The 57,671-nt window shown below is 43.5% G+C and carries 56 protein-coding genes (2 of these 56 running past the window's edge); 29 read left to right on the top strand and 27 right to left on the bottom strand.

All coding sequences use genetic code 11. The features are described 5' to 3' along the window. Positions 1-844, bottom strand: the 5' portion of a protein-coding gene (locus FTU72_RS02745) for a triacylglycerol lipase (RefSeq protein WP_180052402.1). Its footprint begins 167 nt before the window's first position; only the first 844 of its 1,011 coding nucleotides appear in the window; the start codon lies at positions 842-844; its stop codon lies off the left edge, out of view. Between the two features lie 506 nt (positions 845-1,350). Further along, the gene (locus FTU72_RS02750; RefSeq protein WP_180052401.1) at positions 1,351-2,379 is read right to left on the bottom strand and encodes a lipase secretion chaperone; all 1,029 of its coding nucleotides are present in this window, start codon (positions 2,377-2,379) and stop codon (positions 1,351-1,353) included. Between the two features lie 153 nt (positions 2,380-2,532). Here FTU72_RS02750 and truB point away from each other — a divergent pair, with 153 nt between their 5' ends. The 3 genes from truB (at position 2,533) to FTU72_RS02765 (ending at position 4,816) form a co-directional block, all read left to right on the top strand. Then, complete coding sequence (truB, locus tag FTU72_RS02755) at positions 2,533-3,438, top strand: tRNA pseudouridine(55) synthase TruB (protein ID WP_180047829.1); 906 nt, start codon at positions 2,533-2,535, stop codon at positions 3,436-3,438. 15 nt (positions 3,439-3,453) lie between these two features. Next, positions 3,454-4,221, top strand: coding sequence for a TSUP family transporter (locus tag FTU72_RS02760; RefSeq protein ID WP_004787054.1), 768 nt, complete (start codon positions 3,454-3,456; stop codon positions 4,219-4,221). Between the two features lie 127 nt (positions 4,222-4,348). Then, positions 4,349-4,816: a hemerythrin domain-containing protein gene (locus FTU72_RS02765; RefSeq protein ID WP_180013479.1), complete on the top strand. Its 468-nt coding sequence runs from the start codon at positions 4,349-4,351 to the stop codon at positions 4,814-4,816. Positions 4,817-4,888: 72 nt separating this feature from the next. Here FTU72_RS02765 and FTU72_RS02770 read toward each other — a convergent pair whose 3' ends face one another. Continuing rightward, positions 4,889-5,773, bottom strand: a complete 885-nt coding sequence (locus FTU72_RS02770; RefSeq protein WP_180052400.1) for a DMT family transporter — start codon at positions 5,771-5,773, stop codon at positions 4,889-4,891. A 332-nt stretch (positions 5,774-6,105) separates the two neighbouring features. Between FTU72_RS02770 and FTU72_RS02775 the strand changes: the two genes are divergently transcribed. Beyond that, positions 6,106-7,236, top strand: coding sequence for a hypothetical protein (locus FTU72_RS02775; RefSeq protein ID WP_180025559.1), 1,131 nt, complete (start codon positions 6,106-6,108; stop codon positions 7,234-7,236). Positions 7,237-7,281: 45 nt separating this feature from the next. On the opposite strand, the gene FTU72_RS02780 is transcribed toward FTU72_RS02775, so the two are convergent. Together FTU72_RS02780 and serA are read right to left on the bottom strand one after the other, a co-directional pair. Then, the gene (locus FTU72_RS02780; protein ID WP_180025560.1) at positions 7,282-8,148 is read right to left on the bottom strand and encodes a DMT family transporter; all 867 of its coding nucleotides are present in this window, start codon (positions 8,146-8,148) and stop codon (positions 7,282-7,284) included. A gap of 126 nt (positions 8,149-8,274) precedes the next feature. Beyond that, the gene (gene serA / locus FTU72_RS02785; RefSeq protein ID WP_005233651.1) at positions 8,275-9,507 is read right to left on the bottom strand and encodes a phosphoglycerate dehydrogenase; all 1,233 of its coding nucleotides are present in this window, start codon (positions 9,505-9,507) and stop codon (positions 8,275-8,277) included. Between the two features lie 354 nt (positions 9,508-9,861). On the opposite strand from serA, the gene FTU72_RS02790 reads away from it, so the two are divergent. The 4 genes from FTU72_RS02790 (at position 9,862) to FTU72_RS02805 (ending at position 14,238) form a co-directional block, all read left to right on the top strand. Next, positions 9,862-11,271 carry an FAD-binding oxidoreductase gene (locus FTU72_RS02790; RefSeq protein ID WP_180052399.1) on the top strand — a complete coding sequence of 470 codons (1,410 nt, stop codon included), beginning with the start codon at positions 9,862-9,864 and terminating at the stop codon, positions 11,269-11,271. Between the two features lie 142 nt (positions 11,272-11,413). Further along, a complete protein-coding gene (locus FTU72_RS02795; protein WP_179992152.1) occupies positions 11,414-11,791 on the top strand; it encodes a hypothetical protein in 378 nt (125 codons plus the stop codon). A gap of 74 nt (positions 11,792-11,865) precedes the next feature. Next, positions 11,866-12,906: a hypothetical protein gene (locus FTU72_RS02800; RefSeq protein WP_180052398.1), complete on the top strand. Its 1,041-nt coding sequence runs from the start codon at positions 11,866-11,868 to the stop codon at positions 12,904-12,906. Positions 12,907-13,008: 102 nt separating this feature from the next. Continuing rightward, entirely contained in the window at positions 13,009-14,238 is a 1,230-nt protein-coding gene (locus tag FTU72_RS02805) for an MFS transporter (protein WP_104425669.1), read from the top strand. A 181-nt stretch (positions 14,239-14,419) separates the two neighbouring features. Here FTU72_RS02805 and FTU72_RS02810 read toward each other — a convergent pair whose 3' ends face one another. The 5 genes from FTU72_RS02810 to FTU72_RS02830 form a co-directional block, all read right to left on the bottom strand. Next, on the bottom strand, positions 14,420-14,716 hold the full coding sequence (locus FTU72_RS02810; protein ID WP_004787034.1) for a DUF3817 domain-containing protein: 297 nt from the start codon (positions 14,714-14,716) through the stop codon (positions 14,420-14,422). Positions 14,717-14,843: 127 nt separating this feature from the next. Further along, the gene (gene yccS, locus FTU72_RS02815) at positions 14,844-16,946 is read right to left on the bottom strand and encodes a YccS family putative transporter (RefSeq protein WP_257220235.1); all 2,103 of its coding nucleotides are present in this window, start codon (positions 16,944-16,946) and stop codon (positions 14,844-14,846) included. A gap of 205 nt (positions 16,947-17,151) precedes the next feature. Further along, positions 17,152-17,694, bottom strand: coding sequence for a superoxide dismutase family protein (gene sodC / locus FTU72_RS02820; RefSeq protein WP_180034259.1), 543 nt, complete (start codon positions 17,692-17,694; stop codon positions 17,152-17,154). Positions 17,695-17,804: 110 nt separating this feature from the next. Further along, positions 17,805-18,953: an AI-2E family transporter gene (locus tag FTU72_RS02825; RefSeq protein ID WP_179992146.1), complete on the bottom strand. Its 1,149-nt coding sequence runs from the start codon at positions 18,951-18,953 to the stop codon at positions 17,805-17,807. Positions 18,954-19,085: 132 nt separating this feature from the next. Then, on the bottom strand, positions 19,086-19,730 hold the full coding sequence (locus FTU72_RS02830; RefSeq protein ID WP_179992145.1) for a ParA family protein: 645 nt from the start codon (positions 19,728-19,730) through the stop codon (positions 19,086-19,088). A 123-nt stretch (positions 19,731-19,853) separates the two neighbouring features. On the opposite strand from FTU72_RS02830, the gene FTU72_RS02835 reads away from it, so the two are divergent. Further along, positions 19,854-20,321, top strand: a complete 468-nt coding sequence (locus tag FTU72_RS02835) for a Holliday junction resolvase-like protein (RefSeq protein WP_004787020.1) — start codon at positions 19,854-19,856, stop codon at positions 20,319-20,321. Positions 20,322-20,347: 26 nt separating this feature from the next. Beyond that, positions 20,348-20,932, top strand: a complete 585-nt coding sequence (locus tag FTU72_RS02840; protein WP_179992144.1) for a hypothetical protein — start codon at positions 20,348-20,350, stop codon at positions 20,930-20,932. Here FTU72_RS02840 and FTU72_RS02845 read toward each other — a convergent pair. Next, positions 20,929-21,555, bottom strand: coding sequence for a class I SAM-dependent methyltransferase (locus tag FTU72_RS02845; protein WP_179992143.1), 627 nt, complete (start codon positions 21,553-21,555; stop codon positions 20,929-20,931). The two genes, FTU72_RS02840 and FTU72_RS02845, sit on opposite strands and share 4 nt — an antisense overlap. Positions 21,556-21,735: 180 nt before the next feature. Here FTU72_RS02845 and FTU72_RS02850 point away from each other — a divergent pair, with 180 nt between their 5' ends. Continuing rightward, positions 21,736-22,299 (top strand): hypothetical protein, encoded by a 564-nt coding sequence (locus tag FTU72_RS02850; RefSeq protein WP_004787012.1) that lies wholly within the window; start codon positions 21,736-21,738, stop codon positions 22,297-22,299. A 223-nt stretch (positions 22,300-22,522) separates the two neighbouring features. Here FTU72_RS02850 and FTU72_RS02855 read toward each other — a convergent pair whose 3' ends face one another. After that, positions 22,523-22,855, bottom strand: a complete 333-nt coding sequence (locus FTU72_RS02855) for a HopJ type III effector protein (RefSeq protein WP_179992142.1) — start codon at positions 22,853-22,855, stop codon at positions 22,523-22,525. A gap of 165 nt (positions 22,856-23,020) precedes the next feature. Between FTU72_RS02855 and crcB the strand changes: the two genes are divergently transcribed. After that, entirely contained in the window at positions 23,021-23,401 is a 381-nt protein-coding gene (gene crcB / locus FTU72_RS02860) for a fluoride efflux transporter CrcB (RefSeq protein ID WP_180052397.1), read from the top strand. Between the two features lie 76 nt (positions 23,402-23,477). On the opposite strand, the gene FTU72_RS02865 is transcribed toward crcB, so the two are convergent. Together FTU72_RS02865 and FTU72_RS02870 are read right to left on the bottom strand one after the other, a co-directional pair. After that, the gene (locus FTU72_RS02865; protein WP_179992140.1) at positions 23,478-23,729 is read right to left on the bottom strand and encodes a type B 50S ribosomal protein L31; all 252 of its coding nucleotides are present in this window, start codon (positions 23,727-23,729) and stop codon (positions 23,478-23,480) included. A 97-nt stretch (positions 23,730-23,826) separates the two neighbouring features. After that, on the bottom strand, positions 23,827-25,125 hold the full coding sequence (locus tag FTU72_RS02870) for an AarF/ABC1/UbiB kinase family protein (protein WP_004787005.1): 1,299 nt from the start codon (positions 25,123-25,125) through the stop codon (positions 23,827-23,829). Between the two features lie 288 nt (positions 25,126-25,413). Here FTU72_RS02870 and FTU72_RS02875 point away from each other — a divergent pair, with 288 nt between their 5' ends. Then, positions 25,414-25,620 (top strand): DUF1737 domain-containing protein, encoded by a 207-nt coding sequence (locus tag FTU72_RS02875; RefSeq protein WP_034701512.1) that lies wholly within the window; start codon positions 25,414-25,416, stop codon positions 25,618-25,620. A 31-nt stretch (positions 25,621-25,651) separates the two neighbouring features. Here FTU72_RS02875 and FTU72_RS02880 read toward each other — a convergent pair whose 3' ends face one another. Further along, positions 25,652-27,010, bottom strand: a complete 1,359-nt coding sequence (locus FTU72_RS02880; protein ID WP_180003265.1) for an MATE family efflux transporter — start codon at positions 27,008-27,010, stop codon at positions 25,652-25,654. A gap of 40 nt (positions 27,011-27,050) precedes the next feature. Further along, entirely contained in the window at positions 27,051-27,509 is a 459-nt protein-coding gene (locus FTU72_RS02885; RefSeq protein WP_004786999.1) for a DMT family transporter, read from the bottom strand. A gap of 126 nt (positions 27,510-27,635) precedes the next feature. On the opposite strand from FTU72_RS02885, the gene hemW reads away from it, so the two are divergent. Then, positions 27,636-28,790 carry a radical SAM family heme chaperone HemW gene (gene hemW / locus FTU72_RS02890; protein WP_180003274.1) on the top strand — a complete coding sequence of 385 codons (1,155 nt, stop codon included), beginning with the start codon at positions 27,636-27,638 and terminating at the stop codon, positions 28,788-28,790. 104 nt (positions 28,791-28,894) lie between these two features. On the opposite strand, the gene FTU72_RS02895 is transcribed toward hemW, so the two are convergent. The 6 genes from FTU72_RS02895 to hemF all read right to left on the bottom strand — a co-directional run bounded on the left by FTU72_RS02895 (position 28,895) and on the right by hemF (position 34,528). Further along, entirely contained in the window at positions 28,895-29,179 is a 285-nt protein-coding gene (locus FTU72_RS02895; RefSeq protein ID WP_159122646.1) for a hypothetical protein, read from the bottom strand. Positions 29,180-29,557: 378 nt separating this feature from the next. After that, complete coding sequence (locus FTU72_RS02900; protein WP_004786992.1) at positions 29,558-29,767, bottom strand: cold-shock protein; 210 nt, start codon at positions 29,765-29,767, stop codon at positions 29,558-29,560. 359 nt (positions 29,768-30,126) lie between these two features. Continuing rightward, on the bottom strand, positions 30,127-31,950 hold the full coding sequence (locus FTU72_RS02905) for an acyl-CoA dehydrogenase C-terminal domain-containing protein (protein ID WP_166135889.1): 1,824 nt from the start codon (positions 31,948-31,950) through the stop codon (positions 30,127-30,129). Between the two features lie 386 nt (positions 31,951-32,336). Further along, positions 32,337-33,125, bottom strand: coding sequence for a shikimate dehydrogenase (gene aroE / locus FTU72_RS02910; RefSeq protein ID WP_180052396.1), 789 nt, complete (start codon positions 33,123-33,125; stop codon positions 32,337-32,339). Positions 33,126-33,223: 98 nt separating this feature from the next. Continuing rightward, entirely contained in the window at positions 33,224-33,430 is a 207-nt protein-coding gene (locus FTU72_RS02915; RefSeq protein ID WP_180052395.1) for a hypothetical protein, read from the bottom strand. Positions 33,431-33,580: 150 nt separating this feature from the next. Then, positions 33,581-34,528: an oxygen-dependent coproporphyrinogen oxidase gene (hemF, locus tag FTU72_RS02920; RefSeq protein WP_180052394.1), complete on the bottom strand. Its 948-nt coding sequence runs from the start codon at positions 34,526-34,528 to the stop codon at positions 33,581-33,583. A gap of 242 nt (positions 34,529-34,770) precedes the next feature. Here hemF and hemN point away from each other — a divergent pair, with 242 nt between their 5' ends. After that, positions 34,771-36,144 carry an oxygen-independent coproporphyrinogen III oxidase gene (gene hemN / locus FTU72_RS02925; protein WP_180052393.1) on the top strand — a complete coding sequence of 458 codons (1,374 nt, stop codon included), beginning with the start codon at positions 34,771-34,773 and terminating at the stop codon, positions 36,142-36,144. A 137-nt stretch (positions 36,145-36,281) separates the two neighbouring features. On the opposite strand, the gene ribA is transcribed toward hemN, so the two are convergent. Continuing rightward, positions 36,282-36,884 (bottom strand): GTP cyclohydrolase II, encoded by a 603-nt coding sequence (gene ribA / locus FTU72_RS02930; protein ID WP_125278981.1) that lies wholly within the window; start codon positions 36,882-36,884, stop codon positions 36,282-36,284. Positions 36,885-37,195: 311 nt separating this feature from the next. Between ribA and dxs the strand changes: the two genes are divergently transcribed. The 8 genes from dxs (at position 37,196) to FTU72_RS02970 (ending at position 46,037) form a co-directional block, all read left to right on the top strand. Further along, complete coding sequence (gene dxs / locus FTU72_RS02935; protein ID WP_180052392.1) at positions 37,196-39,103, top strand: 1-deoxy-D-xylulose-5-phosphate synthase; 1,908 nt, start codon at positions 37,196-37,198, stop codon at positions 39,101-39,103. A 106-nt stretch (positions 39,104-39,209) separates the two neighbouring features. Next, positions 39,210-40,040, top strand: coding sequence for an inositol monophosphatase family protein (locus FTU72_RS02940; RefSeq protein WP_004786976.1), 831 nt, complete (start codon positions 39,210-39,212; stop codon positions 40,038-40,040). Between the two features lie 528 nt (positions 40,041-40,568). Next, positions 40,569-42,401: a DEAD/DEAH box helicase gene (locus FTU72_RS02945; RefSeq protein WP_180003280.1), complete on the top strand. Its 1,833-nt coding sequence runs from the start codon at positions 40,569-40,571 to the stop codon at positions 42,399-42,401. Between the two features lie 407 nt (positions 42,402-42,808). Further along, positions 42,809-43,627, top strand: a complete 819-nt coding sequence (locus tag FTU72_RS02950; RefSeq protein ID WP_005233709.1) for an ABC transporter ATP-binding protein — start codon at positions 42,809-42,811, stop codon at positions 43,625-43,627. After that, on the top strand, positions 43,624-44,403 hold the full coding sequence (mlaE, locus tag FTU72_RS02955) for a lipid asymmetry maintenance ABC transporter permease subunit MlaE (RefSeq protein WP_004786970.1): 780 nt from the start codon (positions 43,624-43,626) through the stop codon (positions 44,401-44,403). The genes FTU72_RS02950 and mlaE overlap by 4 nt, the downstream gene beginning before the upstream one ends. Beyond that, positions 44,403-45,080: an outer membrane lipid asymmetry maintenance protein MlaD gene (locus tag FTU72_RS02960; protein ID WP_004786968.1), complete on the top strand. Its 678-nt coding sequence runs from the start codon at positions 44,403-44,405 to the stop codon at positions 45,078-45,080. The genes mlaE and FTU72_RS02960 overlap by 1 nt, the downstream gene beginning before the upstream one ends. A gap of 18 nt (positions 45,081-45,098) precedes the next feature. Then, positions 45,099-45,734, top strand: coding sequence for a phospholipid-binding protein MlaC (locus FTU72_RS02965; RefSeq protein ID WP_004786965.1), 636 nt, complete (start codon positions 45,099-45,101; stop codon positions 45,732-45,734). Between the two features lie 12 nt (positions 45,735-45,746). Further along, positions 45,747-46,037 carry a lipid asymmetry maintenance protein MlaB gene (locus FTU72_RS02970; protein ID WP_159122637.1) on the top strand — a complete coding sequence of 97 codons (291 nt, stop codon included), beginning with the start codon at positions 45,747-45,749 and terminating at the stop codon, positions 46,035-46,037. 323 nt (positions 46,038-46,360) lie between these two features. On the opposite strand, the gene FTU72_RS02975 is transcribed toward FTU72_RS02970, so the two are convergent. Continuing rightward, the gene (locus FTU72_RS02975; RefSeq protein ID WP_004786961.1) at positions 46,361-47,374 is read right to left on the bottom strand and encodes a CorA family divalent cation transporter; all 1,014 of its coding nucleotides are present in this window, start codon (positions 47,372-47,374) and stop codon (positions 46,361-46,363) included. A gap of 152 nt (positions 47,375-47,526) precedes the next feature. Here FTU72_RS02975 and FTU72_RS02980 point away from each other — a divergent pair, with 152 nt between their 5' ends. Next, positions 47,527-48,117, top strand: a complete 591-nt coding sequence (locus tag FTU72_RS02980) for a TIGR00730 family Rossman fold protein (protein WP_034590268.1) — start codon at positions 47,527-47,529, stop codon at positions 48,115-48,117. A 28-nt stretch (positions 48,118-48,145) separates the two neighbouring features. Beyond that, positions 48,146-48,547, top strand: coding sequence for an NUDIX domain-containing protein (locus tag FTU72_RS02985; protein ID WP_166135917.1), 402 nt, complete (start codon positions 48,146-48,148; stop codon positions 48,545-48,547). Between the two features lies 1 nt (position 48,548). Here the strand turns inward: FTU72_RS02985 and FTU72_RS02990 are convergent, their stop codons facing one another. Continuing rightward, positions 48,549-49,184 carry a ComF family protein gene (locus FTU72_RS02990; protein ID WP_180052391.1) on the bottom strand — a complete coding sequence of 212 codons (636 nt, stop codon included), beginning with the start codon at positions 49,182-49,184 and terminating at the stop codon, positions 48,549-48,551. Next, entirely contained in the window at positions 49,171-51,216 is a 2,046-nt protein-coding gene (gene recG, locus FTU72_RS02995; RefSeq protein ID WP_179992766.1) for an ATP-dependent DNA helicase RecG, read from the bottom strand. Before recG ends, FTU72_RS02990 begins: the two co-directional genes overlap by 14 nt. A 33-nt stretch (positions 51,217-51,249) precedes the next feature. Between recG and FTU72_RS03000 the strand changes: the two genes are divergently transcribed. Both FTU72_RS03000 and FTU72_RS03005 read left to right on the top strand, forming a co-directional pair. Continuing rightward, positions 51,250-52,062, top strand: coding sequence for an NAD-dependent epimerase/dehydratase family protein (locus FTU72_RS03000; protein WP_180052390.1), 813 nt, complete (start codon positions 51,250-51,252; stop codon positions 52,060-52,062). A 303-nt stretch (positions 52,063-52,365) separates the two neighbouring features. After that, positions 52,366-53,352: an IS110 family transposase gene (locus tag FTU72_RS03005; protein ID WP_180025759.1), complete on the top strand. Its 987-nt coding sequence runs from the start codon at positions 52,366-52,368 to the stop codon at positions 53,350-53,352. Positions 53,353-53,479: 127 nt separating this feature from the next. Here the strand turns inward: FTU72_RS03005 and plsB are convergent, their stop codons facing one another. After that, positions 53,480-56,047 (bottom strand): glycerol-3-phosphate 1-O-acyltransferase PlsB, encoded by a 2,568-nt coding sequence (gene plsB, locus FTU72_RS03010; RefSeq protein ID WP_180052389.1) that lies wholly within the window; start codon positions 56,045-56,047, stop codon positions 53,480-53,482. Positions 56,048-56,329: 282 nt separating this feature from the next. On the opposite strand from plsB, the gene FTU72_RS03015 reads away from it, so the two are divergent. After that, positions 56,330-57,202 (top strand): acyl-CoA thioesterase II, encoded by an 873-nt coding sequence (locus FTU72_RS03015; RefSeq protein ID WP_166135531.1) that lies wholly within the window; start codon positions 56,330-56,332, stop codon positions 57,200-57,202. Between the two features lie 143 nt (positions 57,203-57,345). Continuing rightward, positions 57,346-57,671: the 5' end (the start) of a dicarboxylate/amino acid:cation symporter gene (locus FTU72_RS03020; protein WP_180052431.1), read on the top strand. Its footprint extends 913 nt past the window's final position; 326 of the gene's 1,239 nt are visible here — the first part of the coding sequence; it begins with the start codon at positions 57,346-57,348; the stop codon falls past the right edge of the window.

Below are 57,671 nucleotides of genomic sequence, written 5' to 3' on the forward strand. Positions count from 1 at the left end.
TGCCATCGTTGTCTTTATTGCCGTAAGATAAAGGGCCAAGCTGCATCAGGATGGTATCGATATCCAGTGCATTGGTCGCTTGAGCCACACCGGTCCAAGAATAATAATAGATACCGTTACGGTCTTTTGATTTCAGGTTCTTATTACAGTTTTCTGTGGAGGCTAAGACACCATCCTGCACCATCTGTTTGGCCACGCTGGCATTAAAAGAGCTGGAGCCAGTTTGGGTCAGGGATTTCATGGATGCATCGAAATCAATTTCCAGTTCAGGTTTGAACTGTCCCAGTGCGATCAGTGGCCCAATAATATAATCACCGAGAACATTAAAAGCAGTGCGGGTAAGAGTATTGTTCTGAATATCATCGGCCACTTTAGAGCCATGATAGGTGCCTGCAACCCCCGTAATGGATGCAATCTGCTGCGGTCGAGTCGCTGCCACATAGAGTACAGTCGGGCCACCATGGGAGTGACCGATGAGATTGATTTTTTCCTTCCCTGTAATTGCCAGCACTTCATCGACCTGATGAATGAGCTGTTCACCACGGTGGGTCGTGGTATTGGCAGGCGACAATTGGGCGGCAAACACGGTAGAGCCATTACGAGCCATATCCGGCAGAATCTGATACCAGTAATCTAAGCCAATGGTATCAGTACCTATGCGTTGCCAGCCTAGCCAGCCATGCACCATCAGAATAGGATATTTGGTTTTGGCATAGTCTGATTTGGCTTTTTCAGTGACCTGAACTGCACTTGCTGCCGCCTGGGTTTGTGTTGAAAAGCCAAAACCGAGGCCTGCTGCCAAGGAAAGCGCCAGCATCTGTGTTGTTTTAATAAAAGTACGCATAACCGTTCCTTTGTTCATTTTATTGTTATAAAAAGCAATCATTGCTCGGGAGTATTGATGCGCGATAAATATTGAAGTTGGATGTCTCGATCGTGCAGACCTAATCTTCAATCACGCGCAAAAATTATTATTTTGAAGCAGAAGCATTTTTTCATGCTGATGAGCCAATTCCATGTCATTTCGGGCCATGCCCGATGAGCATTTATGAGTCCATAAATTTGCAATTTATATACGTATGTATTTTATTGTTAACTCCTTGAAATATAAGATTGATGAATGTTTAGGTTGAAATAGTTAGAAACAAATAACAATGTTAAAAAAAGTAATCAGCCCAAGAAAATCAAGGCTTTCAGAGAGAAATGGCTCTGTTAAACTCTCAAAATAGAGGGTCAGCGTTACTGTTTTTATATAAGAGATGGGACAAAAAGAAAGGGAATAGGAGAAGATATTCGACGCCGTAGCAGTACTGTGTAGCTACGGCGTCAATGAGCAATTTTAGCTGAAAATTAATTGGCAAAGGGTAGGGTCCCACCCTGATCATGTACCTGTTCAAATGTACCTACACGAAGCCGTTCTTCAGGGCGCTGGAAATGTTTCTGACGCAACTGATCAACTGCCTGCTGTTTGGCATTTTCACTCAGGCCACTTTTTAGGATGTTATCGCGCTCGCCCAAGTAACGCGTCACACTGGATTTCCAATTCGCACGTTCATCATCAAGTTTTTCCAGACGTTGGGTTGCTTCAGGACCGACCAGATTCAGGCGCATCTGACGGATTTCTTCCGCAGAACCACCCCGGGCTTTAATATCAGCGGTGAGTTTACGCAGATCTTCCAGTTTATTCAGTTGCTCCAGATTTTCTTGCCAGTCCTGCGGTAACTGCGCAAACAGTTCTTTTAGCTTCTGGGCTTTTTCTGCTTCGCTCAGCTTTTTATCCGCCATGACTGCCATCCGGTCTAAGGTATATTCATGATAGGTATCTTCAGTGCCAAACAGTCCTTCAATTTCATAATCAGAGAAAAAGCGTTTACGCAGGTTCTGGGTGCTGGCATAGATACTGCGGTAGTAAGCTGGATCTTCTTGATCCAGACCTACAGGTGGAGTCAGTTCTCCCAAACCTTGACGATACTGGATATAACGGTTCCAAAGATCCAGAACTTGTGAGAGTGCAGGATCCTGATAATTTTGCTGAATATAGGCCTTAAAATCTCGCTGGATTTGTTCGAGGGTTTTTTCCCCATATTGGGTAATAAAATATTCAAAACAGTTACGGGTCTGTTCATTGACAATCAGGCGATTGCTGGCATCCATCTGCATCTGGCAATTAATTTCCGTATCCTGCTGGCTTGGACTCAGGAATATGTTATTTACGGGGCCATTGGCCAGTGCTGCTGCCTGCTGAGCACTGCTTTCATTGGTGGATTGCGGGCCTGAGACACGTGCCTGTGCTTCATCCCTAGGAGCAAGCCATAGAATCAGGGTAATCAAGCACAATACGATGAGCGCAATCACGATCCATAGTTTATATTTCTGCATATCCTATGCACCTTTATTTTAATTATCGGATTATTTTAAATTTTGCATTCGGCAGAATAGGAGATATTGCACCTTATATGCTGTAGAAAAGTTGTAAATAATTGGCTGGGGTTTTACCATTGCGCCAATTTATAAAATGTCTGACTTTTTGCCATGAAATCCTCATCTCCTAAAATTCAGCGTCGTCATATCAGCGGTGTATTTCTATTAAATAAGCCTCTAGGCATCAGCTCGAATGCTGCATTGCAAAAAGTACGCTGGTTATATCGTGCGCAAAAAGCTGGACATACTGGTGCACTAGATCCCTTGGCCTCCGGTCTTTTACCGATCTGTCTGGGTGAGGCGACCAAGTTTTCGCATTATCTGCTGGATTCAACCAAGCGTTACCAGACCACAGTTTTTCTGGGACATAGCACTACGACAGGTGATGTCGAAGGAGAGATTCTGCTGGAAAAACCAGTGCCTGAACTGAATGAAGAGTTGATTCAGGAGACAATTGCCAAGTTTGTCGGTGAGATCCAGCAAGTGCCACCGATGTATTCGGCTCTGAAAAAAGAAGGTCGTCCGCTGTACGAGCTGGCGCGTAAGGGCATTGAAATCGAACGTGAAGCACGTCCAATTACCATTTATGCAATTGAGCTTTTATCTTTTACTGAAAATAGCATTACGCTGGATGTGACCTGTTCCAAAGGTACTTATATTCGGGTACTCGGCGAAGATATTGCCAAAGCACTCGGTACTTATGGTCATTTGACTTATCTGCACCGGATTCAAACCGGTCATTTTGACCTTATTCCAAGCTATACCATTGAATATCTGGAAAGCTTAACTGAGGCAGAACGTGAAGCACTATTACTGCCAGCTTATGCACCGGTACAGTATTTCCCGCAGATTCAGGCACCGGAAGGCCGTGCAGAATATTTTAGCCGGGGTATGGAAAGTAATATCGACCATTCGGCAGAGCCACAGGTGCTGGTTTTTGATGGCGAGAAATGCTTAGGCCTGGCTGAAATCACGGATAAAAAACGTCTGGTACCTAAACGTGTTCTTAATCTCTAGGCGCGTTGAATAACAATGGACATCGAGATTATCCTCAGTCTGGTGCTTTTTGCCTTTATGGCCGGAGCGATTGACGCTGCTGTCGGTGGTGGCGGTCTGATCCAGATCCCGGCGATTATGAGCAGTCTGCCGCAGTTGCAACCTGCCACGGTATTTGGCACTAACAAGCTGGCCTCTATTTTTGGTACAGGCTCGGCAGCCTTTTCCTATCTTAGACAGGTCAAACTGCCATGGGTTTTACTTGGTGTAATTGCGCTGTGCAGCTTTATTAGCTCATTTATTGGAGCAGCCAGTGTCACCTTGATTCCGGTGGATATTCTCAAGCCTTTTGTGCTGATTATGCTGATCGTGATTGCGATTTATACTTTCATGAAAAAGCAGTTTGGTCGGGTACATGTCGAGCAAAAGCTGAATAAAAAGATGCTGATACTGGCAGCACTAGGCAGTCTGGCTATCGGTTTCTATGACGGAATTTTTGGCCCAGGCACGGGCAGTTTCTTTATCTTTTTCTTTATCCGTTATCTGAGCGTGGATTTCTTGCATGCCTCAGCTTTATCGAAAATTGCCAATTTCACTACCAACTTGGCGGCACTGAGTTTCTTTATTCCTACAGGTCATGTGCTGTTTCTAGTCGGTGCCATGATGGCGGCTGCCAATATTTGCGGTTCGCTATTAGGAGTTAAACTGGCCTTCAAATATGGCAGCGGTTTTATCCGGATTCTGTTTCTGATCCTGGTCAGTTTGCTGATTTGCCGTATGGCTTATCAGATGTTTTTAGCCTAAAAATAGATGTAAACTATTCTCAATATTAAAGTTTTTTATACAAATTCGCCTTATAAATATTCCTGACCATTTGCCGGTTTCACTCTATGCTGGAGCAAAGGCATGACAAAAACAGGAGAAAAATTACATGACCACCATTTTTGAAGCATTAAGGGAAAGTCATGAAATCCAGCGTGATCTGGCAGAAAAATTACTGCAAACTTCGGGGGATTCGCCAGAACGTCGTGAGTTGTTCAAGCAGCTGAAGAATGAACTGTTTGCGCATGAAACCGCAGAAGACCGTTACTTTTATATTCCCTTGATGATGACAGATCCCGGCCTGAACATTACCCGTCACGCCTTGGCAGAACATCATGAGATGGATGAAATGATTGAGGAACTGACTGAAACTGAATTTAGTAGCCCAAGCTGGATTGCAATTGCCAAGAAACTGTCAGATAAGGTACATCATCATTTGAAAGAAGAAGAGCATGCTTTCTTCCAGCAGGCCGGAAAAATTCTGGGAGATGAACAAAAACAGGCTTTAGCGGATCAGTACAAAACTGAATATCAGAGTTATAAAGAAATGAAAAAAGACATGCTGGTTAAAAGCTAATATTTAAATTTATTTAAATTCAAATTTTCATGACAAAAAAAGATGGCCAGAGTGCCATCTTTTTTTATTTATTCAGCTTTCTATTTTCCGGGTTTTATATTGCTGTCGTGCTTCCCGCATGGTCACGCCAACTGAAGCCAGCATAATACAAACCAGTGCGACGGTTTGAAGTAGCGTAATTTTTTCACCCAGCAAAATAAAACCTACCAGTGCCGCCAGAGCTGGAGACAGACTGGAAAGCGTACCATAACTGGTTTTATTCAAGTGCTGAAGCGCTTTTAAATCCAGCGCATAAGGAATGGCTGTTGCCAGCACTGCAATAGTAATGGCCTTGCCCCAATATTGAGTATCAATCAAAGCAGAGGTGTTGTTATATAGGCCGATTGGTAGTAAACACAGGGCTGAAATACTGATGGCAATCGTCAGTGCATGCATCCCGATATTTTGCTGTACCACGCGTTGCCCAAAATAGATATACAGCGCCCAGCAGAGGCCGGCCCCTAAGGCGCAGGCTGCACCAAACAGGTCAAAGTTACTGCTATTGGCTTCCCCCCATGGCACCATCAGCACAATACCTAAAATTGCCAGTAGCACCCAGACATAGTCCTTACGGTTCTGAATCGAAATTAAGGCCAGTCCTAGCGGGCCAATAAATTCCAGTCCGACTGCAATGCCTTGAGGAAGTTTCCCGAGCGACATATAGAACAGGATATTCATGACGCCCAGAGAAGCACTATAGCAGAGCAGATCCCGCCATTTCAGGAAGTGTAAACGTCGAATAATTTTCCAGGAACGGAACATGATACAGACAATAATGGCGGCAAAGCAGAGTCTTAAAATAGTGACGGTGATCGGGTCAAGCACCAGGAAAAGTTGCTTGGCGAAGGATGCACTGATCTGGTATGAAGTCATGGAGAGAACCATGTACAACACAGCAAGAAGTTGGACGTTTGGCATGGGAGAAACTACTTATACCAGAAGGGTATAATCGAGATACAGAAGAAAGCGGAAGTATATCAAACTGGTTAATTTTTGATGAGTAGGGCAGAAGAATATTTTGTGAATACGAAGCAGATTTTGGATCAGTGGATTTAAATTTTTGATTTTATCCCCCACCGAAAAAATTAAATTCAACGTTAATTGTTGATGAGATTGTGGTTACAAATTAATCAATTTTTAATTTGATCTTAATTTTATATTTATTAAAATGGCTTAGACCTCATGATTTGGGTCAACTTTAAAATAACAATGAAAAATAAAGCGATCAAAAAATAATAAGGTAGATAATAATGAAATTAAGATTACTCTCTTGTGCTGTCTTGAGCCTTATGCTGACTGCATGTGGTGGCTCTGATTCTGATAATAACGAGCCAGTCGCAGGCCAACCAACCCCAACCAATCCTGGAACCCCGGATAATGGTGATGGAACATCAGATACGATTTCTGAATTCTATACCTATCAGTTCAACCTGCCGAATATTGATGCTTCAGATATGGAGTCGGAAAAGCTTCTATTGGCCAGTCATAAAAATAAAATTACTGACGGCATCTTATATGCAGATGATAACCGGGCTGTTGATACTGAATATGATCTTGATGAAGATATGACCTTCCCAATTTATGTTACAGAGAAAGGCGTATTCCCTGCAGATCGTGCCCGTACAGCATTAGGCTATAAACTGGAAAAGGTATTGGAAAATACTTCTGAACAATTTACCAGTCGTCCTGTCACTATTCCGGAAAATAACATCAGCAATCATCGACACCTGGAGTGGTATGACCTGTCAGGTAAAGCATTAACTGAACGTACCAATATTGCTGTCGTGAAGATGTATGACGATACCGAGACCAGAGTTTTCTTTAATACTGATACCACGAATGCTGAACGTAAATATTACAATCAATTTGCTACCAATTTTGTCGGTTTACAGAAGGCGCGTACTTTCCCGAACGGATCTAAATGTTTCCGTATTCTGGCGGAACATCCTGAGGAAGAATTTATTGAATTTGATCCGGATATCAAAACTGGCTATCGTACACTGGCTGAATGGCAGACAGGCGAGTCTGTTCAAGAGATGGCGAAAACCATTTTAGATGGCACGATGGCTAACCTGAAATTTAAAAAAGCCGAATATAAAGACGATGCGCAGCAATATTATAAATACTTTGGGGCGATCGAATATCAGGGTGAAATTTATTCCAGTACTTTCTCGGAACATGGAGAGCATATTGATCATGCCGATTATATTGCTCAAGCAAGAAAAGCTGCCTTGGACAATTTAAGGGAAGAGGGTGCAACTCCTCTAATGCTCAAATGGACAGATTACCTGTATGACCATCTTGCTTCGGCATGTGATGGCTATAATGTGACAGCAGCTACAACATTAAATACAGCTATTAAGGATGCAACGCCACGCTAAAATTAAATAGGTCATTTAAAAAAGGCGCTTGAGCGCCTTTTTTATTTAGTGCTTTCTTCTTTGTGTCATCACCGTACAGCCAATCGACGCACTGATAATGGTGGCCAGTGCCAGCCATTGTGTCCACAATAAAGTTTCGCCTAAGAATACAAAACCGGAGAGTGCTGCAACCGCAGGTTCCAGGCTCGTTAGAGTGCCAAAACTCAATGCGGTTAAATTACGCAGTGCAATCATTTCCAAAGTAAAGGGTAAGGCACTGGCAAGTGCAGCCAAAATAACAAAATACATGAGGCTGCTTGGCTCAAACACATGAGCAGGCATTCCCGCAAATAGGGCAATCGGCATCAGCACCAGCATGCCGACGAACATGCCCAGACACACGGTATGATTCCCTGATACACCCGAAGGTTTTTGTCCGGCCACGATATACAGTGCCCAGCAGGAACCTGCACCTAAGGCAAACAGGATGCCCATCGGGTCAAGCGGTTGTGCAGCCTGATCAAAGGGAAACAACAGAACCAGCCCCAGAATGGCCAATCCTACCCAGATAAAATCAAATTTCTGCCGGGCATAAAACAGGGCAACACTTAAGGGACCAATAAATTCAAAAGAGACTGCGATTCCAATCGGCAATCGATCAATTGCCAGATAAAACAGCATATTCATGCCAGCTAATGCCAAGCCATAGCTGATAATGGCTGGCCATCTGACCTGGCGGAAATTGATCTGCCAGACTTTAAAAATGAGCGCCAGAATCAATGCACCCAATAGCAGGCGCATGGCAGAAACGGTCAGGATCGGGAACTGGCCAAACAGATATTTGGCAAAGGAGCCGCTGCTCTGCATGCTAATCATCGCGATCAGCAGAATCAGCGGCGCTTGCACCATAGGTGCAATTTTAAGATTTGGCATGACTAAATTTGTTTCGATTTCTCGAAGAGCGGAAGAGCAGCATCAGCTGAGTAAGGCTTAAAAATAAAAACCTTTAAGCAATAAAAAAACCACAGCCCGAAGACTGTGGCTTTTTAAAAACCTGAATTAGAACAATACGCGAACGCGGATTGTACCTTCAAGGTTGTGTAAAGTATCGAGTGCTTCTTGAGATGCAGTTGCGTCTACATCCATCACCAGGTAACCCACATCGCCTTTGGTCATTAAAGTCTGACCAGAGATGTTGATGCCGTGTTCAGCAAACAGGTTGTTGATCTTAGACAGCACACCCGGAATGTTTTTGTGGATGTGAAGCAGACGGTGTTTGCCTTCAGTTAATGGAAGCGCGATTTCTGGGAAGTTCACCGCAGAAAGCGTCATACCTTTATCTGAATAAGCCACAAATTTCTCAGCAACTTCCAGACCGATGTTCGCCTGAGCTTCCATAGTAGAACCGCCCACGTGTGGAGTCAGGATCACATTTGGAATGTTACGTAATGGAGAAACAAATTCTTCACCGTTCGCTTTAGGCTCTTTAGGGAATACATCAACCGCAGCACCCGCAAGATGGCCAGATTTCAATGCTTCAGCCAGATCTTCGATCACCACACATGTACCACGTGCTGCATTGATGAAGATAGAGCCTTCTTTCATTTGCGCGAATTGTTCTTTGGTCATGAAGTTACGTGTAGACGGAACATCAGGAACGTGAATAGAAACAACATCAGCATTTGCAAGAAGTTCGCCCATTGTGCCGACCTGACGTGCATTACCCAGTGGTAATTTAGTCACTGTGTCGAAATAGATCACTTTCATACCCAGGCTTTCAGCAAGGACAGAAAGTTGTGAACCAATTGAACCGTAACCAACGATACCTAAAGTCTTACCACGAGTTTCGAACGAACCTACAGCAGATTTGTTCCAGCCGCCTGCATGTGTATCTGTAGATTTTTCAGGTACACGGCGAAGCAGAAGAATCGCTTCAGCAAGTACAAGTTCAGCAACCGAACGTGTATTTGAATACGGTGCGTTGAATACCGGAATACCGCGACGCATTGCTGCATCCAGATTCACCTGGTTAGTACCGATACAGAAACAACCTACCGCGATCAGTTTGTTCGCAGCTTCAAACACTTCTTCAGTAAGCTGAGTACGGGAACGGATACCAATGAAGTGTGCATCTTTAATCGCTTCTTTCAGTGCTTCACCCTCAAGCGCTGTTTTGCGATAGTCGATATTGGTATATCCAGCTGCATTCAATGTGTCGATTGCGTTCTGGTGAACGCCTTCTAACAATAGAAAACGGATTTTATCTTTAGGTAGAGATAGATGTTGGCTCATTACGGCTCCGCTACAAAGGCCAAATTTAGTCGCCGTATAATAGCACAGGAATGGGGCGGTTATACATTTCCTTGATGACTACAATATCAGCTATTTTTGCAAGTGATAGTAGTGAAAATGATAGAACTGGTTGAATTAAACTATCATTTTCAAAGGTATATTATCAAAATTGTCATTTTTTAAGGGAAAGCCCCAAAAATAGCTTATAATATTGCGCCATGCTGTTTAAGCTGCCAGTTTTGGTGCTTTAATCATCATGTTTCGCCTGCTTTGTATACAGGTTTTAATGCCTGAAAAATATACAAATAAACTGGCGAGGTCTCTCTTGTTTAATTCATGCTAGGTCTGCAAACGATGAATGCTCCAGTCGCTTTAACCCCAGAGTTATTGACCCAATTGACTGCAATTGTGGGTGAAAACCGTATTAAAACTGATGCGGACAGCCTCCAGAATTGGGGTCGTGATCATACCAAACACTTTGATCCAAACCCATCGGTCATCGTTTTCCCATCTTCGACTGAACAGGTTCAAGCAATTGTGAAGCTTGCCAATCAGTTCAATGTTGCAGTGACTCCATCAGGTGGTCGTACTGGTCTTTCTGCAGGTGCTGTCGCTGCGAATGGCGAGATTGTGGTAAGCATGGACAAGATGAACCAGATTCTGGAATTCTTTCCGGCAGACCGTATGGTGCGCGTACAGGCAGGTGTGGTGACTGAACAGTTGCAAAACTATGCTGAAGAGCAGGGCATGTATTACCCGGTTGATTTTGCCTCTTCTGGTTCAAGCCAGATCGGCGGGAACATCGGCACCAATGCTGGCGGGATTAAAGTGATCAAATACGGCATGACCCGTAACTGGGTGCTTGGCCTGACTGTGGTGACTGGTAAAGGTGATGTACTGCGTCTGAACAAGGGCATGATCAAGAACGCAACGGGTTATGCGTTACAACATCTGTTTATCGGTGGTGAAGGTACCTTAGGGTTAGTCACTGAAGCAGAAATCAAACTTGAGCGTCAGCCACACGACCTGCAAGTGCTGGTACTGGGTGTACCTGATTTTGATGCGATCATGCCAGTATTGCATGCCTTCCAGGCGAAGATTGACCTGACTGCATTCGAGTTCTTCGGTGAGCTAGCGATGCAAAAAGTACTGGCCAATGGTCACGTACAGCGTCCATTTGAAACTGAATGTCCATTCTATGTATTGCTTGAATTTGAAGCGCCGTTTGAGCCAATTATGGACAAGGCAATGGAAATCTTCGAGCACTGTATGGAGCAAGGTTGGGTGCTGGATGGCGTGATGAGCCAAAGTCTTGAGCAAGTACATAGCTTATGGCGTCTGCGTGAAGACATTTCTGAGTCGATTGCTCCATTTATTCCATATAAAAATGACATCTCTGTACTAATCACTCACGTACCGGCATTCATTAAAGAAATCGATGCGATCGTGAATGAAAACTACCCAGACTTCGAAATCTGCTGGTTTGGTCATATCGGTGACGGTAACCTGCACTTGAATATCCTGAAACCGGCTGACCTGACCAAAGATGAATTCTTTGCGAAATGCCAAGTCGTGAACAAGTACGTATTTGATACTGTGAAAAAATATGACGGTTCAATTTCTGCGGAACATGGTGTGGGTATGACCAAGAAACCTTATCTTGAATACACCCGTTCAGCTGAAGAAATCGAATACATGAAAGCCTTGAAAAAAGTGTTCGATCCAAATGGCATCATGAACCCAGGCAAACTATTCAATCTTTAATCAGAATAGATTTACAAAAGCGCATCGAAAGGTGCGCTTTTTTTATTGCTCTGTAACTGGACTTACAGAGTCTAAATAGCGTTAAGCTGAAAAGCCCGGCATGATAATTTCTGCATAATAAAGATAATCTGGGTTAAACAATATGTTACGGTTATTGGCGGTTACAATTTTAGGTCTGGGTGTGATGACATCAGGTTGTACAACTACCCAGAAAGTGATTGCAAAAGTGCAGTCTTCTTCAGATACACCTTTGGATCAGGTGCTTAAAATGAGGCCTGACCTGCGTGAAGAACTGGCAACAGTCGAGATTCGTCAGTTCTTTAATCGTGTTGAGTCACCGACAGTTGGACAGGTGAAAGTAACTGAAACAGGTCTGATGGATGATTCGGTGAGATCGATTCAGACCATTTATCATTTTAGGAAAGAAGATAAAAACTGGAAAATGCACAATACGGAAAAGCTCTATCAGTGTGTACGAGGTTCAAATACCAAAACTTTCCAGAAAGCAGCATGTCCATAATAATGTTTGATCTTTAAACAAAACTTCGTTAAAAGCGTATCTTCAGGATGCGCTTTTTTGCTTTTTGGGGCGATATGAAAAACGATATTAATATAGAAACTGTGCTTAGTAATATAAGTTATGAACTACAAAAATTATTTGATTCTGCCCCATACAATACTTTTGATTACTTAGATTTAGTACAGCTTCTTATTCTCTATAGATTTGAGGAGTTTTCTAAACGGCTAGAACAGCATACCGATTTATTAGAGTCTTTACTAACTAGATTAAAATACGCGAATCCTCATTTCAATTTAGATGAAGTCTTTGAAGCAGAAAGAACTGCAAGAAAAGTATTAGGGGTATTTGATAGCCAGTATAAATTCGCTGATACTGATGAATTAGATTTCCCTTTAAATATAGATAAAGATAATTTAGAAAGAAGCTATAGAAAAATAAACAGACAACTATTTGATATACATAAAGAACAATTAAGAATTTCTTTTAATAATGAAGATGTTTTGAAATTACAGAGTGAAGCTAATCAATTAGTTGAAGAGTTAAGAGTAAAGAAGTATTTATTAAATCAGGATATAGACGATAAAAATAATAGCTTAATTAAAAAATTATATGATGAAATTCATGAGGAAGAAGTTTCGATAGCAAACAAATATAGAAATTGGGCTTTAGGTATTTTTGCAATTATTGGAACAATATTGATATTGGGTTTTCTTAACATCTCTATCCAAAATTGGAATCATTTAAGAGATAGTACCTATATTCATATTCCACTTGGTTGGGAAAGTCTAATCAAAACATTGATGCTTTTTAGCTTAACTACACCTGCTTGGTACTTAGCTCGTGAATCTTCTAAACATCGTAAAGTGGCATATAAAGCCAGAATGTTGGGAACTGAACTCGCTTCTTTCCCACTTTATGCCCGTGAATTTAAAGATGAGGATCGTTTAGAACTTCGGAAACATTTAGCAGATCGTTTCTTTGGACAGGAACTTTATAACGATTCGAAAGCTGATTCAAATTCTGATAATTCGTTGGAAAAAGTCAAATTACTGACAGAGGCAAATAAAGTTTTAGCTGAATCTTTTAAAATGAAGAAATCGGTTGAGAACAGTTAAAGTTCAAAATACTTTAAATCCGATCTCTGCTAAAATTATTCTTCTCTATTTTAGATAAAGTTCGGTCTGCTATTAATGGGCAGACTGGCAATAACAACTCCCATGCAAAACGCCCAAACCCACAAACTGACCCGTGCCACACTGATGTTTCCTCTGGCACTGGTGCTGTTTGAATTCTCCGTCTATATCTGTAATGACCTGATCCAGCCGGCCATGTTGGCCATTACCCGTGATTTTGGCGTAAGCAGTTCCTGGGCACCATCTTCTATGTCCTTTTTCCTGTTAGGTGGGGCATTTGTTGCCGCAATTTTAGGACCCTTATCAGACCGATTAGGCCGTAAAAAAGTCCTGCTCGGTGGCGTAGCTTTTTTTGTAATCTGCTGTCTGGCGATTTTACTCACACCGAATATTCAAAGCTTTCTGTTCCTGCGCTTTTTACAAGGTTTTGGCTTGTCCTTTATTGCTGCTGTGGGTTATGCCGCGATTCAGGAAAGTTTTGAAGAACGCGATGCCATTAAAGTCATGGCACTTATGGCCAATGTCTCCTTGCTGGCACCACTTTTAGGGCCAGTAGTCGGTGCCTTTATGATTGACCATGTCTCATGGCACTGGGGTTTTATCGGCATTGCCTGTCTGGCATTTCTGAGCTGGTTTGGACTAAAAGCGAAGATGCCGAATCCGAATATCAGTATTCCCAAACAGCCACTCAGCTATATTATCGATGACTTTAAACAGGTCCTGAAAAATAAGCGTTTTGTGATTATGACCATGGCATTGCCACTGGTGAGCTTGCCATTGATGTTATGGATTGCCTTATCTCCCGTGATTCTGGTTGAAGAACTAGGCTTGAGCAGCATGCAATATGGCCTGGCTCAGTTTCCGGTATTGGGTGGCCTGATTCTGGGCAATATCATTCTGCTAAAAATTATCGACAAGATGCCGCTCGGTAAAACAGTGATGCTGGGTGTGCCATTGATGTTGTTTGGAACCATTTTGCTTTTAGTGGGAATGCTGATTTCGGATTATTTTCTGCATTGCCTGATTATCGGTACGACTTGTATCAGTCTGGGAGAGGGGATCAGCTTTTCGGTATTGTACCGTTTTGCCCTAATGTCTTCTGAAGTGTCTAAAGGCACGGTTGCGGCAACAGTATCCATCTTGATGATGCTGAGTTTCTTTATCGTGATTGAAGTGGTCAGAATTGCTTATGAAGCTTTTGATCTTTGGGCTTATTGCGGTGCCTCGTTTATTTTAATTGCGCTGTGGTTTAGCTTGCCACGTATGCAGCTGAAACAGGTGATGTTGGAAAGAAAAGGGCGAGGGGAGTTTTAAAAGAATTCCTTTCTCTTAAATATTTAATCGAATGAAGCTATTTACTTTATTTGCCTCAAATAAAAGTATTGAATGTTCTCTCTCCCTATGGGAGAGAGAGGGAAATATTAATAAAATAACCTTACCTTTGCGCAGCAGTGCTACTTGTATCTTGATTGATATAGTGATTAGAATCCAAAAGTTAAGCTTCAGCCGGCTGCTCCAACTTCTTTAATTTCATATCAAAGATAAATGGTCCAAACGGCAGAATCGACGCGATCAAGCCCAGAATAAACATACTCAGAGACCATTTCTGTTTTTCGCAGACCGCAAATAACACCACAAGAAAAAGCACGAAAAGAACGCCGTGACCCATGCCGATATATTTTACCAGAATCGGGTTATCCATCATGTACTTGACCGGCATGGCAATAAATAACAGCAGCAGAAATGAAATACCTTCAAGCAATCCAACCAGACGCAAAGTTTTAATATTCACGCGCGCTCACTCTTCTATGTTCTATTCAATCAGGCTTGAGTGTACCCAATCTACCAATTTAAGCAAAATGAAATTTATAGGATAAAATTAATTATTTTAAATACTTATATCCTAGTGCTCCGCTTGGTTATTTGATTTCAACAGCTAGTAATTGCTGTCTTAGAGACAATAATTCAGGCAAGGTTTCCAGTAACAGACTGATCTGTTTAAGCACCAGCAGCAGGTGGGTAGAAATATGTTCCTGCTGACTCAGTTGCCGGATTTCTGCCAATTGGCCTTGAATGTCCTGCTGCGGTACATTTTCAGGATTTGATAGGGCAGAGGTTAAAGTCTGCTGGCAGGCAGAGAGCAGTTGCAGAATTTGCGGATCAGATACCTGTTCACGATGGCTACCCAATGCGGAAATATAACTGAGCTGACTGTGACTATAAACTAGATAACGAAAGGCATTGCGAATCAGCACCGGATCTGGATTTGGTTCGGTACTCAGACTGGAAATCATATTGGAAAGGTCAATCTGGGCATTGTGGGCCAAACGACGTGCTGTCCGATAAGCAATGCTGTTATTTTTGCCATGCTGATATTGCTCCAGAATAGCCAGTAAATAGTTCAGCGTCGCTTGGGAAGATTTTTTGATGTTGCTGGAAATATTACGGAAATTCCAGTCTGGCCAGATGCAGCTGACCGCCAGCCAGGCGATCAGACAGCCAATCAGGGTATCGATAATTCTCGGCAGAATGACTGCATAGCCAGCGCCTTTCAGATTAAAAATCAGCAGTACCACCAAGGTTGCCATCAATGTGGCCATAGCATATTTCTTGGAGCGCAAATAGAAAAAACCGACACCGAAAATAACTGTGAGCAGCAATTGGCCTTCAATACTCGGCACAAAATACAGGATCGGAATTCCCAGGATGACGCCGAGCAATGTACCTAAAGTCCGCAGTTTTAAACGGCTTTTGGTAGCGAAATAACTGATCTGGCAGACAAACAGACTGGTCAGCAATATCCAGTAGCCATTTTTGGCAAAGGGTAATAGGGAAATGGCATAGCCAACCAGAAAGACCAAAGCGATCCGCACCGCATGGCGAAACAGCGCTGATTGTGGTCTCAAATGGGGTTTTAATTTCAGCCAGAAATCTGCGGGTCCACGCAGGTCATCATCAAACAGGCTGGAATCATCAAAATGCTTTGGATAATCTGGACGGTAAATGACTTGTCCATCCTGCAAATGTTGCAGCTGTTCATACACACTCAGCAGATTGCTCAGAATGAGCTGTAAGTTTTTCACTTCAATATTCTGGGGGTGCTGCGCAATCCAGTCCTGCATGGAAGCTTCTAATGCTTTGAGTGCCAGTTGATGCTGTTCAGGAAGCTGATAAGTTTCATTACGCAATACGCAAGCAGCCAACTGCTGGCAGGCAAGCGCCTGCAAGTGAATATTTTTCTGAATCCGAAAGATCAGATCGGTACGGCTAAAATGCTGATGAATCTGCTCATAATGCAGATAGTTGGCAGTCGCCTGTTCATGGATATCCTGGGTCAGAAAATAAAGATTCAGCCAGTAAATAGTTTTATGATTTGGGCGCGAGGCTTTGAGTCGGGTCAGTAAAGAATCTTTGGTGCGGTTAAAGCTTTCAATGACTTGGGTATTTTTTAATGAAAGTTCATAAAGCAGCGGTTCGACATTATTCTGATTATCGGGATCAAATAATTTGGCTTTGGTCGATAGCAGTTCGGCCATCTGTTGTAGGTTGATGGACAGATTTTCCTGAACCTGTAAAGTTGGACGAATCAGATAAAATAGGATAGAAGTCAGGCCATACCACAGTACACCAACTACAAAATACAGCGGCTGTTCGTACCAGTGCGCATATTCTCCCAAGCCAAACATGGTGTAAATGGACAGCAATACAGTGCCAAATGAAATGGTGGCATAACGCTGTCCCAAAGCCCCCATTAAGATAAATACGGCACTAGAAAGTGATAGCCAGAGTGCAAACCAGACTTTATAGGAGTGCAGAAATTCCAGCATGCTACTGACTGCAAAAAACAGCAGCATGACCAGCCCCAGATTGCGCAGCCTTAAACTTAAACGGTCATCAAAATCGGTCAGGGCAGTAGCAATTGCCCCTAAAGTAACCGGAACAATCAAAGTCTCATAGCCGAGAAGTTTTAGACCAAAAGTCGTTCCTGAAAGCACAATAAACATCTGCAAACAGTAAGTCATCAAGGCACTGGACTGAAAAGGCAACAGGGCTTTTTTAAGTATGTGCTGAAGAGGATGCAATATGGAATCTGAGCTATTCACAAGAATATGATCCGTGGTATTTGACTGCTGGTTTTGAATGCAATTTAAGCGCCAATTTCAAAAGAAATATCTACTAAAAAACGGGCAAGAAGCCCGTTTTTGAATGCTAATAATCTGTAATAAATCAGATTACGCCACATGCAATACGTTCACCGCCACCGCCTAATGGCTGCGGTTCATCTGAATAGTTATCACCGCCTGCATGGACCATGATGGCACGACCCTGAACATCTGCCAGTTTCAGGCGTGGCGCAAGCAGAGTCACACGTGCTGTACCATCAGTGTTTACTTTAAGGGCTGGTAAGTCACCCAGATGACCCGTCATGGGTGTGCCATGATGAGGTGCCTGATTCGGGTTGTAGTGACTGCCGGCAGCAAGTGCAGCACCTGGTTTGCCATCTTTTTCACCCGGTGCACATGAACCATTTTCATGAATATGGAAGCCACGCTCACCCGCAGGAAGCTGTTTCAGGTTAGTACGAATCACCAGGCCCGCAGGGCTGTCACTCAATAATACGGTACCAATCGATTCACCGACGCCCTGTGCAGAGACAGCATTCAGGGTCACGGTTTTAACATTTTCAGTCGAAGTGGAGGTTGAAGCGCAACCGGTAAAAAGTGTGGCACTGACTGCGCACAAAGCTGTAAGTTTAAACAATGAAGACATAATTATCACACCTTGATCTTTATTCTGTTTTTCGGAATCTATTGAAACAGAGCAAGACCAAAAGCACTATAGAAAATCAGTACTTAAATGTTTTAATTTGTTTAAGCCAGTTAGTCTTGTGATTTCGGTGTCTTGTTGCGGCGCAGACGGAATTTTTTCTTCGGTTCAACCTCATGCGCCATAGTGGCTTTAGGCATCATCAAAAGTTCATTCAAGTTGCTTTCATGCAGCCATTCACGCCAGATGGCCAGTAGTACGGCCAGAATCACCGGTCCAATAAAGACACCGACCAGACCGAAACTGGCAATGCCACCTAAGACACCAAACATGATCAGCAGGAATGGAATTTGTGTTGCACCTGAAATGACCAGTGGACGAATCACATTATCTGCCGTACTCACAATACAGACACCCCAGATCATGACCCCTACGGCTTCAATGGTTTGACCTTGCGAGAACAGCCATAGCGAAACTGCACCATAAGCAACAGGAGGGCCAAAAGGAATTAAAGCAAAGATAAAGGTGATAATGGTCAGTACCATTGGGTTCGGTACGCCAGCCACAAAGTAGCTGATACCTGCCAGTAAAGACTGGGCAATCGCCGTTAAACCTACGCCATAGACCACCGCACGTGTAGTATCCGAAATTGTAGCCAGATAATGATGAATACGTGGACCGACTACCATTTCAAAGGCTTTACGCACCTGATTCAGAATGGTATGGCCATCACGATAAAAGAAGAATAACGACAGCACGGCAAAACACAGCTTGAAGACATTTTTACTGATTTCATTCAGCACAACTTTACCGTAATTCAGATGACCCTGAATCCAGACTGAAATGGTTTGTGCAATGCTATTTGGATCGGCATTAATCTCATTCAGGGTGCGGGTAATTTCCTTACCTACAAGTGGCAGGCCGCGAATAAAATCTGGAACGCTGAGATGACCTGAGAATACCTGTTTCTGCAATTCAAAATACAGGTTCCGGCCTTCGTGTTGCAGCATAAAAATGGCAAAGATAAAAGGCAAACCAAATACCAGAATCACACCCAGAATCATAATGGTCGCACTCAGTGTCGGCCGATTGCCACTCATTCTTAAGATCGACTGATACAGCGGCCAGGTCATGTACGCAATAATGGCTGCCCAAACTACAGGAATGATGAAATACTTGAGTATGTGAAAACTCAAAAAAATCAGAATGAAAAATAGTCCAAATAATAAGACTTTTTGTAGTGTAGGCGCGTACTGTTGCACTGAATTTAGAAGCTCATTTTTTTAGGTCGTGTCAGGCATATTAACTGAAAAAAAAGCGATCGAAAACGATAGTGCGGGAAGTAGTACGATTATTTTCCTTAGAATAAAAAGAAGAGGCTAAAAATAACAGAACTAGAACCATTGGCTTGGATCGTCAATAATGGCATTCAATAAAGGTTGCCATTGATCCTGTAATTCACGGTACATCTTCTGCTGTTTATCAAAAATAGACAGGCCTTGCATGGCCAGTCGGCTATAGGGTGCACGTTCAGAAATCCAGGTAACCGGTTGCTGATCAATTTTATTAAAGAATTGCTGAATGTCCTGATTACTGGCTGCATTAGGTTTGGTGCGGTTAGCGAGGAGCAGAATTTCAACCTTGCCTTTACGGATACGTTTAATATCCTGCAAATGTTTGAGAAAACGGCGCGTAGAATCAATATCAAAAAAAGAAGGCTGCAGCGGGATAATGATGGCATCCGCTTCACTAATTAGCTGTTCGGCATGATCTTCAGTCAGCGCTCCGGGTGCATCGATAATCAGATATTCCAGATTTTTAGGCGCATCCCCAATCGATTTGGCATTTCGCCAGTCCAGACTCTGAATCGGTGCGGCATCTTTTGGGCGATGTTTCAACCATTGCAAGGTCGATTTCTGGCTGTCCGCATCGGCCAGAGCAACTTTATAACCCTTTTGTGCCAGGGCAGCTGTCAGGCTAATCGCAGTAATGGTTTTACCACAGCCACCTTTCTGATTTGCAATTAAAATAGTTTTCATGACCCGGGATGATTTAATTCTGCTCCCGCCTAGCATATCATTCTTTGCAGGCTTACTGGATGGCAGACCTTTTCAACTTCAGTCGAAGGTAGGCAGCAAAATAAAGCAGATTAGGAAGATTGAATGTCCATTGGAATGGCTATGCTGATTGGTGCCTGTATTGGAGTGGTTTTAACTACCCTGATTCTGGGCCAGACGCGAAATGGTCGAATTAAAGCAGAATATGAACAATATATTGCCGAGCTGGAGCTGGAACATCAGCAAGCTTTAGTCGCTGCACAAAAACGCAGTGTAAATACCAGTCGCGCGGTACTCAAAGGCAAAATGGCCGAGCAGTTGGCACCGATCATGCCAGAGTTTCAATATCTACCTAGTGATGCCAAATTTTTAGGCGATCCGGTGGATTATGTAGTCTTTGATGGTTATACCGATTTTCGTGATGGTGAAGGACTGGCAGAAGATATTGAAGTGGTTTTGATTGATATTAAAAGTGGTGGTGCACGTCTGACCAAAGGCCAGATGGCAATTGCTCAAGCCATTCAGGAAGGGCGGGTACGTTTTGAGACCATCCGGATTGATTTTGAAGACTGAAGGACAGCAAGCTTCAACGCTACACTATGGATAAACTGATTATTGCCGCAGCACTGTTTGCGCTTGGACTATGGATCTGGTCGGAATACTTTCGGGCGATCCCGAATCTGGAGCAGGCCGGGGTACTCAAAAATTTTCAGGTAGAATCGATTGAGCCGCATCAGGCTGAATATCGCGTACTGGCTAAACAGTATTATGGGCCTGAGCGCCGTACCATTCATCCAGCCAGTCCGGTGGTGGGAAGTTTTAATGATCTGGCCTATGTCAGTAATATTGATCTGTTACTGGCAGTACCGGAAGTATCCAGTGCTGTATTTAAACCATTCAAGCTTGAGCAGGACAGGCGTTGTTTGAATATGACCGCTACAGACGCACAGGCCAATCCTGCGAACATTCAACCTCATTTGCTGAACCTGAGTGTGATTGCCGCCAGCGAAGCTGTTGCCAATAAGGTTCGCCGTTTAAAAGCAGATCAGCGGATCTGGCTGCAAGGTGACTGGGTACAGGTCAAATCAGCGACCAGCCAGCAAGAATTTCAGGTTGGAAAAGGCAATCCAAGATCAGCCCAATGCCGTCTGTTCAGAATAACTGATTTAAAAGTGCTGGATTAAAGCGGTTTATGTACTCGTGCCAGCAGCATACGCTGACCAATCTTTGGAATACCTTCGGCATCGATATAATGAACTTCATCCAGTTCAAACCCGGCCTCTAAAAGAGCGGTTTCAATATCCCGGTTAAGATGACAGCCATCTGCCACTTTCTTCTGAATCGGGGTGAGTAAATGCTGTAAGCGCTGAATGTTGAGATGCTCTCGGTTTAACACATGCTCAACCAGATGAAAATGGCCGCCTGGCTTCAGAACCCGGTAAATTTCATGCAGACTTTGGTGCAGATCTGGAATACTGCATAAGGTCCAGGTTGATACGATATTTTCCAGACTATTCTCTGCAAAAGGCAGGGCTTCTGCACGGGCCTGAATCTGTTCGACCGCAAAAGGGCTTTGACTGATACGCTGCTGAGCCAGTTTAAAAATGTCCGGGTTAGGTTCCAGCGCATAGACTTTATCGACGGCCTGATAAAAAGGCAGATTTAATCCTGTACCGAAGCCAATTTCCAGGACTTCACCTGTAATAGGCAATAATAATTCGCGGCGTAAATCCATCAGGGATGGGGTCTGCATGACCTGATTTAGCAGATGCGGAAAAATATGTTGTTGATAGAATTTATACAGCATGGTCGCATTCAAATTATTTTTAGACAGGCTTAGATTAACCGAAAATAATCAGATTAGCTAAAGCCCTCCGCTCACCAAAATTGATCAACTTGTTACTAATTTCAACTATTTATTCATTAAAAAAATCGTACTATCAAGCAAGATATTCTTGAAAAGATTTGATGGAATAAAAACAGAATTATGTTCAAACATCTTCGATACTATGCTTTGGCGGCCAGTCTTTTACTACCGCTTTATGGTCACACTTCTGTAGACCATAATGTTGCCAAAGGACTGCCACCGATGGCTAAAGACCAATCTATTTCAGTCTTGCAGCCGTTTAAAGGTGATTTCCGCATTCTGGGATCAAAAATTTATACCGACGATGAGCAGGCCAAGTTCTCTCCGATCGATTATGCGGTGAGTTGGGGGCTGTTTGCACAACCTGAAATTGCCCGGCACATTACAGTCAACCAGTATAACCGTTACCTGAACTGGAAAATGGATCGCGTGCCAGTGCCTATTGAACAGGCTAAACAGATGGTATCCAATATGCACATCATCCCTGCCAATCCACAAATTGCCAAAGCAATTAAACAGGTAAAACGGGGTGACCTGGTGCGTTTGCAAGGGGAACTGGTGGAAGTACGTGATAAAGACCTCGTCTGGAAATCCTCTTTAACTCCAACCGATACCGGTGATGGCGCTTGTGAAGTGTTTCGGGTCAGCTCAATCAAGTGGATTGAGAAAGTGGGTAAAGGTTAAAACTGGAAAACTTATGGCTTTCTGAAAGGGTCGCTTGGAGTGCTTCAGGGTGACCAGGCTTTATTGATATTTAATTTATTTTTAGCCTTATAGTTTTTCATTTTTAAAGTGAACTACTTCTTCCAAAAAATAATTTTAATCTTAAATATGAATGTCATTTTGTTCTGTTATTTTGATATAAAAAACCGCCAGAAATAGGCGGTTTTTTATTTTAAAGACATGCTTATTTGGCAACCAGTGCTTCACTTTCAAAGGCAATGCCATCCCAGCCATTTTGCATGAACTGGCGGATATTCTGGTGATCCGTTGCTTCTGGTGTGGCCAGCACAGCCGCATAGTGTTCTGCAAACAGGCTCAAGGTTTGTGCCTGATCCAAACCATTCAGTTTGGCAAATGAAAATACTTTGGCACTGCCTTGGTTTTCAGTGGCAGCATTAGCCTGTTGGCCATTTTTAAAAGCAGTAGGTGTATGAGCATAGTGCGCATCGATATATGCAATCACATCTGCAAATTTAGCTTCGCCCGCAGCCAATTGAGCCAGTAATTCCTGAGCCATGTGAATTCCCTCTAACTTAAATCAATTTGAATGGCGTCGAATATACCAATTTTTTGGCAAAGGTCCATGTTCATTCTGCAATTTTAGGTGCATGATGTTATTCATTATTCTCGTCCCACATGGTGGCTGAGAAAAGGTTTAAGATCGAATAAAGACGGAGTAGACATGAACTGGCTTTTGGTGGCAATGGGCGGGGCAATCGGGGCAACACTGCGTTATGGAACAGGAATGTTGATTGCCAAGCCACAGATGCTATTTCCGTGGCCGACTTGGTGGATCAATATTATAGGCTGTCTGTGTGCCGGAATTTTCTTTGCCTTTAGCCAGAAATATAGTTTCCTGCAAACTGAAGCACGGCTATTTTTGATGGTAGGCATCTTGGGCGGCTTTACGACTTTTTCCAGTTTTGGACTAGAAACCTTTCAGCTGCTTAAGCAGGGTGCAGTCACGATTGCCCTCAGTTATGTGATCTCTAGTGTGATTGTCGGAGTATTTATGCTGGGTGTGGGCTTTTATTTCACTCAGCTGGCTTTGGCGCAGGCATAAAAAAGTCAGGAAATTGGAGGTAATTTCCTGACATAAACCACGATTTAAATTGAGAGAAAAATCGGAGGTTTTAAGTTTAACCACGTTTAAAACGGGCAAAACGTTTGTTAAAGCTCGCTACGCGACCTTCATTACTGGTTTGACGTTGCTCACCGGTATAGAACGGATGTGAAGCACTCGAAATATCCAAGGTGACATAAGGATAAGTCTTACCTTTATATTCCTTGGTCTGGCTAGAAGTCATGGTGCTGCCAATCACGAAGTAGGCATCAGCATTGGTGTCATGAAATAAAACTTCTCGATATTCGGGATGAATGTCTGGACGCATCGTAATATTCCTCTTGTAATTTAAGAGTAATGTTATAATGTAACATTTGATATTTCAAGTGAAGTAGGGTTACAGCTTGTAAGCTTATTACTGTAACCTAACTGCGACTTGGCACAATTTCCTCAAATACATCACTCAAATCATCATGTACTTTCAAATGAATCAGGTTCCAGTATTGTCCGGAAATAGTACGGTTTACCATCAGGGTATCTGGCGAAGGTTTGAATACATCCCAATATTTCAGAGAAGGTTTGAGCAATTCCATTCCATCATGATGTGCTGAGTTTTCAGCAAAATCATAATTGGTAGTTAAAGGACGCATCAGTACTTCTAGCCATTGTTCATACAGATCGGCCGGGAATTTTCCGGTTTCTGTCAGGGTATGCAGGGCATCCAGTTGCTGTTCAATGGTCGAAATATCCTTGTCACGAGCTGCATGGATCAACTCTTTGAAATGAGTAATGATCTCGGTAGAAAGGGTTTTAACACCGCCGTAATCGTAAATAATCACCGAGCCATCTTCACGGAAGGCAAAGTTCCCTGGGTGCGGATCACAGTGGAAACGTTTCAGATAGAAAATTTCCTGACCAATCGCACGGAATAAACGGCGGCCTAAGGCATTACGGGTTTCTAGTGGCCATTGGCTGGCCGTTTCCATACTTTCACCCTGTTCCAGGCTTAGGGTCAGAATATGGCGGGAAGAATATTCACTAAATACTTTCGGAATCACAATTTGATGATCGAGCGATTCATGAAAAGCGCGCGCCACTTCCAGATTCTGAGCTTCAATTTCATAATTGAGTTCATTGTCCAAGCTATGCTGGATTTCCTTGAATAGCTGATCCTGCAATTTGCGGTCAATTTTCAGTACACCCATCAAACGCAAGGCGAGACGAACCTGTTTCAGGTCACTTTCACAGGCTTCTTCCACTCCCGGATATTGCACCTTGACCACAACCTGCTGGCCATCGGGTAGTGTCGCTTTATGCACCTGTCCGATCGAGGCTGCGGCAAAAGGCTGCTCATCAAACTGCTGGAATAGGTCCTGCAAAGATTTGCCCAATTCTTTTTCGACCTGAGACTGAATCTCTTTAAATGGCATCGGTGGAGCCTGACGCTGCAATTTGGAAATGGCTCGAGCAACTTCAGGCGGGAAAATATCTTTATATTGCGAGGCAATCTGGCCGACTTTCATCACCGCACCTTTCATTTCCCCCAAGGTATCAGCAATCTGTACTCCAATATCCTGAAATAATTTACTGCGTGCAGCATTTTTCTGCTCTTCATCCGCAGTTAAATTTTTAATCGAATTGGATAGGGTTTTACTTGCAATACTTGCGGTCATTCCAGCCAATTTCATAAAGCGGCGACCAGGCGTTCGAGCCGTTTTTGCCATGCGAGATTCCTCAAAATCACCATTTTTATGGGTGTATTTGATCATAGGTGACAAACTATAAATTGCCTATATTTAATTGTAGATGTTATGTTGCAAAGCTTCTCAAAGTATTCATATTTGCTTGATATTGTTCATTTGATTTATGCAATTTTTAAACCAACTCGGCGTATGTACGGCAGTTTTTAAATCAATTATTTAATTATTCTGGAGAGAGCAAAGCATGATTTTTAAGTGCCTTTCCATGATGAAAGTCTTAAAATAATCGCATCTCAAGATCAAGAAATTTCAATGAAAGTCTATCGATATTTTACTGGTAAAGATGATGTGAATTTTTGTGCCCGTGTGACCAAGGCACTCAATGAAGGCTATGAACTTTATGGTGCACCGACCATGACCTTTAATGGAACAGATGTCATTGTCGGGCAAGTGGTGATTAAGGAAGTGGCGGATGAGTCGGAAATTCCACAGGGATTGAAAGATGCATTAAATCAGTAATTCAATGCATCTTTTTTAAATAATAAGAGGATTAGGCACGCTGGCTTAAACGTTTGTTATTGCCATAAAGCCGTGCCAGCAACAGGACACAAGCCACACTGAGACCAACAATCAGTCCGACCCAGACACCTGCCGCCCCCATATCTCCAAACCGGGACAAATAAACCCCCACCGGGAAGGCAATCACCCAATAGGCAATCATGGTGATCCACATTGGGCCTTTGGTATCTTGCATACCGCGTAAGCAACCTGCAGCACTGATCTGCCAGGCATCCATCAGCTGATAGGCCACTGCAAAGAGCACCAGATAAAGCGCAATCTGGGTCACCATAGGATCAGAGGTATAGAGCGCTACGATTTCACTACGGAACACCCAGAGTAATAACATGATCAGCAGAGCCAAAATCGTCGCGGTCATCAGACCTAAGCCTTGCACTCTACGCATGGCATCCCAGTTCTGTTCACCATAATAAGTTCCCACCCGAATGGTTAGTGCAATGGCGAGAGACATCGGAATCATGAACAGCTGTGAGGTAACAGAAATAGCAATCTGGTGAGCGGCCACAATGGTTTCACCCAATGGGCTCAAGACTATCGCTGCGGTACTAAAAATACTCACTTCAAAGAAAATTGCCAGTCCGATCGGAAAGCCCAGCTTTAAAATCCGTTTCAGCCAATATCCGTTCAGCTTTTCCCAGTGACTAAATGGCTGACTACTTTGATAAACCCGATTTTTAAAAATATACAGCGCCAAGCTGAGTAACATTAACCATTGCAGAATTGCTGTGGCAAAACCACAACCGGCACTGCCTAGTGCCGGAATAGGGCCAACTCCATACATAAAAATGAAGTTTAATGGAACCAAAAGCAGTAGCGCCATGAGGCTAATAGCAGTGACCGGACGTGGATAACCAATGGCTTCAGAATAACCACGTAAAGCCGCATACATGGTCACAGCAGGCATACCAAAGCCGATGGCATGTAGGAACAGACCAGCCTTAGGTTGCAAGCTTTCTGGGACACCTAGTAAAGGTAAAGAGAGGGGCAAAACTTGTAAAACCAGACCCGCAATCACCCCAAGGATGAATGCGACCCATAATGATTGTCGCGCAATTGTGGCAATTTTCTCAGGTGTACGTGCACCTTTAGCTTCAGCGACTAGAGGCGTGGTGGCGATCATGATGCCACTGAAGAGTAGCATGACTGGAATCCAAAGGCCGACACCAACCGCAATCGCTGCCAGATCAGTTGGTGAGAGACGCCCGGCCATAATGGTATCAATCAGGCCCAAACCTGCCTGGGAGAATTGTGTGACCAGAATGGGCAACATCAGATGGAACAGCTGTTTTAATTCATAACGACGGGTTGTGGCTGTCAAAACATTCGACACAAAAATTACTCATTAGTGATCATGTGCTTAGAGATAAGGTTTAGCGTTGTAAAGTGAGAAGCACACCAATAAAAATCACCACGCCACCTAAAAGACGTTGCCAGTTCACCGGCATTTTTTCATTGCCCAGCAGACCAAACTGATCGACGATCATGGACATCACCATCTGACCAAAAATAATCATTCCGGTCAGTGTCAGGAAGCCCATTTTAGGTGCAGCATAAATGCTCATGCTGATCGCATAAACACCTAAAAATCCACCTAACCAGAGATACCAGGGAATTGCCATCAGCTCCTGTAAGCCTGGTTTGGGATGTGACTGAAACAGCACGATGCCGGCAAGTACTATTGTACCAATCAAAAAGGAAAAAAATGCAGCTTGAATAGGAGAATATAAATATTCTTTTAATTGGGTATTAATAGCCGTCTGTAAGGTCAGCAAGACCCCGATTGCAAAGACCAAAGGCAATAAAATAAGGAGCTGGGAGGATATTTTCATAATTTTAACTATCTAATTCTATTTAAATTTTTAAGCATTAGGTGATGGCGATTTTAATTTTAGCAGTGTTGTTGCCGAGTCATGTTAAAATTACGCTAGATCTTGTAGTTGTTTTTGAGTAGTTCTTTGGCTGAATTGAATCCTGCACTTATTCCCTTATCCCTGTATATCCATATGCCGTGGTGCGTACGTAAATGTCCGTATTGTGACTTTAACTCGCATGCCGTGCCTGATGGGGAATTGTCTCTCGAGCTGGAGCGGGAATATCTGCATGCGCTGGTAGAGGACTTTAAAACTCAGGTTGATTTTGCCCAAGGCCGTTCGATTCATAGTGTATTTATCGGTGGGGGAACGCCATCACTGATCTCTGCTGCAGGTTATCAGTGGCTGTTTACCGAACTGAAAGCACTGATTCCTTTTGAAGAGAATTGTGAAATCACACTGGAAGCCAATCCAGGTACGGTGGAGCATGATCCATTTGCTGGCTATTTAGCAGCTGGTATTAATCGTCTTTCTATTGGCGTGCAAAGTTTTAATACCGAGCATCTGAAAAAGCTGGGCCGAATCCATAGCAATGAAGATGCGATCTCGGCGATTGGCCTGGCGCGTGATGCTGGTTTTCAACGGATTAATGTGGATTTGATGCATGGCTTACCTGAACAGACACTAGAGCAGGCACTCAATGACCTGAAACTGGCAGTCGAGAATGGTGCTACGCATATTTCCTGGTATCAGTTAACTATTGAGCCGAATACTGTGTTTTTCCGTACTCAGCCGATTTTACCGGTCGATGAAGTACTGGAAGAGATTCAGGAACAGGGCGAGGCTTATTTAAAAGCCAATGGCTTTATCAATTATGAAGTCTCTGCCTGGCGTGAAGAATTACCATCGGCACATAACCTGAATTACTGGCAATTTGGTGATTATCTGGCCATTGGAGCAGGGGCGCATGGCAAAGTGACTCAACCGGATGGTGTTTACCGTTTCCAGAAAACCCGTTTGCCCAAAGACTATTTAGCCAAAGTGCCAGCAGAACATTTGCAGTTTAAGCGCATCGAAGCGGCAGATATGCCGTTTGAATTTATGATGAATGCCTTACGTTTAAATGAGGGTGTGGAAGCGAAGCTTTATCTTGAACGAACAGGTTATAGTCTGGATACACTGGATGAATTGCTGACTTCATTGCGCCAACGTCAATTAATGGTAGAAGATGCAGAACGTCTGGCATGTACTGAGCAAGGTCACATCTTTTTAAACTCTGTGCTGGAAGAGTTTCTTTAATTGCCTAATCTATCCGAATAATTAATCCAGTTTAAAAAGAAAAAGCCCGATGAGTTACATCGGGCTTTTTCTTCTCTCTCCACTATGCATTTAAGCCATTCGGATTAACGATACTTAGGTGGCAACTTGTGATGCGGGCCATTGTGATGATTTTTGTTGAAGAAGCCTTTATGGTCTTTCTTGCCAAACTTATCATGACGATCATGCTGGTTAAAATGCGCTTTAGGAGGTGCTTTATGGAAACCCCCTTTATGCGGCATTGGTTTCTTATCAAAATGATGCGCTGCTGGCGTTGGATGACGATGATCCGGTCCAGGAGCTGCCATTACTGACATGGTAGCTGTTGTTGCGATCAAGCCAATCATTAAAGAAGAAACTAATTTTTTCATGATCATACTCATATTTATTCAATGAGTTCATCATAGGAGTCAGTGATGTAGGGAAAATGGAGCCGTAGACAAGACTTTTGTAAATTTCAGAATTTCTTTCAATTTCGTATATAAGTAATTAATAAATAACAATTTTTATTAAAACTTCTATATTTTTATGGGCAATTTTTGATTTTAAAATCATCAAAATTCTTCTCAGTTTCTTCATGTTTTAACCTGAATAAATTTAGATGAAGAAATTTAGGACAAGATGATGAATGAAAAGCGAATATTTTTAATTATCTTTAAAATTTAATTAATTGATCTAGAAACTAAAATTAGCCAATTTAAGGTACAAAAAAAGCACTCTAATGAGTGCTTTTTTTCATCTTTGCAATATTAGATTGCAGTGATGTTAGTCGCTGTAGGACCTTTTTGGCCTTGAGCTACGCTGAAAGAAACCTTTTGGCCTTCAGCTAAAGTTTTGAAACCTGAACCTTGGATTTCGCTGAAGTGAGCGAAAACGTCTGGACCATTGTCTTGTTGAATGAAGCCAAAACCTTTAGTTTCGTTGAACCACTTTACTGTACCGGTAACTGTGTTAGACATAATATAACCTATTGAATCTTATGGATTTATAGTCAAAATTTCAGATGACTAGCTGTAACTTTGAAAAATAAAAAGGATGGAGCTTATTGATCTTTAAAACGAAGGTTTATGACTAAAACTGCGATACTTAAAAGAAGACTAACCAAAACAAGAATTTTTCTAGTTATCGCCATCATACCCTGTATTTATAGATATTCAAGTAAATTATATGGATTATTTAATAGACGTCTGAAAATTATAGATATAAATTTGTGTAGTTTGTGTACACAGCAGATTTTTCTTTGTATCAACTCATCATTTTGACATATGAAAAAGAGCGCCGTAGCGCTCTTTTTAAAGCTAAAACCTAAACTTTTGACTTAGTAATCAAAGCTGAAGTGTTCTGCTGCCAGTGAAGTCATGGTTTTTGATGGATTCACCATCGCTTCAGCATGGCCTTGGGCACGCGGCAATAAACGCTCAAAGTAGAAATCAGCAGTTTTGATCTTCGCTTTATAGAACTCTGGAACTTCTGCACCATCACCAGCAACCAGTTTCGCTGAAGCCACCGCAGCTTGTTGTGCCCAGAAGTAAGCCATCATCACATAACCCGAGAACATCAGGAAGTCCACAGAAGCAGAGGATACGATGTCACGGTCTTTACGTGCTGCCAGCATGATGCGTACAGTGAGTGCATTCCACTGTGCACATAGCTTGGTCAGGTCCCAGGCAAAACGGCGCATGTATTTATTACGTGCATGCTGACCACAGAATTTCAGAATTTCAGCGGTATAATCACGGATCACTTTACCTTTAGAGGTCAGCAGAACTTTACGACCAATCAGGTCAAGCGCCTGAACGCCAGTCGTTCCTTCGTACAGGGTAGAGATACGTGAATCACGAACGATTTGCTCCATGCCCCATTCTTTGATGTAACCATGACCACCAAATACTTGCATACCGTGGTTCGCTGCTTCATAACCCATTTCAGTCAGGAAGCCTTTCAGAATAGGGGTATAGAAACCTAAGTGATCATCCTGCTGTTCAAATTCAGCAGTATCACCACGCAGCAGAGCATCATTCATGTTATCTGCGATTTGTGCAGCATGATAGATCATGGCACGACCACCTTCAGCAATCGCTTTCTGGGTCAACAGCATACGGCGTACATCAGCATGGTGGATAATCGCATCCGCCACTTTTTCTGGATCTTTTTTACCAGACAGGGCACGCATCGACATACGTTCTTTGGCATATGGCAATGCACCCTGGAACGATAGTTCTGCATGACAGATACCTTGGATTGCGGTACCAATACGCGCGGTATTCATGAAGGTAAACATGGCATGCAAGCCTTTGTTTGGCTCGCCAATTAAATAACCTACTGCATTGTCAAAGTTTAGTACCGCTGTTGCAGAGGCACGGATCCCCATTTTGTGTTCAATCGAACCACAGTTCACCGCATTGCGTTCACCAATACCGCCATCTTCAGTGGCAATAAATTTCGGTACGATGAACAGGGAAATGCCTTTAGTGCCTTGTGGCGCATCTGGAAGACGTGCCAAAACGATGTGCACGATATTTTCAGTTAAATCGTGTTCACCCGCAGAAATGAAGATTTTAGTGCCAGAAATCGCATAAGTACCATCAGCTTGCGGTTCTGCTTTAGTTTTTACCTGACCCAGGTCGGTACCACATTGTGGCTCAGTCAGACACATGGTTCCTGACCAGGTACCTGCAACCAAATGCGGTAGATAGGTGTTTTTCTGCTCGTCAGTACCATACTGGATGATGGTATTGATACAGCCCACGCTCAAACCTGGATACATCTGGAAAGACCAGTTTGCTGTACCCATCATTTCGGATTTGATCAGGTTTAAAGACATCGGCAGGTTTTGACCGCCAAATTCTTCAGGATAAGACAGACCTTGCCAGCCACCTTGCACGAACTGATCATAAGCTTCCTTGAAGCCTTTAGGTGTGCGTACTTCGCCATTTTCAAAATGACAGCCTTCTGCATCGCCGGTCTGGTTCAGTGGAGAAAGTACATTTTCACAGAAATCTGCCGCACCTTCTAGAATCATGTCTACCGTATCTGCATCGGCATATTCGCCATTTGACAGTTTTTGGTAATGTGCAGGGTAATCAAGCACTTCATTCATTAAGAAGCGAATATCACGTAAAGGAGCTTTATATGCTGGCATGCGTTTAATCCTGATTAAAATAGTTTTGGATTATCTGTATCGATTCTATGATTATTCACATTGGGGATAAAAAAACATTGATAAAGACAACAAATAAAAATGTCAGAAAAGCGAATCGAGAAGATCAGACAAGTTTAAAGATTAAATAACGGAACTCTCCATCTTTAAATAAGGCACTTCTATTTAAAAATGCTTATCTGTCTGGACTTTAATCAACATTTAGGGAGATTGTCTAGGGGTATTTTTGTATGAATTGTACACGAATGTTAGGGTCTAATCATTGGATAAATCATGTCATTAAATCCAATTTAATTTTATTATTTTTAATGAAAGGAAAAGAGCGAACGGATTAATGGCTAACCCGTTCATCTCAAAAATATTCAGAATTAAAGAAAATCTTTCAACTCAGGTTTTACTCCGTTCCAGATATAAAAAGATTCAATGGCCTGACCGACTAGCATGCCGAAACCTTCAGAGGTAGGGACGCCACGAGCTTGAGCTTGATCCAGAAAAGTGGACGGTTTGCCATAGGCCATTTCATAGGCATGTTTAAACTGTAGGGCTTCAGGTAGTACCAGCGCATCACCACTAAGACTGGCAGAAGTCGCATTAATTACAATATCAAACTCACCGGCTAAATCAGTTAAGGCAATGGCTTGTAACTCCGCTTGAGGCACAGCGTCTTTTAGATCGGCAACCAGTTGTTCTGCACGTGACAAAGTACGGTTAGCAATAACAATCTTCTTCACACCGGCCTGTACCAATGGATAGATCACGCCGCGGGTCGCGCCACCAGCACCAATAATCAGGATATCGGTATTTTCCAGAGTCCAGTCAAGAGCACGAATAGCCTCGACTAAGCCTTGTCCGTCAGTATTGTCGCCATGCAGGAGACCATCTTTCATCCATAGGGTATTAACGGCTTTGGCGATTTTGGCGCGTTTGGTAAGGACCTGGCACTGGGCAAAGGCCTGTTCTTTGAAGGGCACAGTCACATTCATGCCAAGACCGCCCTGAGCAAAAAATTCCTGAATATTGGCGGTGAAACCATCCAGTGGGGCAAGGCGTTTGATATAGGTCAGATCGACCCCGGTTTTGGCAGCGAAAGCCTGATGCAGTTCAGGAGAGCGTGATTGTTCGATGGGGTTGCCAATAACGGCAAATTGCTTGCTCATTTCACCATGTCCATGTGCGGAAATGGCCATTAATATACGTGAAAATGCAGGAGGGCTAAAGCCTGTCAGCAGTGAAAAGCAGGCTGAAGTTTAAAGGTTTAGGAACTACAAATCTCAATAATATGTTCGACAAAAAGCAAGGCCATACTAAATAAGGTTCCAGCAATCGTGAGGATACTCACAAAAATGGCCACTACATCTAGAATCAGGTTATGACTAATGACAGCGGTACTAATCGCACTAATACCAAGCGCCAGAAATAGCCAAAAGGCCAACGTAGCAGGATTAAGGTGAAGCTTAAACATTGTTATTTTTACCTAGCAGAATTTATCTTTATCAGAGTTAAGATCAAGGAGTAGATCCTGAAATATCTTTCTGAGTTGCAGTATAGAGGATTTATCCATTAAAAAAGCCCTCGATCTGAGGGCAATTTGTATTTAAATATTTTGATTGCTTTATTTTGTTTTTAATTCTGTTAACCAGTCATGCGGTTTAAGATAGTAATCGGTCAAGCGTTTTTCTGGTGATCCTTCAGCCCATTCCGGGCGGTATAACCAACCGGTAAGAGGTGGCAGACTCACCAGAATTGATTCAATCCGGCCACCAGTCTGCAGGCCAAATAGTGTGCCACGGTCATATACCAGATTGTATTCCACATAACGGCCACGACGATACAGCTGGAAATCACGTTGTGCTTCAGTATATGGCTTATCCTGATTGCGCTGGAAAATTGGCAGAATGGCCTCTAAATAACCATTGCCTACGGCCTGCATATATTGGAAACAGGTTTCAAAATCCCATTGATTCAGGTCATCAAAGAATAGGCCGCCGACACCGCGCTGCTCATCACGATGTTTTAGATAAAAATAATCATCACACCATTTTTTATGTTCCGGATAAACCTCTTCGCCAAAAGGCGCACAGAGATCATGTGCCGTCTGGTGCCATGACAGCACATCTTCATCATTTGGATAGAAAGGGGTGAGGTCAAAACCGCCACCAAACCACCAGATTGGATCCTGACCTTCTTTTTCCGCCACAAATAAACGTACATTGGCATGTGAGGTCGGGACATTCGGATTTTTAGGATGGATAACCAAAGATACACCCATGGCTTGGGCTTTAGCTCCGGCTATATTCGGATGACGTTCAGTGGCTGAAGCGGGCAGTTTGGAAATATTGATGTGAGAGAACATCACACCGCCTTTTTCAATTACCGTACCATTTTGCAGTACGCGTGAGCGGCCACCGCCACCTTCAGGACGTTCCCAGTCATCAATCACGAATTCAGCCGTGCCGCCACCGGCACGTTCCTGCTGTTCCAGCGCGGCACAAATCCGGGCTTGCAGGTCGAGGAGAAAATCGCGAACGCGTTGAATATCTGCAGAGGTAGGATGCTGCATCAGAACCCTCATAGGGAAATAAAAAGACTGCTTACATCAAAGCATAAAATGGCCTAAAAATTAAGGTGTTTTTCTGGATGCTCACCATCTGTAACAACATTCAACCTAATGTTTTAGAAGGATGTGTAGTGCATTAAATCCGACCAGACTACTAGGTTGAATTCTTTTTTTGAGCTCCGCACAATAACCTCAACAGCGCTCTATGCAGCGCATTAACCTGACTGATAAGGTGGTAGGCATTCATGACTGTGCAGGCAAATTCTCTCATTCAAAAATATAATGTCCCCGGTCCTCGCTACACCAGTTATCCAACCGTCCCTTATTGGGAAGAGTCAGGATTTTCACTAGAGCTTTGGAAGCAGACACTAAAACGTTCTTTTCAGGAGTCGAATGCGACTGAAGGCATCAGCCTGTATATTCATCTGCCATTTTGTGAAAGTTTATGTACCTTTTGTGGCTGTCATAAACGGGTGACCAAACGTCATGAAGTCGAGCAGCCTTATATACAAGCTGTGCTGAAAGAATGGGAGCTGTATTGTGAGTTATTAGAAGAAAAACCCATCATCAAAGAAATTCATCTTGGTGGTGGGACACCGACGTTCTTTTCCATTGAACATTTAACCCAGCTGATTCAAGGTATTTTGTCCAAAGCCAAGATTGCAGCAGAGCATGAATTCAGCTTCGAAGGTCATCCAAACAATACCACGCGTGAGCATTTGCAAGGCTTGCATGACCTGGGTTTTCGTCGGGTCAGTTATGGCGTGCAGGATTATAATGAAACCGTACAAAAAGCCATTCACCGGATTCAGCCTTATGACAATGTCAAACAGGTGACTGAATGGGCACGTGAAATTGGTTATGAATCGATTTCGCATGATCTGGTTTTTGGTCTGCCATTTCAAAGTCTGGATGATGTTTTAAATACCATTGATCAGACCAATTCATTGTTACCAGACCGTCTGGCCTTATATAGCTATGCGCATGTGCCTTGGATTAAAGGGAATGGTCAGCGCGGTTTTAAAGATGCTGATGTACCCAAAGATGAGATCAAGCGTCAATGTTATGAAGAGGGTAAGAAAAAGCTCCTAGCGCATGGTTATCATGAAATTGGTATGGATCATTTTGCGCTAGAAAAAGACAGCATGTACCAGTCCTTTCAGTCTGGAACTTTGCACCGCAATTTTATGGGTTATACCGCGTCTAAAACTCAGGTGATGATCGGACTCGGAATTTCTTCGATTAGTGATAGCTGGTATAGCTTTGCGCAGAATGTGAAAACCATTGAAGAATATTATGAACTGCTAGAGCAGAATCAGATTCCAGTGGTGAAAGGCCATATCCTGACTCAGGAAGATCTGATTATTCGTAAACATATCCTGAATCTGATGTGTAGCTTTACTACTTCTTGGGCAAAACCTGACATGCAGTTTTCTGAAATTGATGAAGTTCTAAAGCAGCTTGAGGAAATGCAACAGGATCAGTTGATCAAAATTGAAGACTCTTCAGTCACGATTTTGGAGAAAGGGAAACCATTTGTACGCAATATTTGCATGGCTTTTGATTTACGTTTAAAGCGTCGTATGCCAGAGAACCGGATTTTCTCGATGACGATCTGAATCTCCCCCTAACCCCCTCTTTTTCAAAGAGGGGGAAAAGCCTCCCTGAGCAAGACTTAAGCATGGCTTTAAGTCGAAGCGCAAGAAAGGGAGGTTTGGAGGGATTAAGTTAAAAGGTCGAAGGGATTTAAAAATAATTAAAAATCTTCCTTCTGATACATATGCGCCATACGCTCATGCTTGGTTTTGAGGTATTGCTCATTGAATGGATTCAGACCCACAGTGAGTGGTACACGGTCCACTACATTAATGCCTAATTCCTTAAGAGCATTGATTTTTTTAGGGTTATTAGTAATCAAGCGGACGGCTTTTACACCTAAGTGATCCAGCATGATGCTGCACATATCATATTGACGTGCATCTGCCGGTAAATTCAGCATCAGATTGGCATCGACCGTATCATGGCCTTGGTCTTGCAAGGCATATGCACGGATTTTATTGGTTAGGCCAATTCCGCGTCCTTCCTGACGTAAATAGAGAATGACACCTCGACCCACTTCATTAATTAGTTTTTGTGTTGCCTGGAGTTGAGGGCCACAGTCGCATTTTAATGAAGCAAAGGCATCACCGGTTAAACATTCAGAATGTACACGGACCAGCACAGGTTCATCACTTGGTTCTTCTAAGCCTTTAGAAAGAGCGACATGTTCTTCGCCAGTTTTAGGGTCTTGAAAAACAGTAATTTTAAATTCACCATGAGCGGTCGGTAATCTTGAAGTTGCGACAAATTCGATAGGCACAGCTGAACCCGTAAAATCCTAATAAAGTAGCTAAAGTATAGCGTAATGCTTAAACATTAGTAGAATTGCTCAGCTGAATTTATGAAGAACATTTTCTTTTTTGTAGAAAGCGAACGATAATAGTTGATAAATAGTAAGATTATTCAGGATAATCGTAGCCTGCAAATTTTTCACCCCGACGAGATCGCTGTTTAATATTGCATCGCTAGAAGCGTAGCTGAATTGAAGCTGCTACAATTCAACTATATGATCGGTTATTCCCCATTGACCTAGCTTAAGATTTTGCCAGGCTTTAGAAGGCTTTGCCATATATGCTGTATACAGAAATACCAACTCAACGCCCTGTAACACCGTTGCTTGATGTGATCGATCATCCTGAGCAACTGCGTGCACTCGAGCAAAGCCAGCTCACACAAGTGGCGGATGAGTTACGTCAATTCATTTTGTATGCTGCGGGTCAGAGTGGTGGACACTTTGGGGCCAATCTGGGTGTGATTGAGCTCACTGTCGCTTTACATTACTGCTTTAATACGCCACATGATCGCCTGATCTGGGATGTGGGTCATCAGGCTTATCCGCATAAGGCGTTGACCGGACGTCGTGAACAGCTCACTACAATCCGTGCCAAAGATGGCCTGGCTGCATTTCCAGCGCGTGAAGAATCCGAATTTGATACTTTTGGGGTAGGGCATTCATCTACCGCAATTTCTGCTGGTCTCGGCATGGCTTTGGCACGCCGTTATCAGAACAATCCGTGTGAAGTCGTATCAATCATTGGTGATGGCGCCATGACAGCAGGTATGGCCTTTGAAGCTATGAATGATGCTGTGGCACATCAGGCTGACTTGATGGTGGTTCTGAATGACAATGATATGTCGATTTCATGTAGTACTGGTGGTTTTGCCAAGCATCTCGCTGCAATTTGGGAGCGTGGCGAATTCGTCAATGTGACTGAAGATGGTGAGGCTTATGTACAGCCACATCCGGAATGGCTATATAACTCACGTTTACATCAAGCTGCAACTGATGCCGCAGATAACCTGTTTAAAGCCATTGGTTTTGATTATTTTGGTCCTTATGATGGCCATGATGTCAAACAGCTGGTACACGTTTTTAAAGCCTTGAAAAAACGTAAAGGTCCACGTCTGATCCACATCTATACCAAAAAAGGTAAGGGCTTTGCGCCAGCAGAATGTGACCAGATTAAATACCACGCCATTAGTAAACTCAATGCAGTTGCAGTCCCTAATTCAGCACCGAAATATTCGGATGTATTTGGACAATGGTTATGTGATGAAGCAGCACAGGATAAACGCCTATTGGCGATTACTCCGGCAATGTGTGAAGGTTCAGGCATGGTGCAGTTTGCCAAAGAATATCCTGAACGTTTCTTTGATGTGGCCATTGCAGAACAACATGCAGTAACGCTTGCCGCTGGCATGGCTTGTGAAGGTCTAAAACCGGTCGTCGCAATCTATTCAACTTTTCTACAACGTGGATATGACCAGTTGGTGCATGACGTGGCACTGCAAAATCTGGATGTGACGTTTGGGATCGATCGTGCCGGTCTGGTTGGTGAAGATGGTCCAACGCATGCCGGCGCCTATGATTATGCCTATATGCGTACCATTCCGAATCTGGTGATCATGGCACCAAAAGATGAGAATGAATGCCGTCAGATGTTGCATACGGCTTATCTGTATCATGGTCCGGCAGCAGTGCGTTATCCGCGCGGGAATGGACTGGGTGTGGAAATCCAGAAAACCATGACCGAGATGCAGATCGGTCAGGCAGAATTGTTGCTCAGTCTGAACGAACAATATGATGAATATGTTTCAATTCTAGCGTTCGGTAGTCGGGTTCAAGCCGCAGTTGAAGCCGCTCAGGTATTTGCCAGCAAACATGAGGTGGGTGTACGCGTGGTAAATATGCGTTTCATCAAACCACTGGATACCAAAATGTTAAACCAGCTGGCCCATTCTACCAGCCTGTTTGTCACTGTTGAAGAACATGCAGTTATGGGCGGCGCAGGAAGTGCAGTGAATGAGTATCTGGCTGAAGCTCAAATCGTTAAACCAATCCTGAATCTAGGTTTAGCGGATAACTTTATGGCACAAGCAACACATAGCCAGATGTTGCAGCAGGCAGGACTTGATAGCCAAGGCATTGAAAAATCAATCAATGAGGCCTGGTCAAAGCGTTCTGTTATAAACGCTTAAAAAGTTTCGACACATTTTTTCCCAAAAAGCCCGGATATTTGCTAAAATATGCGGGCTTTTATGCATTATTCTTTATCAGTATCTTCAAATTTGTAGTGGGTGTTCAATGGAACCTATGGTGGTGATGGCTGCGCGTGCGGCTCAATTAGTTGGTCAAGAGCTTTTAAAAGCGCATCAAAATCGTCATAAACTCGATCTGCAAGTCGAAGAAAAAGGCATTGATGGTCCGGTAACGCGTGTAGATCGTTATCTGGAACAGTTGACCATCGATACTCTACGTAAAAGCTATAAAAATCACAGTTTCCTTGGTGAAGAATTTGGTCTGCAAGAAGGTAAAGGTCACGACGCTGATTGGTGTTGGGTGATCGATCCACTTGATGGCACACTAAACTTTATCAACGGTTTTCCGCATTTCTGTATCTCTATCGCAGTTCAGCACAAAGGTGTAACTCAACACGGTGTTATTTATGACCCGGTGAAAGATGAGCTATTCTCTGCGAGCCGTGGTCGTGGTGCGATGCTGAACCAGCGCCGTATCCGTGTAAATGTTAAAGACAGTCTGAACAATACTTTCCTGGCAGTAGGTCATGCTTACCGTACTAAACGTAATGGTGAAGTAGTCTCTTATGCCAAGAATCATTTTGATGCATTGCTCAATGTGACTGAGGCAGGTGCACAATTCCGTCGTGGTGGTTCAGCTGCCCTGGATCTGGCTTATGTCGCTGCTGGTCGTCTTGATGGTTACTTCGAGCTTGGCTTGAAACCTTGGGATATTGCAGCAGGCGAGTTAATCGTGAAAGAAGCGGGCGGTACTGTGGTTGATGCGCGTGGTGGTAGCGATTCTATGGAAAATGGTCAAGTTTTGGCTTGTTCAATGAAAATGCTGAAACCTCTTATGCAAGCAGTTGTTCCTGCTTGGGGTGAGGCAGCGAAATAATCGGGTTTAACGCCGTAAATCGAATATTAAAAAGGTATCTCTCGGGATGCCTTTTTTATTTTTAAAAATAATTCCGAGATAAATATCTTCATATTTAGATGATTCACAGCATTGATAAAAAGAAAATTGACCGGCCGGAGAATTAATTACATTTCTTTTCTTGGTTAAGTCTTGGAAATTGATGAAGAAATTAGCAGTTAAACAAAATAATCTGAAAAGCGGATGACTTTATGAATAATCCTGCTATAATCTGCGCACGCACTTAATTTCTGTTCGTCACCTGAACATTTCTCTTCTTATCATTGTGTATGCGCGTGCGGTCCAAAGAGAGGACGATATCTCGCGCCCCAATCGCTAAAGCGATTCCTTCAGGTTATGCCGTAATCATGCGTGCGTTATATCACATCGTCGTTACTCGGATCGCCGCTGAATCATCTCTTTTCAGCGTTTAATTGCTGTACCGCTTTTTGTCGATGTCCATTTGACTTTATTTTTAATGGAGCACCCAATTTCCGGGTGGAATACTCTATGAGCAAAACTTTTGCTGAATTTTCTTTGCATGAATCGTTACAACAAGCCCTTCAAGGCTTAGGTTTTACTACTCCGACTCCTGTACAAGAACAATCTATCCCTGCTGCACTAGAAGGTAAAGACCTTTTAGTATCTAGCCAGACAGGTTCGGGTAAAACCGCTGCGTTCCTTCTCCCAACTTTGAACGCACTTGCTAACCAAGATACTTTCGTACCATTTAAAGAACGTATGAAAGCGGTGACTCAACCAACTATTCTGGTGATTTCACCAACTCGTGAATTGGCACAACAAGTATGCCAAGACGCGATCGCATTTGTACGTCACATGAAAGGTGTTCGTATTGCTGCAATTATGGGTGGTATGCCATTTGGTAAACAAATCCAGCAGTTAAAAGGTGCACAGGTTGTTGTAGCAACTCCAGGCCGTTTACTTGACCTTGTTAACCGTCGTCAAATCAAACTTGACAAAGTTGACTCGCTGATCGTCGACGAAGCTGACCGTATGCTGGATCTTGGCTTCTCTGAAGACCTAGAAGCAATCGGTGACTTGGCTGCAAACCGTAAACAAACACTGATGTTCTCTGCAACTTTCGCTCCACGTATCATTACCCTTGCTGAACGCATGATGAATGAACCAGAGCGTATTGCAATTGAAACTGGTCACTCTACCAATACTGACATTACCCAGACTTTACACTGGACTGATGGCTTTGAGCACAAGAAAAAACTTCTTACTCACTGGTTAAACGAAGAAGACGTTGATCAGGCAGTGGTCTTTGCTTCTACTCAAGAAGATACAGATATGCTGGCTGAAGAACTTGCTGAAGCAGGTTTGTCCGTTGTTGCTCTACATGGTGCGATGCCACAAACCGTTCGTAACCGTCGTCTGCGCAGCATCCGTGAAGGTCGTGCAAAAATCCTGGTTGCAACTGACGTTGCAGCACGTGGTCTTGACGTACCGACAATCTCTCACGTGATCAACTTTGGTCTTCCTATGAAGAACGAAGACTATGTACACCGTATCGGTCGTACAGGTCGTGCGGGCCGTACTGGTAAAGCAATTACTTTAGCGACTTATCGTGAACGCGGTAAAATCCGTGCACTAGAAGACTTCCTTGAAGCTCGTCTAAACGTATCTGAAATTGAAGGTCTTGAGCCATCTCCACCTCCTGCACGCGGTAGCCGTGATGGCGCTGGTCGTGGTCGTGGCGGTCGTCGTGATGGTGGTCGTGGCTTCGGTGGTGGTCGTCGTTTCGAAGGCGAGAGCAACTTCAAACGTCGTGAAGGTGGTGATGACCGTCCACGTCGTAGCTTCGATGACAAACCTCGTGGCGAACGTCCTGCGTTCGGTGGCGAAGATCGTCCACGTCGTGACTTCAACAGCGATCGTCCACGTCGTGAAGGTGGTTTCAGTGATCGTTCACGTCGTGACTTCAATGAAGACCGTCCACGTCGCGAGTTTAACAATGATCGTCCACGTCGTGACTTTGGTGACCGTCCTCGTTTCGAAGGTAATGATGACAACCGCGGTAACCGTGTAGATTACAAACCACGTCGTGAAGGTTCATTTGGTGACCGTCCAAAACGTGATTTCGGTGATCGTCCTGCTCCACGCCGTGAAGGTGGTTTCGGTGACCGCCCAAAACGTGATTTCGGTGATCGTCCAGCACGTCGCGAAGGTGGTTTCGGTGATCGCCCAGCACGTTCATTCGGTGATGACCGTCCAAAACGTGACTTCGGTGACCGTCCAGCGCGTCGCAACTTTGATGACAAGCCACGTGGCGAGCGTTCATTCGGTGAAGATCGTCCACGTCGTAAATTCAATGACTAATTGAATAACGTCTGAAAAAAAACCAGCCTGAGTGCTGGTTTTTTTATGCATTGATTTTTTGTTTTTTCAGCATAAAATGCCTACTTCATCAACTTTTTCTGGGTTTATGATGATCCGTAATCTGAAAGCGTCCCTTTATAGTCTTTCATATTATTGAGGGGGTACATGTCCTACATCGCGGTAACTTTGCTTTTGTGCAATCTGATTTATTATGTATATCGTTTTTTAAATGGATCATAGTCTGTTAAAATCGCGTCGAAATAAAATTTTTGATTACTAGAAATATATGGCCAGGCATGGAGCATTATGTTTTCCATGAACTTGACCCTTCATTTTCAAATGCTAACATGTTGAACTTCGTTCTTTTGTCATATGCATGCTGAAAAAATGCAGGAATAAACTCAGCTATGAAAAATCAAACAGCGCAGGATCCTCAGTCTTTGATTGAAGTCAAGAATTTGAGTTTCAAGCGGGGTGAGCGTGTAATTTATGACGATGTCAGTTTAAACATTCGTCGTGGGCAGATTACCGCCATTATGGGACCTTCCGGAACTGGTAAAACCACTTTATTAAGATTGATCGGTGGGCAACTGACGCCTGAACAGGGTCAGGTTTTACTGGACGGTAAAGATATTGCCAAGATGTCCCGTTCCGAGCTTTTTTCCGCACGTGCACGTATGGGGATGCTGTTCCAAAGTGGCGCTCTGTTTACCGACATGAGCGTCTATGAAAATGTTGCCTTTCCGATTCGTGCGCATACCAAATTGCCTGAACATCTGATTGCTGAAATTGTGGCTTTGAAACTCGAGTCAGTAGGACTACGTGGGGCAGAGCAAATGATGCCTTCAGAGCTGTCTGGCGGGATGAATCGCCGGGTGGCTTTGGCTCGGGCGATTGCACTGGACCCTGAACTGATCATGTACGATGAACCTTTTGCCGGGCAGGATCCGATTGTGATGGGGGTTTTAACTCGACTAATCCGCTCTCTACGTGAAGCACTGGATTTAACAACCATTATTGTTTCGCATGATGTGGCAGAGACTTTATCGATTGCCGATTACATTTATGTAGTCGCAGAAGGCAAAATCCAGGGTGAGGGCACAGCAGAAGAATTGAAAAATCATCCTTCAGCCTTTGTGCAGCAGTTCCTAACCGGTTCGGTTGAAGGCCCGGTAGATTATCAGTTTAGTCATCAGGCTTATTTAAGTGATGAGGTACGTTCATGAATGCCATTGCTGCCTTAGGTAGACGCGTTATTGAACGTGTTCAGGGAATTGGTGTTGCAACACTGATGCTGTTGCAGATTCTCTTTTCCATGCCAACCTGGCTTGGAGTAAAGCTGTTTGTTTATCAGATGTATCGGGTCGGGGTACTGTCGCTCTTGATCATTGCGGTATCTGGCCTGTTTATTGGTTCAGTACTCGGTTTGCAGATGTATACCATCCTGTCGACATTTGGTAGTGAAGCGATGCTTGGTACTGCAGTGGCTTTAACCTTGTTACGTGAATTGGCACCTGTGGTTGCTGCCTTACTGTTCGCGGGTCGTGCCGGTTCTGCTTTAACCGCCGAAATTGGTCTGATGAAAGCGACCGAGCAATTGTCCAGTATGGAAATGATCGGGGTCGATCCCTTAAAACGGGTGATTTCACCACGCCTTTGGGCCGGTATTTTTAGCTTGCCCATGCTCTCTGTGATCTTTGCTGCGGTCGGGATTATGGGCGGAAAAATGGTAGGTGTTGATTTTCTGGGTGCAGATGAAGGTGCATATTGGAGTGGCATGGAAAGTACCGTGCGCTTCTATAAAGATGTCCTGAATGGCACCATTATCAAGAGTTTTGTTTTTGCATTAATTTGTACCTGGATCGCGGTTTATCAGGGTTATGCCTGTGAACCAACATCAGAAGGTATCGCAACTTCTACAACACGTACGGTTGTCTATTCTTCGCTGTGCGTATTAGGTTTTGATTTCGTGTTGACTGCGGTCATGTTCGGAGGTATTTAATGAAATCACGTACTAGTGAGCTGGCCGTTGGTGTTTTTGTCATTCTTTTCGGTATCGCCCTGTTCTTTTTGGCGATGCGTGTCAGCGGTCTGGTAGGCACCAATATTTCTGATAGCTATCAGATGACAGCGACTTTTGAAAATGTAAATGGCATCAAGCCACGTGCTAAAGTTGCTTTGAGTGGGGTAAAAGTCGGTCAGGTCGATAAAATTACACTGGATCCGGTGACCCGTTTAGCCACTGTCCATATGACACTGGATGGCTCTCTGACTTCTTTTAATGCCGAGCAGCTCAAGCAGGTTCAGCAGGAAGCATTGGAAGAGTTACGTTATAGTTCAGATTATACCGCAGCCGATCCTGCGCAACAAAAAACAATGGAAAAACAACTATTAGATAACATGAAATCCATCACCAATATTGATGAAGATGCTTACATTATGGTAGCAACAAATGGTTTATTGGGTGAAAAGTATCTGAAAATTATTCCAGGTGGCGGTCTGACTTACTTGAAACGTGGTGAGCAGATTGCGAACACTCAAGGCACCATGGAAATTGAAGATTTAGTGACGAAATTTATTACCGGTGGTGCCGGAAAATCGTCAGATAGTCAGGAAAGTGCCTCAGAAGAAGCTGCATTTTCAGAAACAACAGATGCGGAACCTGCATTTGTTGAATAACAGATTGAGGAGATTTGAGTGAAGACTTTAGTAAAACAAACGCTTGCTGCAAGCATTCTTTCAACAATGGTTGCTGGTACAGTGTTTGCTGCACCGTCTGAAGCCCCACCTGCTTTTATTAAAAGAGTTGCAGACAATTTGATTGATCGTCTTAAAACCGATCATGCCAAATTGCAAAATAATCCTGCGCTTGTGAAAACGATTGTTCGTCAGAATCTTGACCCGTATATCGATTCACAATCGTTTACCCGGATTGTGATGGGGACTTATGCGACCAATCAGTATAGTACTGCGGCGCAGCGTGCACAGTTTGAAAAGAACTTCCGTGAAACCCTGATTGAAAATTATGGTACGGCTTTCTCTAAGTTCAGTAACCAGACTTACAGCGTTCGTCCTTACAAGGCGACTAACAGCAAAAATCCTGTGGTGACTATCGACTTTAATAACAAAGGCGAGAAAATCCCGGTTGCTTTCCAGCTGGTTGATAAAGGTTCACAATGGAAAATCCGTAACATCAATGTTTCTGGTATTGACCTGGGTTTGCAGTTCCGTAACCAGTTTGCGGCTACAGTAAAACGTAATGGTGGTAATCTGGATAAAGCCATTGCTAACTTCAAGCCAGATGCAGAAGCGGCGATTGACAAGAAAAAATAAGATAGGTGAGCTGTGATTCAATTCAATAATCAGGAACTGCAGGTTTCAGGCAAGATTGACGCTGACAATGCGCAGAACTATTACCTAGATGGTCTGCGTGTTATTCACTCACAGGGCAAGTTTCCTGTGGTAGTTAATTTGGCTGGACTTGAGCAGGGTAGTACTTTGGCTTTGGCCGTTCTGGTGCGCTGGTTGCGCCAAACTCCGCAAGCACGAGGGCTACAGTTTAAAGCGGTTCCTGAGAAAATGATGAAGATCATTCAGGCCTGTCATTTGCAGGATGATTTACAGATCATTCAGTAAATAAAAAAGCACCGAAAGGTGCTTTTTTATTGCCGGTATATTTTAAAAAAGTTCCTCCCTTTCTCAAAGGGAGCTTAGGAGGGGTTAGTTAATTAACCTCTCCCTAAAGGAGAGGGAACTTGTATTTTAAAAAAGTGGAGAAATGGGCCTGGACTCGAACTTTAAGCAAATATTGGAAGTCTTTTCTCTCTGAGCGAGATTTAAAGCACTGCCTTAAATCTAAGCACAAGAGAGTTAATTCTCACCTCACCCTTGAGCAGCAGTGCTGCACATCACCTGAAAAGAGAGGGAAATTCCTCCCTTAGGAGAAATTAGGAGGGATTCTAAATCCACTTCTTCCATCTAAAGTAAATAAGAGGCCCAATCAAAAAGCCCATAATAATAATGCTCACCATCACAAAGCTCATCGAACCTTGAGCGAAGGGCAAGACATCAGTGTTCATCCCGTAAATACTGGCAATTAGCATGGGGGGCGCGAGCATACTTGGTAAAATCGAGAAGCGACGGATCGTATCATTCTGTTCAGTGTTAATGAATCCGGACGTGGTATCCAGCAAGAAGCGGACTTTCTGGAACAGGAAGGCATCATGCTCGACCAGTGAGCGGACGTCTTCACTGAGTTCTCGAATATCCGCATCATAAATATGACTGCCTAAGGCACGTGGACGTGACAGGAAGGTAAGTACACGGCGTAAATCGATCAGACAGAGCTGAGCTTTCCCGAGCATATCTTCCAGTTGGGCCAGACGGGTAATCATGTCATCCAGATCAAGGATCTGTTCACGATGCCGGTTATTCAGCACTTCGGTTGAGTATTTTTCCAGATCCTTATGCACATCTTCCAGAATATCGGCCAACTCATCCAGTTTGGCCTCGAGCAAACCCAGCAGAATCCATGTCGGATCTTTATAGTCAATATCATAATCATTGCGACGCGCACGGGCACGAAAGGCCCGGAAAGCTACCAGCTTTTCACCGCGTAGGGTAAAGAGCCGGTCTTTATGCAAAATGAAAGCGACTGTCTGAACCGTCGCGAGGATACTGGCATCATCCTCATGTTCACTTTCGACCTGATAATTTTTATTTTTCGTTAAGAAATAGGTACTGATGTGCAAAATACCGTCATCATCACGGTAAAATCGGGCACTCGAAGAAATATCTTCCAGAGATTTTAAAGTGGGTAGGTTTTGCTCATAGGCATCCAGAATCCATTGCTGTTCTTCCTGTGAAGGCGCAATTAAATCTATCCAAACCAGTTCCGGATGCAGGTCGAAATCACCATTGATGGTGGCATCTTCTAGGCTACCGCGCTCTGTGGCGTAAAAGGCTTCAAGCATGCTGTCTTTTCTCCCTTGCGCAGTATGTTAATCTAAATGCGTGTATTTTAGACAAGGAATTGAATAAAAACACTGATTGTGCAGTTATTTTTGAAAAAAAACTCTCAGGCGCTGCCTGCGTACTATATACCGGCAATGCAATGGTGAAAATGATGAATTCTATCGCAATTTTCTGTGGCTCAGCGCTAGGTTCTGAACCTGGTTATAAACAAATTGCTGAAAAGGTAGGCCAAACTCTGGCAAAAAGACAGCAAACACTGATTTATGGTGGTGGTCGTTCCGGATTAATGGGCATTGTAGCGGATAGTGCCTTGGCTGCAGGGGGCGAGGTTATTGGTGTTATTCCAAGACCCTTGGTGAATCGTGAACTGGCACATCCACATATTACCAAGCTGTATGTGGTCGATAATATGCATGAGCGTAAGACCAAAATGTCAGAACTCTCCGATGGTTTTATTGCCATTCCGGGTGGGGCAGGAACGCTCGAGGAAATTTTTGAGCAATGGACTTGGGCACAGCTCGGGATTCATAAAAAACCTTGCGCTTTTCTTAATGTTGATGGTTTTTATGATGATTTGCTGAAATTTATTCAGATGACCACGGACAAAGGCTTTACCAAGCCACGTTTTACTGAATCCCTGATCGTAAGTGATGACTTCGAAGAAATTTTGAAAAAATTTCAAGACTACCAGCCGCCTGAAGCAAAATGGGGTATGGTCGATCAGGAAGATCTCGTAAAATAAGTGTTTTCCACTTGATCGTTCCGAATTCATGAAAATTATTACCGTCGCAGCTGCCATTATTTTGAATTCAGATCAGCAGCTGCTGGTGGTTCGTAAGAAAAATACTGACTGTTTTATGCAAGTGGGTGGCAAGCTGGAACCGGATGAAGCACCTGAACGCACCCTGCTACGTGAAATTAAGGAAGAAATTGGTTGTCAGGCTGAGATTCAGCAATTTATCGGGTGTTTTGAAACTCAAACTGCCAATGAACCGGATCATCAACTGGTTAGTTATGTTTATCTGGTGCAGTTAGATGGCGAACCACATATTGAAGCTGAGATTGCCGAGATGAAATGGGTGGATCTGGATCAGAAAGATGTGAAACTTGCACCTTTAACTACAGAAATTGTCATACCTTGGGTTAAAAAGAACTTACTGGCCCAAGCCTGATTTAAAGTTTGGCTCCCGCCAGACAGGCGGCATAAATCTGCTGACAGCCCAGTTTTTCCAGTTGCTGGCTCAAAGCTCGAATTGAGCTGCCAGTCGTAACCACATCATCAATAATTAAAACCTTACGATAACGGACTTTTGAAGAGATAGTGACCCTGAACTGGGCTTCAATATCTTCGATACGTTCCAGACGGCTTAAGCCTTTTTGTGAATGTTGCTTGAGTCGTTCAATTGGTTGCCAGACGGGAACTTGCAAGTGTTTAGCTACATGCTTGGCCAGCAACAAAGATTGATTATAGCCACGTTCAACCAGTCGTTCGGTTGAAATCGGCATAGGAACCACTGCACTGACTTTAGGAAATTTTAAGGTTAGTAATGCACCTTCCAATAATGGTTCCAGATGCAGCTTCTGCTCATATTTAAATAATTGAATCAGGCGATCCATCGGGTAGGCATAGTCACAAGCCACCTGAAACTGCATTTCCTGACGCTGAATAGTCTGATGTGCCCAAGGTAACTGTTGCCAGCAATCCTGACAGACAGAATGCAGGTTTTGATAATCTGTCTGGCACAGCTGACAAGGCTGTAAACGATTCAGCCAGAGTTTACCCTGTTGTAACAGCTTAAACATAGGCATAGCGTGGAGCCTCAGGTAGCCAGCGTTTTAATAATGCATCCGCCTGTTTCGGATAATCTTTTAACATCTGCTGGGCGACATAATGCGCCTGATTCAGCAAGTGATCATCACGTGCCAGTTTCGCTACACGGAAACCCATATCACCGGTCTGTTTGGTTCCTAACAATTCACCCGGACCACGTAATTCCAGGTCTTTCTCGGCAATGATAAAGCCATCATTGGTTTCGCGCATGATACGCAGACGTTCCTGACCATTTTGTGACAATGGATTTTTATAGAGCAGGGCACAGAAACTGGCTTTGGCACCACGACCCACCCGACCACGCAGCTGATGTAGTTGTGACAGGCCAAGCCGTTCGGCATTTTCAATCACCATAATCGAAGCATTCGGGACATCAACACCGACTTCGATCACAGTTGTAGCAATGAGTAGCTGCAGTTTATTGTCTTTGAATTCCTGCATGACTGCCTGTTTTTCATCGGCTTTCATTTTGCCATGTACCAGACCGATATTCAGTTCAGGGAAGCGTTCCTTGATCTCGGCAAAGGTTGCTTCTGCGGCTTGAGCATCCAGAGTTTCCGACTGTTCCACCAAAGTACAGACCCAATAAGCCTGTTTACCTTCAGCACAATTCGTGGCAATCCGTTGCAGAACCTCTTCGCGACGATCCAGCGGAATGGTCACAGTCTGGATCGGAGTACGACCCGGTGGCAATTCATCAATAATTGACGTATCCAGATCGCCATACGCCGACATAGCAAGCGTGCGTGGAATCGGGGTTGCGGTCATCACCAATTGATGCGGCGACATGCCATCCAAGCCTTTATTTCTCAAGGCTAAGCGTTGATCGACCCCAAAACGATGCTGCTCATCAATAATTACTAAGCCCAGTTTGGCAAACTCGACATTTTCCTGAAACAGGGCATGTGTGCCCACCACCAGATGCGCGCTACCATCACGGATCACTTGCTCTGCTGTAGTACGCGCTTTACCTTTCTGCTTGCCGGAAAGCCAGGCGACATTTAAACCGAGTGGTTCGAACCAGCGCTTGAAGTTGAGGTAATGCTGTTCGGCCAGAATTTCAGTTGGCGCCATCAGCGCGACTTGCCAGCCTTCTTCTAGGGCATGACAGGCTGCTACGCCGGCAACCAAGGTTTTTCCTGCACCCACATCACCCTGCACCAGACGTAGCATCGGTTTATTCTGTTTCAGGTCTATAGCAATTTCCTTAGATACGCGTTTTTGCGCACCGGTCATTTCGAAAGGCAAACCGGCCAAAAGCTGTTTGGCATAGGTCTTACTTGGAGAAAATGAAGGGGCTTCAATCTGCTGAATAAAAGCACGCCGGGTCAGCAAACTGATTTGATGTGCCACCAGTTCCTCAAAAATCAGACGCTGCTGTGCCGGATGTGAGCCTTGAGTGAGCTGCAACATATTGGCGTCCAATGGCGGATGATGAATATATTCCAGTGCCTGCTTCAGGCCATAACCATTGCTAAATTTTTGTGGCAACAGTTCAGGCAAATCATCACTGTGCAGTTCTAGTGCCTGTTTAATATATTCCCGCAGCTTAGGCTGAGTCAGTCCTTCGGTTGCCGGATAGATCGAGGTGAGTTGGGTATGAGGCAGAGGTGTATGTTCAGTAATGACTTGCAGCTCTGGATGATACATTTCCAGACCACGGGCACCGACTCGCACTTCACCAAAGACTCTTAAACGGTTACCGAGCTTGCAGCGATCGGTAATGCCTTTATAAATATGATAAAAACGCAACGTTACTTTGCCAGAATTATCATCCAGTAAAACTGCCATGGACTTACGTTTACCAGGTGGGAAGTCAATTCCTTTCACGACACCTTCCAGCAAATAGCTGCGTCCCACTGTCAATTGATTCATGGGAATGATCGTGCTACGGTCTTCATAGTCACGTGGTAGATGAAAAAGCAAATCATCAGTATTAAAGATATTTAGTTTTTCGAGTAAAGCAGCGGCGGCATTGCCAACGCCTTGTAACTGATGGACTGCAGCCATGTCCCCTCAACCAGGTCTGTGATTCGGTGTCGAATGCATATTTTATTTATTGGTTATGGTAAAACATCCGAGCGGGTAGCTAAACAATTATTTGAGCAAGGTCATCAAATTAGCACAATTAGCCAAAGTCCCAAAACAGATTCATTCGCAACTCATCTGATTCAGGATGTGCATACTCTAGATTTAAGTGCAGTCGCTTCGATTGATTGGGTCTATGTGTTACTCAGTCCCAAACAGAGTGGTGTCGAAGCCTATCAGCACATTTATCTGGATTCGGTTCAGCCAATCGTCACTGCCTTGAAATCCCATCCGGTAAAAAGAATTGTGGTGGTTTCATCAACCCGGGTTTATGGACAGAATGCAGGTGAAAGCGTGGATGATGAAACTGAAATTCATCCGAATGATGCTCAAGGTGAAATTCTGCATCACATCGAACAGGCGTATCTCGCGGCTTATCCTGATCAATGTACCATTATCCGCCCAAGTGGGATTTATGGGACTTCTGTGGCACGTATGCAGAAAATGGCAACCTCAATGATCAGTTATCCAAATCTGCACTGGTCGAATCGTATTCATATTGAAGACTTATCACGTTTTCTAGCTCATATGATTCACGTGGAACATCCTGATTCTTCATATATTTTGACTAATAATCAGCCACAACTTTTGCATGAAGTCTTGCAATGGTTTCAGCAGCAGATGGGTTTATTTATATTGAAAGTGGAAAGTGACAGGGTGGCGGGTAAAAAGCTGTATGCCACAAGAATGGAAAAGATAGGCTTTGAGTTAGAGCATCAGGATTGTTTTCAGGATTATTTAGAGTTGATGAATAAGACTGATTTATAAATTTGGAAGTTCCTCCTCCCTCTGGGAGGAGGTTAGGAGGAGGGTTTTTTTAAAATCACCTCTCCCTTGCGCAGCAGTGCTGCTTGTATCTTGATTGATATAGTGATTAGCTACCACTATACGCAAATTGTAGAGTTTGGAGTGCTGCTAAAATCTTAAATTTGAACCTGAGATAAAACCTACAATTTGCCCTTATCCCTCATACAACTCTGAACGGTAACTAAGCACTTTGATGCTGTATTCACAAGGTAAGATGATGGTTAATGGGATAAAAATCATAGCTTAAACTCAAGGAATATCACCATGATTATGCTAGGTATTGATGTCAGTAAAACCAAAATAGATTGTTGCATTTTCCCTCAAGGTTTGACTGGAAAAAGAAAAAATAAAATATTTACTAATACAGAAAGTGGCTTTGGCAGTCTGCTCAAATGGCTCATCACTCTTAAAATTGAACCTGATCAAGTGACAGCAATCATGGAAGCGACTTCGGTTTATCACGAGAATTTGGGATATTATCTATATGATGCAGGTGTAAAGGTTTGTGTGGCTAATCCTTCACGAGTAAGAGCCTTTGCCAAAGGCATGTCCATGCTAAATAAAACGGATAAAGCTGATAGTGAAGCTCTTTCACGTTATGGTTACACCGCAAAGTTAATCATATGGCAGCCTGAACCTGAAAATGTCAGATTATTAAAAGCTTTACTAGGCAGACGAGATGTCTATCTAGGTAGTCTATTGCAGGAAAAGAATCGACTTGAAAAGGCGCAGTCCACTCATACCTCCGTTGTTGTGATTAAATTACTTGAAGAGAATATTGAGTATTTAAATCAGCAACTTGAACATATTGATAAGTTAATAAATAATCACATAGATCAAGATCCAACATTGAAACAGGATTTGAAATTACTGCAAACTATTCCTTCAATCGGTGAACGATCAGGCTTATTACTGTTGGGGTTATTTCATTCGCACAAGTTTGAAAAAGCAAGTCAAGCTGCTGCATATGTAGGTTTGGTTCCAGTACATCAGTTGTCTGGCAGTTCAGTCAACAAGCAAAGTCACTTATCAAAAGCAGGTGACAGTAAAATACGCTCAGTATTGTATATGTCGGCATTAACAGCGATTAAATATAATCCACACATTGAAGCTTTATATCAACGATTATTAAACCAGGGTAAAAATAAAATGTGTGCTTTAGGTGCTGCAATGCGCAAGCTTATACATCTGTGTTATGGCGTTTTAAAACATCAGACTGCCTATCAAAGAGATTATTTAGTGGTCGAATAATCTCAAAACCTGATTGACTACCAAGACGGTATCTCATCTCCTAAAAGGAGAGGGAATATTTATCATTTTTATTAATTCTCAAGCAAAAAAAGAGAGGCCAAAACCTCTCTTTTTCTTTAAGTAAACTTTACTTTTTCTTGCGTTTCGCACGTTTCTTGGCTTGTTCAGCCGCAACCGCATCTAGTGCTTCTTTCAACTCTTCATCGGTAAAGGAGGTGATGTGATGCAGCATTTGCAGCTTCACTTCATCCAGTACCAGATCTGCATACTGCGCAACATTGGTCAGCTGCTCATCATAGACAATGGCATTGTCTTCGTTGGTACAAATATAGCCTTTTTGCGTCAGAACTTTGATAAAGCTTTGGAACAAGGCCTTGTCAAAGAATTCTGGCGAGTTGAATTCATACAGTACAGAAAGACGTTGCCCCACCAGATGACTCAGCTCTTCCACCTGACGGGTTGAAATATTGCCTGGGCCACGCTGGGTGATCAAAGCCAGTGTCATGTAATAGCGTTCCAGACTTTGGGTCACTGGAGCAGCCAGAACTTCAAGCTGGTGATGCGCTTCAGTATTCGGTGCTGGCGCTACCAGGTTTTCACCATCTGCACTGATCAGATTGGTTGCAAGTAAAGCATCGATATAAGCATCAACATGTTGCTGAATTTCGTCTTCTTTCCATTTCAGGAATAGCTCAGCTTTCAGGAATGGATAGAGTGTACTGCTAGCGTTGATCGCATCTTCACGGCGAATCATGCCATTGTGTTCTACCAGTGCCGCAATCAGGGACGGCAATACAAAGCTATGCACGATGTTATTACGGAAATAAGTCAGCAATACGGCCTGATTATCTTCAATGGCAATGATATCGCCCAGAACGTGTTTCACCCGTTTAATCAGCTTGAGCTTCATTGCATAGGCAATAATCTCTTTACCTGAAAGTGAGGTAATTTGCATACGCTCATCATAAGGTAAAGCCACCAGCAGATTACGGTAGGTATCCAGCTGCTTGATACAGATTTCTTCGTCCAGCGTATGTTTCGGTGTTGCCAATAAAATAAGTGACAGCAGTGAAACCGGATTCACCACGACTGCACGGTTGATATTTTCCAGAATGGCTTGGGCAGAACTGTTGACTGCGTCGGATACTGGCTGCGGAATCGGATCATCATTCTTTTCAATTTTGATATGTTCTGCACCATGCTGTTTCAGGATGTCATCCAGAAATACCGGTTCACCGAAGTTCAGATGGACCTTGCCAAAAATACGTTCAATTTTGCGCAAGGTTTTCAGGATGCCAAAAATAGATTCTGCTTCTTTCGGCTTGCCATTCATCTCACCGATATAAGTACCACCTTCCATCAGGCGTTCATAGCCGATATAAGTCGGAACAAAGACAATTGGCTTAGCTTTGCCACGTAAATGACCATGTACGGTCATCGCCAGCATGCCGGTTTTTGGTGGCAGCAGACGACCAGTACGTGAACGGCCACCTTCGATAAAGTATTCCAGTGGAGTATTACGTGACAACACGCTATACAGATATTCTTTAAATACGGTGGTATAGAGTGCATTACCGCGGAAGGTACGACGGATAAAGAAAGCACCACCACCCCGTAAGATCTGACCCACAAATGGCATGTTCAGGTTATCGCCTGCCGCAATATAAGGCACCATCAGACCACGACGATAAATCACATAAGACAATAATAAATAGTCGATATGACTGCGGTGACATGGCGTATAGACAATTTCATAATCTTTGGCCAGTTCACGCACGGTACTGAAATTATGTACTTCCACGCCGTCATAGAGCTGGGTCCATAAACGGGTCAGGGCTTTATCGGCGAAACGTACGGTAGAGTGAGAGTAGTCCGATACAATTTCATTCAGATAGCCAATCGCACGACGTTCTGCTTCCAGCATACTGATTTTGCTGCGGATGCTTTCATTACGAATAGCCGCCTGTACATCCGGAGATTTAATCAGGCCATGCATCACATTACGGCGGTCTGACAGGTCAGGGCCGAGGATCACTTCACGCTGTGCATCCAAATAGTCATTCAGACGGCTGACAATATAGGTCGCTGGCGCTGAATTTGGATAAGTTTCTTTGGCAAATTCCATGAGGGTGCGCAAAGATTGTGGCTCATGAAACTCCAGATAAGACTGGCGACCATGCAGACCGATATTGACCAGCTGTTTGACCCGGCTTGGCGTAGACCAGGTATCGGTAAATAAAAGCTTGAACCAAGAATCTTCTTTTTCAGGATCACGACCCCAAAGTACAGTCACCGGTACCAGTTCCACATCCAGTTCGGGATTTTTTTCTAGGACTTCAATCAGGCGTAACAGGCGTGGAGGAAAAGCATGTGGTGGTGAGCTAAGCAGATTATTCTCATCATGATGCTGCAGGAACAGAACCGAAGCCTTTTCCTTGCTGTCACCAATCTGTAGAGGGTCGAGCGCAGGCGGCATGTTTAAACGGCGAGTTTCCGCATCGACTACCAATGCATTACTGCGTGAATGATTCTGCAAAATATAGCAGACGATTTTCTGCTGCGCTGCCGGAGTCTGGTCAGCAGTAGGAGCTGTCACTTCACTTGGTACTTCCCCAAGAACATGCGGGGTGACCACAAGATCAAGTAGCTTACTTGAAAGCTTGCGATACATTTGACCAAAGCCACTCTTGGACATAGTTACTCCTAATTTTACTGACCAAAACTACAGAATTTCTGAGGGAATTTATTTTGATTGATTATAAAAACAAACAATATGTCATTTTCTGACAAATTCAATCGAAGTGGTTCAATTTTAGCGCGAAAGCAGATGTTTTTCCTAGTAAGTTGCAAGAGCAATTGACAGAACAGTCAATCAATCTTTAGAAGATTGCTTGGATTTTATGGCAGAATATTCAGAATAAATTGTATAGATTTATTTCTACACTTCTGGATCTTGCCAATATCACACAGGTTGCTTATGAATGCCTTAACACAGGAACTGGTCGAGCTGCTCAGTTTAGAAAAGTTAGAAGAAAATATTTTCCGGGGAATTAGCCGTAATCTGGTAGGCAAGCGCGTATTTGGTGGGCAGGTTCTGGGACAGGCCCTGCGTGCTGCGTCTTATACCACAGATCGTCCTGCACATTCATTGCATGCCTATTTCCTGTTTGGTGGCGATGTCAATGCACCGATCATTTATGAAGTGGATCGTATCCGTGATGGAAAAAGCTTTGTCAGCCGTCAGGTTCGTGCCATTCAGCATGGCCGTACTATCTTCATGTGTATGGTTTCCTTTGCGCATCAGGAAGAAGGTCTGAACTATCAGATTTCAGAACCTGAGTATCCACCAGCAGAAAGCCTGAAAAATGAAGCAGAGCTCACCCGGCAGATTATTGAATTTATTCCGGAAAATGTGCGTGCGTCTTTCATGCGTGACCGTCATGTCGAAATTCGCCCTGTAATGCCAGTGAATCCATTCCAGCCGCAACCGGAAGCGCCAAATTATGCGCACTATATCCGTACTCATGGAAAGATCGCTACAGAAGTGGATGAAATTTCCCTGCATCAGGCGATTGCTGCTTTCTATTCGGACTTTACCCTAATGACCACAGCGCTGCGTCCGCATGGTTTAAGTTATCTGTCTCCAAGCTTGCAATGTGCCAGTATTGATCATGCCATGTATTTCCATAAACCATTCCGGGTAGATGAATGGATGTTATACGACATGGATGCTACTCAAAGTGCCAGTTCACGTGGTCTGAACTTTGGCCGCATGTGGCAAAATGGTGAGCTGGTCTGCAGTACCACACAAGAAGGCCTGATCCGTTTACGTGAAATTGAAACCCAGTAAAGCATACTTTTAATTTAAATAAAGCCGGATCCCAGATCCGGCTTTATACATTTTTAAGCATGGCTCTTTATAAAAAATTACTCGATTCTCCAGCACTTGCATGGCATAGTGCCCTTAAGATCAATATTAAAAATGCATGTGAAATGAGCTTAAATACGCAGATTTTAATTGCCGCCGTATTGGGGGTACTGTTTGGATTTTTACTGACTTTATTTCCGCAAAGCACATTTTTTGATATCGGCCTGTACGGGATTGGAATTGCCAGCAGTCTTTTTATTGGCCTGCTGAAAATGATTTTGATTCCCCTGATTTTTACCTCAATCGTGGTTGGAGTCTCTAATCTGCAGGCGGGGGGACAGCTGAGTCGAACCTGGAAAATCACCCTGTTGTGCTGCGTAACTACGACCTCATTGGCATTGATTCTTGGCCTCACTTGTGCACATCTGTTTAATGTGGGGAGAGGCGTAGA

Source organism: Acinetobacter sp. YH12137 (genome assembly GCF_013418535.1).
In the GTDB taxonomy this organism is placed as follows: Bacteria; Pseudomonadota; Gammaproteobacteria; order Pseudomonadales; family Moraxellaceae; genus Acinetobacter.

Coding starts and splice junctions, on each gene's coding strand:
- FTU72_RS02750 (WP_180052401.1), bottom strand. CDS start 2,379: ATGCAGAAATATAAACTATGGATCGTGATTGCGCTCATCGTATTGTGC.
- truB (WP_180047829.1), top strand. CDS start 2,533: ATGAAATCCTCATCTCCTAAAATTCAGCGTCGTCATATCAGCGGTGTA.
- FTU72_RS02760 (WP_004787054.1), top strand. CDS start 3,454: ATGGACATCGAGATTATCCTCAGTCTGGTGCTTTTTGCCTTTATGGCC.
- FTU72_RS02765 (WP_180013479.1), top strand. CDS start 4,349: ATGACCACCATTTTTGAAGCATTAAGGGAAAGTCATGAAATCCAGCGT.
- FTU72_RS02770 (WP_180052400.1), bottom strand. CDS start 5,773: ATGCCAAACGTCCAACTTCTTGCTGTGTTGTACATGGTTCTCTCCATG.
- FTU72_RS02775 (WP_180025559.1), top strand. CDS start 6,106: ATGAAATTAAGATTACTCTCTTGTGCTGTCTTGAGCCTTATGCTGACT.
- FTU72_RS02780 (WP_180025560.1), bottom strand. CDS start 8,148: ATGCCAAATCTTAAAATTGCACCTATGGTGCAAGCGCCGCTGATTCTG.
- serA (WP_005233651.1), bottom strand. CDS start 9,507: ATGAGCCAACATCTATCTCTACCTAAAGATAAAATCCGTTTTCTATTG.
- FTU72_RS02790 (WP_180052399.1), top strand. CDS start 9,862: ATGAATGCTCCAGTCGCTTTAACCCCAGAGTTATTGACCCAATTGACT.
- FTU72_RS02795 (WP_179992152.1), top strand. CDS start 11,414: ATGTTACGGTTATTGGCGGTTACAATTTTAGGTCTGGGTGTGATGACA.
- FTU72_RS02800 (WP_180052398.1), top strand. CDS start 11,866: ATGAAAAACGATATTAATATAGAAACTGTGCTTAGTAATATAAGTTAT.
- FTU72_RS02805 (WP_104425669.1), top strand. CDS start 13,009: ATGCAAAACGCCCAAACCCACAAACTGACCCGTGCCACACTGATGTTT.
- yccS (WP_257220235.1), bottom strand. CDS start 16,946: ATGACTTACTGTTTGCAGATGTTTATTGTGCTTTCAGGAACGACTTTT.
- sodC (WP_180034259.1), bottom strand. CDS start 17,694: ATGTCTTCATTGTTTAAACTTACAGCTTTGTGCGCAGTCAGTGCCACA.
- FTU72_RS02830 (WP_179992145.1), bottom strand. CDS start 19,730: ATGAAAACTATTTTAATTGCAAATCAGAAAGGTGGCTGTGGTAAAACC.
- FTU72_RS02835 (WP_004787020.1), top strand. CDS start 19,854: ATGTCCATTGGAATGGCTATGCTGATTGGTGCCTGTATTGGAGTGGTT.
- FTU72_RS02840 (WP_179992144.1), top strand. CDS start 20,348: ATGGATAAACTGATTATTGCCGCAGCACTGTTTGCGCTTGGACTATGG.
- FTU72_RS02845 (WP_179992143.1), bottom strand. CDS start 21,555: ATGCTGTATAAATTCTATCAACAACATATTTTTCCGCATCTGCTAAAT.
- FTU72_RS02850 (WP_004787012.1), top strand. CDS start 21,736: ATGTTCAAACATCTTCGATACTATGCTTTGGCGGCCAGTCTTTTACTA.
- FTU72_RS02855 (WP_179992142.1), bottom strand. CDS start 22,855: ATGGCTCAGGAATTACTGGCTCAATTGGCTGCGGGCGAAGCTAAATTT.
- crcB (WP_180052397.1), top strand. CDS start 23,021: ATGAACTGGCTTTTGGTGGCAATGGGCGGGGCAATCGGGGCAACACTG.
- FTU72_RS02865 (WP_179992140.1), bottom strand. CDS start 23,729: ATGCGTCCAGACATTCATCCCGAATATCGAGAAGTTTTATTTCATGAC.
- FTU72_RS02870 (WP_004787005.1), bottom strand. CDS start 25,125: ATGGCAAAAACGGCTCGAACGCCTGGTCGCCGCTTTATGAAATTGGCT.
- FTU72_RS02875 (WP_034701512.1), top strand. CDS start 25,414: ATGAAAGTCTATCGATATTTTACTGGTAAAGATGATGTGAATTTTTGT.
- FTU72_RS02885 (WP_004786999.1), bottom strand. CDS start 27,509: ATGAAAATATCCTCCCAGCTCCTTATTTTATTGCCTTTGGTCTTTGCA.
- FTU72_RS02895 (WP_159122646.1), bottom strand. CDS start 29,179: ATGAAAAAATTAGTTTCTTCTTTAATGATTGGCTTGATCGCAACAACA.
- FTU72_RS02900 (WP_004786992.1), bottom strand. CDS start 29,767: ATGTCTAACACAGTTACCGGTACAGTAAAGTGGTTCAACGAAACTAAA.
- FTU72_RS02905 (WP_166135889.1), bottom strand. CDS start 31,950: ATGCCAGCATATAAAGCTCCTTTACGTGATATTCGCTTCTTAATGAAT.
- aroE (WP_180052396.1), bottom strand. CDS start 33,125: ATGAGCAAGCAATTTGCCGTTATTGGCAACCCCATCGAACAATCACGC.
- FTU72_RS02915 (WP_180052395.1), bottom strand. CDS start 33,430: ATGTTTAAGCTTCACCTTAATCCTGCTACGTTGGCCTTTTGGCTATTT.
- hemF (WP_180052394.1), bottom strand. CDS start 34,528: ATGCAGCATCCTACCTCTGCAGATATTCAACGCGTTCGCGATTTTCTC.
- hemN (WP_180052393.1), top strand. CDS start 34,771: ATGACTGTGCAGGCAAATTCTCTCATTCAAAAATATAATGTCCCCGGT.
- dxs (WP_180052392.1), top strand. CDS start 37,196: ATGCTGTATACAGAAATACCAACTCAACGCCCTGTAACACCGTTGCTT.
- FTU72_RS02940 (WP_004786976.1), top strand. CDS start 39,210: ATGGAACCTATGGTGGTGATGGCTGCGCGTGCGGCTCAATTAGTTGGT.
- FTU72_RS02945 (WP_180003280.1), top strand. CDS start 40,569: ATGAGCAAAACTTTTGCTGAATTTTCTTTGCATGAATCGTTACAACAA.
- FTU72_RS02950 (WP_005233709.1), top strand. CDS start 42,809: ATGAAAAATCAAACAGCGCAGGATCCTCAGTCTTTGATTGAAGTCAAG.
- mlaE (WP_004786970.1), top strand. CDS start 43,624: ATGAATGCCATTGCTGCCTTAGGTAGACGCGTTATTGAACGTGTTCAG.
- FTU72_RS02960 (WP_004786968.1), top strand. CDS start 44,403: ATGAAATCACGTACTAGTGAGCTGGCCGTTGGTGTTTTTGTCATTCTT.
- FTU72_RS02975 (WP_004786961.1), bottom strand. CDS start 47,374: ATGCTTGAAGCCTTTTACGCCACAGAGCGCGGTAGCCTAGAAGATGCC.
- FTU72_RS02980 (WP_034590268.1), top strand. CDS start 47,527: ATGAATTCTATCGCAATTTTCTGTGGCTCAGCGCTAGGTTCTGAACCT.
- FTU72_RS02985 (WP_166135917.1), top strand. CDS start 48,146: ATGAAAATTATTACCGTCGCAGCTGCCATTATTTTGAATTCAGATCAG.
- FTU72_RS02990 (WP_180052391.1), bottom strand. CDS start 49,184: ATGCCTATGTTTAAGCTGTTACAACAGGGTAAACTCTGGCTGAATCGT.
- recG (WP_179992766.1), bottom strand. CDS start 51,216: ATGGCTGCAGTCCATCAGTTACAAGGCGTTGGCAATGCCGCCGCTGCT.
- FTU72_RS03000 (WP_180052390.1), top strand. CDS start 51,250: ATGCATATTTTATTTATTGGTTATGGTAAAACATCCGAGCGGGTAGCT.
- FTU72_RS03005 (WP_180025759.1), top strand. CDS start 52,366: ATGATTATGCTAGGTATTGATGTCAGTAAAACCAAAATAGATTGTTGC.
- plsB (WP_180052389.1), bottom strand. CDS start 56,047: ATGTCCAAGAGTGGCTTTGGTCAAATGTATCGCAAGCTTTCAAGTAAG.
- FTU72_RS03015 (WP_166135531.1), top strand. CDS start 56,330: ATGAATGCCTTAACACAGGAACTGGTCGAGCTGCTCAGTTTAGAAAAG.